This is a genomic window from Mycobacterium sp. 2-64, assembly GCF_035918375.1.
GTDB classification, from domain to species: domain Bacteria; phylum Actinomycetota; class Actinomycetes; order Mycobacteriales; family Mycobacteriaceae; genus Mycobacterium; species Mycobacterium intracellulare.
Genome location: NZ_CP142361.1, coordinates 2,094,588 through 2,152,258 on the forward strand (window position 1 = coordinate 2,094,588; position 57,671 = coordinate 2,152,258).

The following is a 57,671-nucleotide window of genomic DNA, read 5'->3' on the forward strand; positions in this document are numbered from 1 at the left end:
ACGTCGCTGCCGATGATGACGCAGCGCGACCCCTGGGTGAACATGCTGCGCTGCACCCTGGCCGCCTTCGGTGCCGGCGTCGGCGGCGCCGACTCGCTGCTGGTGTTCCCCTTCGACGTGGCGATCGACGGCGGATTCCCGGACACCGCAACCAGTTTCGCGCGGCGAATCGCCCGCAACACCCAGCTGCTGCTGCTCGAGGAGTCGCACGTGGGTCGCGTGCTGGACCCGGCCGGCGGGTCATGGTTCGTCGAGGACCTCACCGCCCGGCTGGCCGAACAGGCCTGGCAGCACTTCCAGGCCATCGAGGCGCACGGCGGATTCACCGAGGCCGTCGATTTCATCGCCGCCCAGATCGGCGAGATCGCGGCCCGCCGCAGCGACGACATCGCGCACCGCCGCACGGCGATCACGGGTGTCAACGAGTTCCCGAACCTCACCGAACCGCCGCTGCCGCAAAGCGACTCGTCGTATTCGCCGCTCGCCGCCGGGAAGCTGGTGCGTTACGCCGCGGAGTTCGAAGCGCTGCGCGACCGCTCCGACGCCTTCGTGGCCCGCACCGGCTCGCGCCCCCGAGTGCTGTTGCTGCCGCTGGGCCCGTTGGCCGAGAACAACATTCGGGCAACCTTCGCGTCGAACCTGTTGGCCTCCGGGGGCATCGAGGCGGTCAACCCCGGAACCGTCGACGCCGCCGGCGTCGCGGCGGCCGTGGCCGAGGCGGGGGCGCCGACGGTGGCGGTCATCTGCGGCACCGACAAGCGCTACCAGGACGAGGCGTCCGGCGTCGTGCAGGCGGCGCGCGCCGCCGGCATCGACCGGGTGTATCTGGCCGGGCCCGAAAAGGCCGTGGCCGACGCCGAGAACCAACCGGACCAATTCCTGACCGCGAAAATCAATGCGGTCGAAGCACTGTCGGATCTGCTCACGAGGCTGGGGGCGTAGCCAGTTATGACGACCACTGCACCTGCTGTCGGCAGCTTCGCCGATGTGCCGCTGCACAGCGAACGGACCATAAAACCGGCGACCGAAGCCGCCGTCGAAGAACACGTCGCCGCGGCCGCGGCCGCGCACTGGTACACGCCCGACCAACTGCAATGGCACACACCGGAAGACATCGACGTCAAACCGGTCTACATCGCCGCCGACCGCGCCGCGGTCGAGGCCGACGGCTATCCACTGCACAGCTTCCCCGGCGAACCGCCGTTCGTGCGCGGACCGTACCCGACGATGTATGTCAACCAGCCGTGGACGATTCGGCAGTACGCCGGGTTCTCCACCGCCGCCGAATCCAACGCCTTCTACCGACGCAACCTGGCGGCCGGGCAGAAGGGCCTGTCGGTGGCGTTCGACCTGGCCACCCACCGCGGGTACGACTCCGACCACCCGCGCGTGCAGGGTGACGTCGGAATGGCCGGTGTGGCAATCGATTCCATCCTCGACATGCGGCAGCTGTTCGACGGCATCGACCTGTCGACGGTGTCGGTGTCGATGACCATGAACGGCGCGGTGCTGCCGATCCTGGCGCTGTACGTGGTGGCCGCCGAGGAGCAGGGTGTTCCGCCGGAGAAGCTGGCCGGCACCATCCAGAACGACATCCTCAAAGAGTTCATGGTGCGCAACACCTACATCTATCCGCCCAAGCCGTCGATGCGCATCATCTCCGACATCTTTGCCTACACCAGCGCCAAGATGCCGAAGTTCAACTCCATCTCGATCTCCGGGTACCACATCCAGGAGGCCGGTGCCACAGCGGATTTGGAGCTGGCCTACACCCTGGCCGACGGGGTGGACTACATCAAGGCCGGCCTGGACGCCGAGCTCGACATCGACAAGTTCGCGCCGCGGCTGTCCTTCTTCTGGGGCATCGGGATGAACTTCTTCATGGAGGTCGCCAAGCTGCGGGCGGGCCGGCTGTTGTGGAGCGAGCTGGTCTCCCAGTTCGACCCGAAGAGCGCCAAATCGCTGTCGCTGCGCACACATTCGCAGACCTCGGGCTGGTCGCTGACCGCGCAGGACGCCTTCAACAACGTCGCCCGCACCTGCATCGAGGCGATGGCCGCCACCCAGGGGCACACGCAGTCGCTGCACACCAACGCGCTGGACGAGGCGCTGGCGTTGCCCACCGACTTCTCCGCCCGCATCGCCCGCAACACCCAGCTGGTGCTGCAGCAGGAGTCGGGCACCACGCGGCCCATCGACCCGTGGGCGGGCTCGTATTACGTGGAATGGCTGACCCATCAGCTCGCGCAGAAGGCCCGCGCCCACATCGCCGAGGTCGCCGAGCACGGCGGCATGGCCCAGGCCATCAGCGACGGGATCCCCAAGCTGCGCATCGAGGAGGCGGCCGCGCGCACGCAGGCCCGCATCGACTCCGGGATCCAGCCGGTGATCGGGATCAACAAGTACCAGGTCGAGGAGGACCAGGAGGTCGAGGTCCTCAAGGTCGAGAACAGCCGGGTGCGCGCCGAGCAGCTGGCCAAGCTCAAGGAGCTGCGGGAAAGCCGCGACCAGCAGGCCGTCGACGCCGCGCTCGCCGAGTTGTCACGCGCCGCGGCCGCGCACGGTCGTGCGGGTGAGGACGGGCTGGGCAACAACCTGCTGGCGCTGGCCATCGACGCGGCCCGCGCCAAGGCCACCGTCGGCGAGATCTCCGACGCGCTGGAGAAGGTCTATGGCCGTCACCAGGCGGAGATCCGTACCATCGCCGGCGTTTACCGCGACGAAGCTGGAAAGGCCGGAAACATGGCCAGCGCAACCGAACTGGTCGAGAAGTTCGCCGAGGCCGACGGCCGCCGCCCCAGGATCCTGGTGGCCAAGATGGGGCAGGACGGCCACGACCGGGGCCAGAAGGTGATCGCGACGGCGTTCGCCGACATCGGCTTCGACGTGGACGTCGGATCGCTGTTCTCCACGCCCGAGGAGGTGGCCCGCCAGGCCGCCGACAACGACGTGCACGTGGTGGGGGTGTCCTCGCTGGCCGCCGGTCACCTGACGCTGGTGCCGGCGCTGCGCGACGCGCTCAAAGAGGTGGGGCGGCCCGACATCATGGTGGTGGTGGGCGGCGTCATCCCGCCCGGCGATTTCGACGAGCTTTACGAGGCCGGGGCCGCCGCCATCTTCCCGCCCGGCACGGTGATCGCCGACGCCGCAATCGGCTTGCTGCACAAGCTCGCTGAGCGGCTGGGTTACGACCTCTAATGATGCGCGCGAGACGGCAACTACCGACGGGGTTACTCGGGAAATGCGTCGCCAGTTGCGATCTCGCGGTGTGGAAATGAACCCAGAGCAGCTGGCCAAGGCGGTCCGCGGCGGTGACCGCGCGGCGCTGCCGCGCGCCATCACCCTGCTGGAGTCCACCCGCAAGGACCATCAGGAGAAGGCGCAGCGGCTGCTGTTGGAGCTGACGCCGGACTCGGGCAAGGCGCACCGGGTGGGGATCACCGGGATTCCCGGGGTGGGCAAGTCCACCACCATCGAGGCCCTCGGCATGCACCTGATCGAACTGGGCCATCGCGTGGCGGTGTTGGCCGTCGACCCGTCGTCGACGCGCACCGGCGGCTCGATCCTCGGTGACAAAACCCGGATGGCGCGCCTGGCGATGCACCCGGATGCATACATTCGGCCGTCGCCCACGTCGGGCACCCTGGGCGGGGTGGCCAAGGCCACCCGCGAGACGTCGGTGCTGCTGGAGGCCGCCGGGTTCGACGTGGTCCTGATCGAGACCGTCGGCGTCGGGCAGTCCGAGGTGGCCGTGGCCAACATGGTCGACACCTTCGTGTTGCTGACCCTGGCGCGCGGGGGCGACCAGCTGCAGGGCATCAAAAAGGGCGTGCTGGAGCTGGCCGACATCGTGGTGGTGAACAAGGCCGATGGGAATCACCTGCCCGAGGCGCGGTCGGCCGCCCGCGAGCTGTCCGGGGCGATCAGGCTGATATATCCGCGCGAAACCCTTTGGCGCCCGCCCGTTCTCACGATGAGCGCCGCGGAGGGAACCGGCCTCGACGAACTGTGGGAGACCGTCGAACGCCATCGTCAGGTGCTCAGCGAGGCGGGGGAGTTCGAGGCGCGCCGCCGCGGCCAGTTGGTCGACTGGACCTGGCAGATGGTGCGCGACACGGTGCTGGACCGGCTGGCCTCCAACCCGGCGGTGCGCAAGATCCGGGCCGACGTCGAGCGGAAGGTCAAGGCGGGGGAGCTAACCCCGGCGCTGGCCGCCCAGCAAATATTGACGGCCGCGTCTGGCTAACGGATAGGTAAATAATCGGGGGGTTTCGCTCCTGCCCGGTGTGTAATCCAAGTAAATTCAAAAGTGTGACGGTGGATAGCCGAGTCAATCGCCGCGCGGTCCGTGTCCACGATGACCTTGACGCAGGTCACCGTGTGTCCGGCGCGGCGGACTCACACTTCGGGTGCGTCGTTCGTAGCTTTTCCAGCATGTTTCCCGCCCGCCGGTTCGGTGGCGGGGCGTTGGCCGTCTATGTGGACGGCCAGCCCGTCGTGGACGTCTGGACGGGGTTTGCCGACCGGGCCGGGCAGCGGCCGTGGTCGGAGAACACCGCCCCGATGGTGTTCTCCGCGACCAAGGGAATGGCCGCCACCGTCATCCACCGACTCGCTGACCGGGGGCTGATCGACTACGACGCCCCGGTCGCCGAGTATTGGCGCGAGTTCGCCGCCAACGGCAAGGCCGACATGACCGTGCGCCAGGTAATGAGCCACCAGGCCGGCCTCTCGGGGCTGCGCGGCGCCACCAAGGAAGACCTCCTCGATCACGTGGTGATGGAGGAGCGGCTGGCGGCGGCGGCGCCCGGGCGGCTGTTCGGCAAATCCGCATACCACGCGCTGACCTTCGGCTGGCTAATGTCGGGTCTGGGCCGGGCGGTGACCGGTAAAGGGATGCGCACGCTGATTCGCGAGGAACTGGCCGAGCCGCTGGGCGTCGACGGCCTGTACCTGGGCCGGCCGCCGGCCGGATGCCCGACGCGGGTCGCCGAGATCGTCGCGCCGCAGAACCTGCTGGGCAGTTCGCTCGTCAACTACGTCTCCCGCAAGGTCGCCAACGAGCTCTCCGGCGGCTTCCGGTCCATCTATTTCCCGGGCATGGTCGCCGCGGTGCAGGGCGACACCCCGCTGCTCGACGCCGAGATCCCCGCGGCCAACGGTGTGGCCACGGCGCGCGGCCTGGCGCGGATGTACGGCGCCATCGCCAACGGTGGCGAGGTCGACGGCATCCGATTCCTCTCCCGCGACCTGACGGCAGGCCTGACGGGCGAGCGCAGCCTGCGGCCGGACCGAAACATCTACGTGCCGTTGGCATTCCACCTCGGCTATCACAGTCTGCCGATCGGCGGCGTGATGCCCGGCTTCGGTCACGTCGGGATGGGCGGTTCGGTCGGATGGGCCGACCCGGCCTCGGGGGTGGCGTTCGCGCTGGTGCACAACCGTCTGTTGACGCCGCTCGTGATGAGTGACCACGCGGCGTTCGTCGGGATCTATGCGCTGATCCGCAGGGCCGCGGACAAGGCCCGCAAACGCGGATTCCGCCCGGTCACCGAGTTCGGGGCGCCGTTCTGCGAGCCGGGGGCCGTCGCGGGCTGAAAGCGCGCGGACAGTGAGTTCCGGCGATGCAAATGACCGCGTAATTTACACGGGGCGCTTAAATCGACTCGCCGGTTCGAATGACGGTGGTCGAATGCCCATGTGCGGTTGTTCGCATGCGATGTAATCTGTGCTGGATGTTTGCTCAGTTCATTCCCGCAAATTGCCGGGGCGTTGCTCGAAAGCAATGCCCGCCGGTAATCCCGCTTTTGCGGGTGTGCTGATGCCTCGACCGCGATTTTGGCACCCGGGCGCCGGGCAGCGAGAATCGTTCAGGTGAGCGCGCACCCGACAGTCTCTGGCCCCGATGCAACCGTCAACCGCCGGCCAAAGCGGCGAGGGTCGGCGGGCTCGACGCTCGCCGAGGTGTTCGACACCCGAAACAACGCGCTCAACGTTTGGCGCCTGGTGCTGGCGTCTGGCGTCATCCTGCAACACTCCTGGGCCCTCACCGGCCGCAAGATCTACCCGCCGGTGGAACAGCTGCTCACCCAAGTGTGGGTGGACGGATTCTTCGCGATATCGGGGTTCCTCATCACGGCGAGCTGGGTGCGCAACCCGCGGCTTCGCGAGTACTTCGTCGCCCGTGTTCTTCGCATCTTCCCCGGGCTGTGGGTCTGCGTGGCCGTGGTGGCGTTTGTCATCGCCCCGCTCAGCGTGGCGATCCAAGGAGGCTCGCCCGCCAAGTTGCTGCTGTCTCCCGCGCCGTTCGCGTACGTGCTGAACAACGCCGTGCTGAACGTCTATCACACCGGTATCGACGGAACACCCCGAAACGTCCCCTTCCCGGGCGTGTGGGACGGCGTGCTGTGGACCCTCGTATTCGAATTCCTCTGCTACATCGCGATCGCTGTTGCCGGTGTGGCGGGACTTCTCAAACGCCGCTGGCCCGCTCCGGTGGTGTTCGCACTGTTCTTGGTGGGTGCGGCGCTCGTGTCTTACCCGGTGGGCGCGGTGGAGACGATCCCGCAGATGATCACGCGTTTCGCCCTCGTCTTCGCCGCGGGAGCGGTTCTGCATCAATTCCAAGACATGATTCCCGCCCGGTGGTCACTTGTTGCCGTGAGCGCGGCCATCGTGGTGGTGGCCGGCTTGCTGGTGCCGAACTATCGGGTAATCGCGGCCATCCCACTGGCCTATGCCGTCATCGTTTCGGGAGCGCTGATCCACAACCAGCGCATGCGTTTACGCACGGACCTGTCCTATGGCGTGTACATCTACGCGTGGCCCATTCAGCAGCTGTTGGTGATCTGCGGACTGGGTGTCCTCCCTCCAGTCGCGTTCGCCGTTCTTGCCGCCGTCGCCACCCTGCCACTGGCCGCACTGAGCTGGTTCCTGGTGGAAAAGCGTGCGCTTGCGCTCAAATCCCGCTTCAAGCGCAAAGCGCGTGAACGGGACGGCGTGGTCGCTGACGCGCAACCGTCCGCGCAGATCGTCACCGGCGACTAGGTCCCTTGCGGATTCCGCGCCGCATTAGCCTCAATCTCACCTTTACCTAGAGACGAAAAGTCGTCCAGACCGAATGATTAATGCGCGTTGCTGAACGCGCCTCGTGGTCGGCGACGGCGTTGCCGGAAGCGCGTAATTGAACTTTGCCCCACAAATTGCAAACTCATGGATAATGACCCGTGATCCCGGGGGCCACATGACGCGCAACTGAAAGGTGTGGGCCACCGATGACAGCTCCCCGGACGAGCCAACCCGCCGATCTCCCAGAGTCATCCGCCCGCCAAGCAACCGCCGTCCGTCCGGTTGCGCTGTTCGTGTTGGGAATGGCGCGGTCCGGAACGTCGGCGCTGACCCGGGTTTTGTCGCTGTGCGGCAGCACGCTCCCGGCCGGAATGTGCGGCGCCGACGGGAACAACCCGCGCGGATATTGGGAGCCGCGGGCGGCGATCATGCTCAACGAGACGATCATGCGCCGCCACGGCAGCAATTGGTACGACCCGACGCTGCGCCTGCAGGAGGAGTGCGCGTTCGGCGCCGACGAGAAGGCGGCCTGGATCGCGGCGATCGCGGCGTATCTGGGCACACTGCCGGCGGCGCCGCTGGTGGTCATCAAGGAGCCGAGGATCACGGCGCTGTCGGGCCTGTGGTTCGAGGCGGCGCGCCAGGTCGGCTTCGACATCGCCGCCGTGATTGCGGTGCGTCATCCGCAAGAGGTTGTCGCCTCGGCGGCGAAGTACGTGGACACCTCGCGGGAGCTGTCCAGCGCATTGTGGCTGAAGTACAACCTGCTCGCCGAGCGGCACACCCGCGGGATCCCGCGCGTGTTCGTCGACTACGGCAACCTCCTCGACGACTGGCATCGAGAGGTGAAGCGCGTCGCCGCCGCGCTGGAAATCGATCTGGACACCGTCGACGAGAGCGCCGTCGAGGAATTTCTCACCCCCGAGCTTCGACGCCAGCGATACGGCGGCCCGGTGGCGGACCATTTCGGTGCGGACTGGGTCTCCTCCGTCTACGAGGCGCTGCACGAGGCCGCGCTCGACAACCCCCTGCACGCAGCGACTTTGGACCGGGTTTTCGAGTCGTATCAGGCCGGCGAGCGTGATTTCCGCATGGCCTTCACGGAATTCCACGCCCGCACCAACAGCCTGCTTCGCCGGGTGTTTCGCCCGTTCATCGTGAAGCGGATCCTCGAGGTCGCCGCGGTGGTGCACCGGCACCGCGGGGCCTGGGCGTAGGTCACGCCGTCAAAGATTAAGTAAGAAAAACAGGTTCGTAAAAAGGCCGCCTTGGTCCATCGCACGGGGCTATAGTCCTTAGCGGGCGAAATGATTCGAAGGTTCTCACCGGGGGGCAGAAGTTGCCGGTCACAAGTCAGCCGTGACTCGTGTGAGGAGCGGGGTATATCGCTTCCTCTTTGCCAAAGTTGTTGAGCAGGCTGCGATCTAGCTCTCTGACACCGTAGTGTGCGCGACGGTGTCGATTCCAAACGGTTGCTACGCGCATGGATCGCGCGCGCACCAAGTCGGAAACCCCTGGATATCAACCGAACTCCGAAAGTCGTTCAGGCGCACGGCCAGTGAAAGGTTGGATTCGCGATGAGATTGGCCCGGATGACCAAGCCCGTCGATCGCCCCGTTGGCTCCGGGAACCGCCCGGTTGCCCTCTTCGTGCTGGGACCGCAACGGTCGGGAACGTCGGCGCTCACTCGGGTGCTCTCGCTGTGCGGTGGCACCCTCCCGGCTGCGATGCTGGGCGCGGACGCCAACAACCCGCTCGGGTATTGGGAACCGCGAGCGGCCATTTCACTCAACGAAACGATCCTGCGCCGTCTCGGGACCAATTGGTACGACCCCTCGCTTCGCTTCCTGGACGACGTTTCACCCACCAAAGAAAAGAAGGCCTGCGTCGCCAAGGTCGGGGAGTACCTCTCCACGCTGCCGGCGGCGCCGCTCGTGGTGATCAAGGAACCCAGAATCACGACACTGTCCGACCTGTGGTTCGAGGCGGCACGCGTGGCCGGATTCGACGTCGCCTCGGTGATCGCGGTACGTCATCCGCAGGAGGTCATTTCGTCTATCGCGAAGTCCTGGCACGTCTCTCCCGCGCTAGCGAGCGCCTTGTGGTTGAAATGCAACGTCCTCGCCGAACGAAATTCGCGTGGCGTACCGCGGGTATTCGTCGACTACGCGAACCTTCTCGACGACTGGCGCCGGGAAATGAAGCGCATCTCCGCGGAGTTGCCGGTCGAACTGCACGCCGAGGACGAGGACGCCATCGAGGGGTTCCTCACGCCAGGCTTGCATCGGCAGCGGCACTGTGGCGCGGTGACGGATCTGTTCGGCGCCGATTGGATTTCCACGGTCTATGAAGCGCTTCGCGATGCCGCGCAGGACGATCCGATCGACATGTCAGCGTTGGACCGCGTTTTCGAGTCCTACCGGTCCAGCGAGCGTGATTTCCGTAAGGCGTACGAGGACTTTCACGGCTTGTCCAACAGCATGCTCTTCCGGCTTCTCCGGCCGGCCATCGCGAGGCCGGTGATGGAGGTCGTCGCAATGGCCCACCGGCACAGGGGGACTTGGGCGTAGCGCCTTTCGTGCATGTGGCGTGGCCTCGTGCGGCCCCCGATGCGCCGCCTATCCGCAAGGAATCCCCTGATGCGGCGGTAAGTCCCCGTTATGATCGACCGGACCGCGATCTCGGCGAGCGTGCCGATCGCATGTTTTCCTCAGCATCGCAAACGGGAGGCGTCGATTCGTGTCAGCGTCCGTGCTCATCACCGGTGGGGCGGGATTCATCGGGTCGGCGCTCGCCCGCCGTCTCATCGAGGCCGGATACGACGTCGCCGTGATGGACGTGCTGCATCCGCAGGTGCACGGGGGAGATCGGCCGATCGAACTGCCGCCTTCGGCGCGGTTGTTCACCGGCGACGTCACCCACGCGCCCGACTTCGACGCGGTGCTGCGGTTGTCCCGCCCGTCCCAAGTCATCCACCTGGCCGCCGAGACGGGAACCGCGCAATCGCTGTCCGAGGCGACGCGGCACGGCTCGGTGAACGTCGTCGGCACCACCCAACTCCTGGACGCCTTGAGCCGCTCGGGACACGTGCCCGACCAACTCGTCCTGGCGTCATCACGGGCGGTGTACGGCGAGGGCTCATGGCAGTCCGGCTCGCACATCTTCTACCCGCCACCTCGCAGCCACGCGCAGCTCGTCGCGGGCCGCTGGGATCCGCAAGGACCCGCGGGTGAACAGGCGGTGCCGCTGCCCAGCCGCGCCGACCGAACCGAACCCCGGCCCACCAACGTGTACGCGGCGACCAAGCTCGCCCAGGAACACCTGCTGGCCGCCTGGACCTCCGCGCACGACACCAACCTCAGCGTGCTGCGTCTGCAGAACGTCTACGGCCCCGGGCAGTCGCTGACCAACTCGTACACCGGGATCGTCGCCCTCTTCGCGCGGTTGGCGCGCCAGGGGCTCGCGTTGGAGGTCTACGAGGACGGCCGCATCGTGCGCGATTTCGTCTACATCGACGCTGTCGTCGACGCCCTGTTCGCGGCGGTCCAGCGCCCGGCGACGCAGCCGCGCTGCCTCGACATCGGGTCCGGCCAGGCCACCACCATCCACGAGCTGGCCAACAAGATCGCCGCCATGTGTGGCGCGCCCGAACCGACCGTCGTCCCGAAATTCCGCGACGGCGACGTGCGCGCAGCGAGCTGCGACATCGAGCCGGCGATCAACGAGCTCGGTTGGCGCCCCGAGCGTTCGCTCGATGACGGTTTGCGCGCGCTGCTCGACTGGATCGCCGAGCAGCCCGAAGCCGCCGCCGGATCGAACGAATCGGGCCGCCCCGCCGTTGAACAGGCGGGACGCCGCTGAGAACTGCGGTCTGGTGTGACTGCTGGAAGCGGGGGCAGTGCTTATTAACGCCTATGATGGTTGCTACTCCCCGGTAGGGGCAGGGACGGGACCACCCACGCCAGTCCTTTCATTTTGAACCAGGGGGCAGCTTTGACCGTGGCCGATCGTGACATGCGATCTCCGTTCCTCGACACCAGATCCGCCTACCTTGACCTGCTGCGACGTAACCTCACCCGGTACGGCAGCGACGAGTTGGTGCCGGTGGGCTGGGACCGTCTGGGTCGCCCTCTTTTCAGCACCCGCAACCTGATGCTGGTCCGCAAGCGCCCGTTCAACGAGCATGCGCGAAAGTTGGGCCTGGATTGGCCGGCGGATGCCTTGACGATGATCGGCATGCAGCGGTTGACCAGCCTGCAGCGCTGCGTGGAAACGGTTCTGACGGAAGACGTCCCCGGTGACCTGGTCGAGTGCGGTGTGTGGCGCGGTGGGGCGTCGATTCTGATGCGCGCCGTGTTGTCCGCCTACGGGGACGAGAAGCGATCCGTGTGGCTATGCGATTCGTTCGAAGGGGTGCCGCCACCGGACGCCGCGCACTACGAGGCCGACAAAGGCATCAATTTGCATCGCGCCGCCGGGGTGCTCGCGGTGTCCGAAGCGCAGGTCAGGGCGAATTTCGAACACTACGGGTTACTCGATGACCGCGTTCGTTTCGTACCGGGCTGGTTCAAAGACACCCTGCAGGACGCCCCGATCGAAAGCATTTCGGTGTTGCGGCTCGATGGCGACCTTTACGAGTCGACGATCCAGGCCCTCGACGCCCTCTACCCGCGGCTCTCATCCGGCGGGTATTGCATCATCGACGATTACCACGCCATCGACGCATGCCGGCAGGCCGTGGCCGATTACCGCACGGCGCACGGCGTGACCGCGGAGATCGAGGAAATCGACGGCACCGGCGTGCTGTGGCGCAAGCCGTGACGATCGCGCAAACCGGTGCAGTGGGGATTCGGCGCTATCTAAAGTGATCGGTGCATCAGTGTGATGGCGCAACCGAAGGGCTTGGATCCGCGATGAAATGTGTGCTGGCCAGCTACGGAACGCGCGGCGACATCGAGCCCTCCGTGGTGGTCGCCCGCGAACTGCAGCGCAGGGGCCATGACATGGTCATGGCCGTTCCGCCCGACTCGGTGAGCTTCACCGAAGCGGCCGGGCTGACCGCGGTCCCTTACGGGCTGGACTCGCAGACCTGGCTGGACGTCTACCGCAACTTCTGGACCTCGTTCTTCCGCGGATTCTGGAAGATCCAGGAGATGCGCGGCATGTGGCGCGAGATGTGGGATCTCAGCGACCAGTGCTGGGCGCAGATGAACACGACGCTGATGTCGCTCGCGGACGGCGCCGACCTGCTGTTCGCCGGCCAGAGCTACCAGGAGACCGCCGCCAACGTCGCGGAGTTTTACGACCTTCCGCTGGCCACCTTGCATCACGTCCCCATGCGGCCCAATGGCCAGGTCGTTGCGATCCTGCCGCCGCCGTTGGCGCGCTCGGCGATGACGGCGTTCGATTGGTACTGCTGGCGCCTGAACAAGAAGGTCGAGGACACCCAGCGCCGGCAACTCGGGTTGCCGAAGGCGACGGCGCCGTCACCGCGGCGGATCGCCGAGCGCGGATCACTGGAAATCCAGGCCTATGACGAGGCCTGCTTCCCCGGGCTGGCCGATGAATGGGCGAAATGGGACGGCCTGCGACCCTTCGTCGGAACGTTGACGATGGAGTTGACCACCGAGGCCGACGACGACGTGATGTCCTGGATTCACGCGGGGACACCGCCGATTTGCTTCGGCTTCGGCAGCATGCCGGTGGAATCTCCGGCCGATACCGTCGACATGATCAGCTCCGCCTGCACGCAGCTCGGCGAGCGAGCGTTGATCTGCGCCGGGAGGAGCGACTTCAGCGACGTCCCGCTCGCCGATCACGTCAAAGTGGTGGGGCCGGTGAATTACGCGACGATCTTTCCCGCCTGCCGCGCCGTCGTTCACCACGGCGGCTCGGGAACCACGGCCGCCAGCCTGCGCGCCGGGGTGCCGACGCTGATTCTGTCGATGGATGCCAATCAAACCATCTGGGGAGCTCAGCTCAAGCGGCTGAAAGTTGGTACCACGCGGCGGTTTTCGGCCACCGATCGCAAAACATTGGTGGAGGATCTGAGCCGGATCCTCGCCCCGGATTACGCACGGCGCGCTCGCGAGATCGCCGCCCAGATGACCAAGCCGGCGGACAGCGTCGTCAAGGCCGCCGATGTGGTGGAAAAGTTTGCCAGCTCGCGGAGTCGCGCCTGACGCAGCAAACAGGTTCAGGGCCGTTGTGCTGGGGGAATAGTCGATTTTGCTATCGGTTTCGGTGCGCGGATGGATCCGGGTCGACTTCCCGTTTTCGCGGACACGATGTCGATAGTCTGGCAGACTACGGAAAGATCAGGCGACGACACCTGGGCTTCAGCCACACTGCCCACGGGTCGTCATAGTTCTACGGTCGGGGGGAAAGGCCGATGAGGTTGGCTTTGTCGCACTCGGCTACTCCGGTGCGCCGTTACCATCCCGCGTGGCCGCGGGGTGCCAAATCCGTTGCGGAACAACGACAACCAATGACGCCGACTGCGCCCCAGGGTAAATGGCGGGCCGTAGATTACCGAGCGGAAACGCCGCAGTCAAAGTTGCCCGCGCCGTCGGAGATTGACTAAGGTAAAGTCGCGATGAAATTTGCTGTGGCAAGTTATGGAACGCGTGGCGATATCGAGCCTTGCCTCACCATCGGTCGTGAACTGATGCGCAGAGGCCACTCGGTACGCATGGCCGTGCCGCCCAATCTTGTCGATCTGGCCGAGGAGGCCGGTGTGCCGGCGATTCCGTACGGGCCGGACATGCATGACTTTTGGAGCGACGAGTTCATCCGCGACTTCTTCAAGAACTTCATCCGGGGCCCGGTCAAGTTGATACGGGAAGCCTGGGAACCGGTACTGAAAAACTGGCAGGAAATGAGCGCGGCGCTGATGTCGGTGGGTGCCGGAGCCGATTTGCTGTTCACCGGGCAGCTTTACCAGGATTTGGCGATCAACGTCGCCGACTACTACGGCATTCCGATGGCCACACTGCACTACATCCCGATGCGGCCCAACGGCAGGGTCGTACCGGGGGTGCCCGCGCCCATGGTCCGCACCGGAATGGCCGTGTACGACTGGATGTGCTGGCGGATGAACAAGAAGGCCGAGGATCGTCAGCGGCGCGAGCTCGGCCTTCCCACTGCAACGGTGGCCTCGCCGCGGCGGATCGCCGAGCGGGGTTCGCTGGAAATCCAGGCCTACGACGACGTGTGCTTCCCCGGGCTGGCCGACGAATGGGCGAAGTGGGGTGGTCAGCGGCCGTTTGTGGGCTCGTTGACCATGGAACTGACGACCGATTGCGATGACGAGGTGTTGGCGTGGATCGCCCAGGGCACGCCTCCGATCTGCTTCGGTTTCGGCAGCATGCCGGTCGCCGAATCACCCGCCGACACGGTGAGAATGATCGGCGCCGCCTGCGCGGAGTTGGGGGAGCGGGCGTTGATCTGCTCCGGCTGGAGCGACTTCAGCGACGTCCCCCAGTTGGACCACGTCAAGGTCGTCGGCGTGGTCAACTACACGAAAATTTTCCCCGCCTGTCGCGCGGTCGTTCATCACGGCGGCTCGGGGACCACGGCCGCCGGTCTGCGCGCGGGGATCCCTTCGCTGATCCTCTGGACGGCCGGCGACCAGCCGATGTGGGGGTCGCGTGTCAAGCAACTGAAGGTAGGCACATCCCGGCGGTTCTCGAGCGCCACCCCTGAAACTCTGATTGCTGACCTGCGGACGATCCTTGCCCCGGAGTACACCACCCGCGCCCGTGAGCTGGCGACCCGGATGAGTAAGCCCGCCGAGAGCGCAGGGCGCGCCGTCGATCTGTTGGAAGAATTCGCTCGTTCGGGGCGCTGTGTTCCCGGGGTATCCACCGAGCGAAGTCGCTGAGCAACCGGTGACGGATACAGCGAAACGCATTGATGGCGTGGAGGGGCGTCTAGGCTCTCTACCGGTATTACTGGCACGCGGAGTTAGGGGCAGTTATGGCGGTGACTGATCACGACACGCGGTTTGCATACCTCGATCTGCTCCGGCGTGACCTCACCAGGTATGGCAGCGACGAGTTGGTGCCAGTGGGGTTGTACCGCTTGGGACGTCCCCTCTTCAGCACGCGTAACTTGCTGCTGGTGCGCAAGCGGCCATTCAACAAGGATGCCCGCGACTTGGGCCTGGACTGGCCGGCGGACGCCTTGACGATGATCGGCATGCAGCGGTTGACCAGCCTGCAGCACTGCGTCGAGACGGTTCTGGAAGACGACGTGCCCGGCGATCTGGTCGAGTGCGGTGTGTGGCGCGGCGGCGCCTCGATCTTGATGCGCGCCGTATTGGCCGCCTATGGAGACGAGAAGCGAACCGTGTGGTTGTGCGATTCGTTCGCCGGAGTGCCGCCACCCGATACCGTCAATTACAAGGCGGATAAAGGAATCCGGCTGCATCGCCACGCGCGCATCCTGGGTGTGCCGCAAGAGCACGTCAAGGCCAATTTCGAGCGCTACGGTTTGTTGGACGACCAGGTGCGTTTTCTTCCGGGCTGGTTCAAGGACACCCTGCAGGACGCCCCGATCGACCGGATTTCGGTGTTGCGGCTTGACGGCGACCTTTACGAGTCGACGATTCAGGCGCTCGACGCGCTCTACCCGCGGCTGTCGCCCGGAGGCTTTTGCATCGTCGACGACTACCACGCGATCAAGGCGTGCGCGCAGGCGGTGACGGACTACCGCGACAAGCACGGCGTGACCGACGAGATCGTCGAGATCGACGGCACCGGCGTGCTATGGCGTAAGTCCTAAAGAGATCGCTGAAACTCTAGGTGTACGAGACGATTTGCCCTTCGGTGCGGGATGGGCGGAACACGATCATGATGAACCGATTCCGTTTGCACCGGACGGGGTACGTGCCGATGCTATGGTTGCCGCCGTGGCACCAGGGCTGACAACCGGCACCCGCCTGCGGATGTGGTGGGTGCGCACCGAATACTGGCTCGCGCGCACACTGTTGCCCGACGTCTACGCCAACGACGCGTTGATCACGTTCAACAACTTTCACGCGTTTCTGGATGATCCCGAATTCCAGCGCGCTTACCAGCGTGGCGCCCGCTCCCTGGGCAACGAGGATTGGTACCAGTGGCAATGGCGCGTGCACGTGGGGCTGTGGGCGGCGGCCAGCGCCAGCAAGCTCGAGGGCGATTTCGTCGAGTGCGGCGTCAGTTACGGGTTCTTGAGCAGCGCCATCATGGAGTACCTCGACTGGGATCGGCTGGGCAAGACGTTCTATTTGCTTGACACCTTCGCCGGTCTCGATCCGCGGTTCGTCACCGAGAACGAACGGCGGGCCGGGGCGCTGGAGACTAGCAAAGGGCATCTGCGCAACGGGATGTACGTGAACGGCGTTGACAGCGTCCGCGCCAATTTCGCGCAATGGAAAAACCAGCGCATCATCGTCGGCGCGGTTCCCGAGACACTGGAGCAGGTCGATGCGCCGTCGGTGGCGTATCTGCACATCGACATGAACTGCGCTCCCCCCGAAGTCGCTGCGCTCCGGTTCTTTTGGCCGCGGCTCACCCCGGGTGCGTTCGTGCTGCTGGATGACTACGCCAACCGGGGACGCGACGAGCAGCGCGCCGCCATGGACGAAGTTGCCGGCGAGCTGGGTGTGAAAATCTGCACATTGCCCACGGGCCAGGGCCTGCTCATCAAGCCTGCACGCTAGGCGAACCAGGCCTTCTCCCAAGGGTTTTAGCGCGCCGAACCTCGAGTTGCCCGCGCGATCTGGTTTCACGTTCTTTCACACGGGTAGGCCTCTGCTATGGCATTAGCATTGATCACCGGCGCGTCCAGTGGAATTGGTCTCGAGCTAGCGGAGCTGTTTGCCGAGCGGGGATATGACCTGGTGGTGGCGGCCGAAAACGACGGCATCTACCCAGCGTCCACCACGTTATCCCGGTGGGGCGTCGATGTCCGGCCGGTACAGGTTGACCTACGCACCCCGGAAGGCGTCGAAAAGCTCTATCGGCAGGCCACAGAGGGTGATCGTCCGATCGATGCAGCCGCGCTGAACGCCGGCATCGGCGGCGGGGGAAGCTTCGTCGAGGGCGACCTGGCGCACGATATGTCCATCATCGACCTCAACGTGCGCTCGACCGTGCACCTGGCCAAGCTGGTGCTGCGCAACATGACCCGGAGCGGCGCGGGGAGGGTGCTGCTCACGTCGTCGCTGGCGTCGATGGCGCCCGGGCCTTTCGAGGCGGTTTATCACGCCTCCAAGTCGTTCGTTCAGTCCTTCGCCGGGGCCTTGCAGGACGAATTGCGTGATACCGGAATCACTATCACCTCCCTGCTGCCCGGCACCATCGAGACCAACTTCTTCAACCGCGCGGGTATGGACGAGACGCGTGCGGGGCAAAAGCCGAAGGATGACCCGGCCGAGGTTGCCAGGCAGGGTTTCGAGGCGATGATGCGCGGGGACCGCAAGGTCGTCGGCGGATCTCTGACCACCAAGACCGTGGGTGTGGCCCTGCGTTTCCTGCCCGATTCGCTCAAGGCGGTCGCCAGTCGGATAAATTCCACCCCCGCCGGGCGGCGATAAGGCGACCTCAGCCAACCACTTTCCGGCGGACGGCCTCCTCCAAGAGGTCGGCGGTGGTCCCGATGCTCTCGGCGGGCTTGCTCATCCGGGCGGAGAGTTCCCGGGCTCTGGTGGCGTAGTCCGGGGCGAGGATGGTACGCAGGTCCGCCACCAGCGAGCGTGGGGTGGTGGCCGAAAAGCGTCGGGCGGCACCTACTTTCAAGCGTTTGATCTGGGCCGCCCAATACGGCTGATCGGCCGAACTCCACAGGGCCAAGGTGGGGATTCCCGCGCGCAGGCTCGCGGCCGTGGTGCCCGAACCACCGTGATGAACGACGGCACGGCAGGCGGGGAAGATGGACGAGTAGTTGACCGGGCCGACGACTTTGACGTGGTCGAAATGCGGCACGTCGCTGAACTCTGTGCCGCCGAAGCAAATGAGCGCCCGCTCGCCCAGCTGTGCGCAGGCCGCACCGATCATTTCGACGGTGGCGGTGGGGGATTCGACCGGTATGCTCCCGGACCCGAAGCAGATGGGTGGTGTTCCCGAGGCGATCCACGAGGCGACATCGTCGTCGGCGTCGGTCGCCAACTCCATGGTGAGTGCGCCGACGAACGGACGGCGGCTACCCCATTTCGCCCATTCGGCGGCCAGGCCGGGAAAAAACACGTCGTCGTAGGTTTGGATTTCCAGCCAACCGTGGTCGGCGATTCGTCGCTGCGAACGATGTGTCGCCTTGGGCAGTCCGAGTTCTTGGCGCTGCGCGTTGTCGACCTTCTTCGTCGAGCGCCAAAACAGCCACTCGATCGCCGTCATCGTCGAGCGGACCAAAGGGGCCGGCATGCTGGGCACCAGGCGGCCGTTGGCGCGCATGGGGAAGTGATGCAACGAGGCCACCGGAATGTCGTAGTACTCAGCCACATTGGCGGCGGCCTGCTCGAAATTCAGGCCGGTGGTGAGCAAGTCGGCCCCATCCGCGAGCGACTTCAGCGTCGTGCTCACGTCCGGCCAATACTTGATGATCGGGTCCCAAACTTTGGGCAGCTGCCTGATCGGATTGCGGAAGAAATCCGCCCACATGTTCCGCAGGAATTCCTCGTCGAGGAACTCCTGCACTTTGGGGCCGTAAGGAACGGCTACCAGCCCGGTCGATTCGACGAAGGCAACCAGTTCCGGGGGGACGGCCAGTCGTACGTCGTGCCCTCGGCGCACCAGTTCGCGACCCACGGCGGCGGAAGGCTCGATGTCGCCGCGAGTTCCGTAACTCGCCAGGGCAAACTTCATTGTGGGTCCCAGCCTTGCGATCGTCGTGCACGGGCGGCGTCAAGGGTATCGAAGGTCATGGTGGTTTTGCGGCGCACCGGGGGATTCAGCCAAAGCGCCTCGTGTGGGCAAAATTTTCCAAGAGGTCGGCGGCTCTGTCGACGCTTTCGGCGGGTTTCGTCATCCGAGAAGACAATTCGCGGGCGCGGGCGACGTAGTCGGGGGCCAGGATCCGGCGCAGATCCGCGATCAGCGTTTCTCGGGTGGTGCTCGAAAACGGGCGGGCGGTGCCGACGTGGAGCCGGTCGATCTGGCCGGCCCAGATCTTCTGATCGCTCATGCTCCACAGGCTCAGCGTGGGTACGCCGGCGCGCAGGCCCGCGGCCGTGGTGCCCGCGCCACTGTGGTGCACCACCGCGCGGCACGCGGGAAAGACCGCCGCGTAATTCACCACTCCCACCACCTTGACGTGGTCGAACTGCGGCACGCCCGTGAAATCGGTCTTGCCGGAGCACACCAGCGCCCGCTCGCCCAATTGCGCGCAGGCCTCGCCGATCATCGTGATCGTGTCGGCCGGCGAATCGACCGCGGTGCTGCCAAAGCCGAAGCAGATCGGGGGTGTTCCCGCGGCGATCCACGAGGCGACCTCGTCGTCGGCGTCCGTCGTCAGCTCCATGGTCAGCGTGCCGACAAAGGGCCGCTGGTCTTTCCATTTCGCCCATTCGGCGGCCAGTCCGGGGAAGCACACCTCGTCGTAGGCCTGGATCTCCAGTGCGCCGCGGGCGGCCATCCGTTGCGGAGCGGGACCCTTGGCCTTCGGCAGCCCGAATGCCCGCCGCTGGCTGTCCTCGGCCTTCTTCGTCACCCGCCATTGAGTCCAGTCCAGCGCCGTCATGGCCGAGCGCACCAGTGGCGCGGGCAGACCGGGGGAGAGCTGGCCGTTGGGCCGCATGGGGAAGTAATGCATCGTGGCCAACGGGAGGTCGAGGTGTTCGGCGACGTCCGCCGCGACGCCCGGGAAACCCGGGCCGGTGAAGACCAGGTCGGCCCCCTCCGACAGGGATGTCAGGGTCGCACTCATGTCCGCCCAGGATTGGACAAGCATGTCCTGGGCTTCGCGCCACCGCCTTCTCACCTCCGGGAAGTTCCAGAACTTGCCCAGGAAATCGGTGTCCCAAAAGCCGTCCTGCTGATCGGGCCCGTAGGCGGCCGCCGCGAGCCCGGCAGACTCGACCAGCGCGACCAGATTGGGCGGCACGGCCAGGCGAACGTCGTGCCCGCGGCGCTGCAGTTCGCGGCCCACGGCCGTGCAGGGCTCGACATCGCCGCGAGTTCCATAGCTCGCCAGGGCAAATTTCACGACGAATCCTTCCGGTGGTCGTGGGGGTAGGCGACGGCAGAGGCCATTATCTCTGCCCTTTCACCCCCCGCGGCCGAGTTGGACTTTCCTCTCAACGGCTCAAAAACGCATGCCGTCAGCCGGAGATGAGTGCTCGGTCGGCCAGCGCAGCGATTGCCGGTGCCAGCACCCGGGCGTACTCCGGCGTCAGATGGAACTCGTCCTCGTACACAAGGGTGTTGCCCACAATGGGCGGGCAGCGGTCCGTAGTGCAGAACAACTCGGTGACGTCGGCGTATTGCCCCGCAGCGGCTTTGGTCGCGGTGCTCTCAGCCGCGATACCGGATCTATTCACCGCCTTCGACGTTGCCGACGAGCAGGCGGTCACATCATTGAGGTGAACGGACAGGCAGCCCGGCACCATTGAATGCAGGTCCGGGGTTGGCCCGATGACCAATACTTTCGCCCCAGTGCCGCGAAGCTGGTGGACTAGGCGGGTCAGGCTATCGGTCCAGGCCGGCCCGTAGGGAGGGGCGCCTGTGCCGCCGTGACGCAACATGCCCAGTACCACCAGTCGCGGGTGCTCGCTCTGCAGTCGGGCGATGATTTGACCGCGCCACTGCTCGCACTCGGTGTAAGGCCGTTGACCGAAAACTTTGATGGGCAGGTCCAGCATCGGGCAGGCGCCCTTAGTCAGGACCTCCAGTCGCCAGTGCCGATGCGCGGCGACATCCTGGAACGCCGGGCTCCAGCTGTAGGCATTCGAGTCGCCGACCAGCGCCACGGTGGTCTTCGACGCAGTGTCGCCCGTCGCGCACTCTGGTTGGTCGACTTTCAACAGGTTGCGCAGGCACTCCTCTAAGCCGCGCGGCGCACTTTCGTGTGTCGCGCCAACCAGCGACGGATCGAGATTTGACGGTACGGCCTTCAGGTCGACGGATGCCGCAACGGCGGCCTGTACTTGGGCGAATACTTGCTGAATCGCCGTGGCGTAGGGCTCAACATTCCGACCGGTCGGCGGCGGCCCAGCAGTCAGCCGCAGTGGCGGAGCCGCTGGGCCACGGCCGACCGGGTCGGGCAGGACCACCAGCAGCGCCACGCTTACAGAGACCGCCACCGCGGTGGCGATACCGCCGAGCATGAGACTGCGGGCGGCCGATCGGCGCAGGGAATCGGAGTATCGGAAGGGGTTCTCGATAAGACGTAGCGTGAGTACCGCCAACAAGAAGGAGATGAGAACCGCCGCCAGGCCATCGATTGGCCCCAACGGACGGCCCAGCAATGGTGTCGCGAGCAGCAGCACTGGCCAGTGCCAGAGATACCACGAATACGACAGCCGACCGATCGCTCGCATCGGCCGCAATGCCAAGACGCGGCCACATCCCCTAGACGGTCCGGCACGGCCGGCGCCGATCACCAGCGCTGTCCCGAGTACAGGCAACAGCGCGGCGGTACCCGGAAAGGGCGTCGTTGCGTCCAAATGGTTGCAGGCCACCAAGATCAAGGCCAGACCTGCCCATCCCACGATCGCGGCTGGCAATGTCGGTAGTCGGCGCCAGTGGATGGTTGTGAGGGCCACTAGGCCGCCTACGGCCAATTCCCACGCCCGGGTATGCAACGAAAAGAACGCCACCGGAGGCGCCGTCTGGGTGGTCACCCACGACACACCAAACGAAACGGCGCCAACCAGGGCAAGGACTAATAAGTATGGAGTGACCGACACGGCATGGGTCGTCCCGGCGCGCCGACGCGCACGCCGTATAAGCCACGCAGTACCGATAATCAGCGCCGGCCAGAGGATGTAGAACTGCTCCTCTACGCCCAGAGACCAGTAGTGCTGGAAGGGCGAGAGCGAAAGCTTGCTTATGTGAAAGTAGTCGACGCCATGCAGCGCGAATCGGTAATTGCCGACATAAAGCGCGCTGGCGATGCCATCACCGATAACGTCTTTGGCCTCCAACGGGGATAACAGCACAGCCGACGCAGTCGCGGTAACGACGCCGACCGTGGCCGATGCCGGCAACAGGCGGCGGGCCCGTGCGCCGTAGAACCGGAGCAACCCGACGGTGCCGGCGATGCTCGCCTCGCGCCAGAGCATCCCAGTAATCAGGAAGCCCGAGATGACGAAGAAAACGTCCACACCGACGAAGCCGCCACCCAATCCCGGTGCACTGCAATGGAAAAAAACGACGGCCAACACCGCAACAGCGCGCAACCCCTCGATATCCGGCCGAAATGCCGTCTGCGGACGCTGATCATCAGCCAGGGCTTCGCCAGCAACCGTCTTCGATTTGAGTGCGTAAGATGGTGCGGCGCGGGTCAGCGGTGGAGTCCTATCATGGGTGTCGTCGTTTGTGGAGGTCATACCCACCCTTCTGGTCGTCTGTGTATTGTGCCCTAAGGGAAGCCGACAACCGCTCGTAATCGCCTACCTGCACGTATAGATCTGGCCGATGAGCGAATCTCTATGTTCGGCGGTGCGGAGACGCTGCCGTCTGCGGCGACCGCCGTGCGGGGCTCGGCATCGCCGCAAGTCCATCGCTCTTCAGGTCAGATTTCACGACGAATCGCTCCAGTGGTCGTGCCGCGGCAGCGGCAATGGCAACGATTATCTGGTTGTCAGCTGCTAACTCGCTTCCATTGGTTTCTGCCGCGGTCAATGACCACCGCGCTCTTGTACTGACCGACGGAAGCGACCGTTGGTAACGCATTCATCCTTGAGCCCAGCAGCCGACTGCACGACAGAGTTTGATGTAGCAGGTCGAACTTGTGGCGATGCGGTGCCGCCGTGTGGACGGTTCATGGCGACAACCAAACACCGGAGATCGCGCGACTCGGCCTGTAAGGTGAGCGAGTAGCTGGCTGCAAAGCGCCCAATCGGATAGTAAGACGTATTGTGCGCGTCGACCAACAAGCGATCATCCTGGAGGGGAACCAGTGTTTCAACTTGCTCGACGAGTGGTTAGCAAAGACAAAATCGAGCTCATAGACCGGGCATTCACCTCTCTAGGCATCCAATCGTTCGCGGACTTGGGCGCTGTTTGGAGGGTCGAAGGCGCGTACACATTTCATGCGTTGGAGACACACCAGATAAAGGATGCAGCACTGGTCGACCTCAATGTCACTCCGACGGTCAGCGCGCGGGCACAGTCCCATCCGCAGCTTCGCCTTATTGGCGGCAATTTTGGCGATCAAGCCGTGGCCGACCAAGTCGGTAACGTGGATGCGGTCTTCTTGTTCGATGTATTGCTGCACCAGGTGTCCCCTGACTGGGATGCAATACTCGAGATGTACGCAAAGCAGACGAATTCGCTGTTGATTTATAACCAGCAATGGACGGGTTCGGAAGAAACCGTCCGCCTGCTGGATTTAGGCGAGAAAGAATACTTCCGTAACGTGCCCCACAGTCGCCGAGTAGAGGAGTACGAAAACCTTTTCGAGAAGCTTAATGAGAAGCACCCTGATATGGACAGGACGTGGCGCGACTTCCCCGGCGTTTGGCAGTGGGGCATCACAGACGCCGACCTCGAGGCAAAGGTCTCTCAGCTCGGATTTAAGCTGGTGTACAAGAAGGACTGCGGCCGCTTTGGCAGGCTGCGGAACTTCAGGAACCAGGCCTTCATTTTTACACGCGAATAGCTTATGGGATGGAATTGCAACTACATCTGATATCCACTACTGCGTAGTGCGTTAGCGCTGGTCCGGAACGAGTTTGTATCGCTTTTTGCGGGAGGCATTAGTGCAAAAGATTGCAGTCGGAAAACTACGCGGGGTGAAGCTGGCCGTACTGCAACCTGTGTGCGGCAGACGCTCCCACTCGCGGCCGACTCTCGAGTTTGCTGTCGCACTGCAATTAAATCCGAAGCTGCAAGGCCATCCATGATCAGCACCAACGACTGCCGGCTGATCGATCTACCCAAAATTCACGATCCACGAGGCAACCTCACCTTCATCGAATCGGGGGAGTATCTGCCCTTTGAAGTAGAACGAGCCTTCTGGATTTATGACGTCCCGGGCGGCTCGATGCGCGGAGGACATGCTTACCGGACAGGCCAGGAGTTGATCCTTGCGCTGTCAGGGAGTTTCGAGGTCACATTGGACGATGGTTCCCATCAAGTGCGTTATGTGTTGAACCGGTCCTACCATGCTCTTTTCGTTCCTAACCTCATATGGCGGGAAATGATCAACTTCTCCACGAACTCGGTGGCGCTCGTCCTCGCTTCTGACCCATTCACACCTGCCGATTACGTACGCGATTATGGTGACTTTCTGCGGCTCAGGAATGAGCAATGAGCCGCGTAGACGAATGCAGACTGGTGGATCTGGACAAAATCGAAAGTACCAGCGGCACTCTGTCTCCCCTCTATGGCGAGGTCCACGTCCCTTTTGCAATCAAGCGGGTCTACTACCTATACGACGTTCCTGGCGGCGCAGAGCGCGGTGGCCACGCACATCGAGAGTTGCAACAATTGATCGTTGCAGCTTCGGGGTCGTTCGCGGTCACCCTCGACGACGGAGAGAACCAGCGGACGGTTTCACTCGACCGCTCGTACTATGGCCTTTACCTGCCGAGCATGATCTGGCGCGAGATCACCGGCTTCTGCACCGGAGCCATATGTTTGGTGTTCGCCTCGCTACCCTACGACGAACGCGACTACATCCGAGACTATGGGGATTTCTTGTCGATGGTCCGCACCCGTGCCGATGGGGGTGATGGCGGTTGATCGGGCTACGGTCTGTCAGCCGCGTAGTCGAAGCAGGGCATCGTCATGCCTGACCTCCCTGCACAGGTGCCCTTTCTCGATGTTCGCGCCGCCACGCAGGAAATCGATGCACCTGTGCGGGAAGCAGTCGAGCGGGTCGTGCGCAGCGGCTGGTACGTACTCGGCGAAGAGACGGCGGCGTTTGAACGGGAGTTTGCTGAATTCACTGAGGCCCGACATGCCGTTGGGGTTGGCAATGGCTTGGATGCTATTACTCTCGCATTGAAAGCGCTTGGGATCGGGCCGGGCGATGAAGTTATCGTTCCGGCACATACTTTCATCGCCACATGGATCGCGGTGGCACACACCGGTGCTCGGCCAGTGGGTGTGGAGCCGGTCGTCGGCCAGTGGAACCTTGATCCCGCTCGCGTAGCTGAGTCCATTACCCCGCGCACCCGCGCCCTCGTTCCCGTACACCTCTTCGGCCAACCGGCGGACCTTGCGGAACTTCTCGACATGGCAAAGAAACACGGATTGGTAGTAGTAGAGGATGCGGCGCAGGCGCATGGTGCGCGCTACAGCGGCCGGCGCATTGGCGCTCACAGCGACGCGGTGGCCTGGAGCTTCTATCCCGGGAAAAACCTTGGGGCACTTGGTGACGGGGGAGCCGTAACTACCGACGACGCAGGTACTGCTGCTCGTGTCCGGTCACTCGGGAACTATGGCAGCAGCAGAAAATACGTTCATGACCTGCTTGGGGCGAATTCACGGCTCGACGAGATCCAAGCAGCGGTTCTGCGCGTCAAATTGCAGCACCTCGACGACTGGAATGCTCGTCGGCACGCGATCGCAAAACGCTACACCGACGAACTCGCGGACGTGCCCGGACTTCGCTTGCCGGCGGTCGCGCCCAATCGGGATCATGTCTGGCATCTCTATGTCGTCGACCATGCGTTGCGCGATGAATTACAGAACCACCTGACTACCAGAGGGATTCAGACTCTGGTGCACTACCCGATCCCACCGCACAGGTCTGGTGCGTTTGCATCACTAGAGCTCGGCGAGGGCGCCTTCCCCATCACGGAACAGGCAGCTCGAACTCACCTGAGCCTGCCCATGGGCCCCCATCTGCGGGACGAAGACATCTCCCGCGTGGTTGACGCCTGCCGATCGTTTACGTCAAGTCCGGACAACGGCGACGTGACGTGACGTCAGTTTTTGCTCGTAATGGCTTGCGGGCGCGGTCGTGCCGGTAAACGCAAGAATCGCCCAATCCGGAGCGCGCACGTTTTCTCGTGGCGGTGCCGGTCTCAGTCGCGACAAGGTTAGCGATAGTCCGCAGCAAATATTAGCTACGTCCATGCGTTTGCACACTTTCAACCCAGCAGCGCAGTGAGGCGCGCGCGGCGCTTGCCTTGCCATACACACGCCCCCGATCTGCCGCGGAAAATCTGCGACGCGGGAAGTTGCTAGGTCGATACGGCTCCTGACGGAAGCTGGGTCCTATGTTGCTACGGTGACCAGGTCTGGTAGCCATCGGCGTTTAAGCCAAACGGCCGCCGGCAGTGGGATGCGCTGTGTGGCAGGTGCATAGCATTCAACTTGCCGCAGCGGGCTTAGCCGAACGCATCAAGGGTTCACCACGTTGGCTTCTAAAGCGGTTGGACGCGGCCCGTTTTCGTGCCACCAACGAGTGTCGCCACATCGCCCGGATGACTGCCGGAAGGGCGAGTTGAACGCTGAGCCACCGGATTTCGTTGCGGGTGAAGTTCGTGAATGCCGCGGGTGAAGTTATGTGAATGTGGGCGTGCCCTATTGCCGTCATTTCTGACGCACGCGTAAGATATCGCCTTGATGAGCACCGTCGACGCACTGCCGCGACCAGAGCCGCAGTGTCTCATCCGTTCCATCCGAGGACAGTGCAGACCCATCGCATTGATGCAGCGATGAAAACGACCAACTCGCTAGGCAGCAGCGTTCCGCTCGCTCGATGCCATGAAGCGCTTTTCGAACCGTCAGACGCCCGGTGTCGCGCCGTTGCCCCGCGTCCCCTCTCAATCGCCACGATGTACCCTTGAGCGTCCACGCCGCACCCACGGGGATCAGACGCCGACCGGTCGCCTTATTCGTTCTCGGCATGCCTCGGTCCGGAACGTCGGCGCTCACGCGTGTCCTCTCGCTGTGCGGCGCTACGCTTCCGCCCGAGCTCGAAGTCGCCGACTCCTATAATCCGCGTGGCTACTGGGAACCGCGTGAGACTCACCATCTCAACGGCCATATGCTGCGCAGCCACTACAGCACCGATGCCGACCCCTCACTGCGTTTGCAGGAAGACGGCGCAATCGGTGTCGAAGAAAAGACCGCCTTCATCGACAAGATTAAGGCTTTCCTCACGACGCTGCCGTACGCGCCACTTGTAGTGATTAAAGACCTCTATATAACGGCACTTTCGGAGATGTGGTTTGCGGCGGCGCGACAGGCAGGATTCGACATCGCGGTCGTGGTCGCCTTGCGCCGCCCACAGGAGGTCATCGCGTCAGTTGCGGCGAGTCGGAGGCTCTCACCGGAGCTTCCGCATGCGCTTCCGAGCGCCATGTGGCTCAAGTACAACCTTCTGGCCGAGCGGAATACGCGCGGCGTGCCACGCGTATTTGTCGAGTATGCCAACCTTCTCGACGACTGGCGCCGCGAAATTAAACGGATTTCCGCTGCGCTCGGAATCGACCTGGCCCACCGCGATGAGTGCGCAATCGACGAGTTCCTCACGAGGGATCTTCATCGCAATCGCGACTACGGTCCGGTGCCGGAGCCATTCGGTACAGATTGGGTTTCCACCGTCTATCAGACGGCCCGAGCGGCCGCGCGTGACGAGCCCTGGCAAGAGTCCGCGCTGAATCGTGTTTACGACGCCTATCGGGCGAGCGAACATGCTTTCCGAACGGCCTTCAGGGATTTCAGCGAGGATTTCCGGGACCAAATGCCTCCGCCCAACGCAGTGCTCCTGCGCCTCTTACCGCGACGTAACGTGATCATCGAGCTACGTCGTCACGGCGGTGTTCGCGGCTTGAGTATCGAGGTGCGTCGCCGCCGCGATGCCCGCTGACCGCTCGGGAGACGGCAACCCGCTCGCGCGTTCGGGACTTCGGGGCCCCGGAAGGCGACCTCTGACGACATGTGCTGCGATAGGGCGGACAGAGTGATCATCACGGGCGACGTCAACAAAGCCGACTCTTCAATTCGGCTTGGTACGGCCGACGTGTATGCGACCCTGGGCTTTCCGATTGATCGTCGGGCGGTTTGACATGATGGCTTCCAGGGGGATGAACACAGCTTTCTTTGTCTAAGTGAACGCGCTATACGATGCCAACGACCCAACGCGCTCCACTCTCGCTGGGCCTGGGGGGCCCACGCCTGACTGGAATCGACGAGGACGGGATTCAACCGATGACCCGCGAGTACACCCAGGCCGCGCAGGCCCTCATCGAGACGCAGGCCCGCTTTGCGCGCGGCAGCATTGAACGGGCCAGCGTTGAGTTCGGTTCTGAATGGGACAACGCCTTCGAGCAGCTACTGGCCCGCGTCTACCGTGATCCACTGGCGATGGCCGACGCGGTCAAGGGTTATGCCGCCTTTGCGGTGGACTCGATGCGCCGCCAACGGCGCTTCGAGGTGGAACGCGAATACCCTGCCAAGACGTTCGCCGAGGCTGCGCAAGAGGTTTACCTGAACGATGAGTACATGCACACGCAGTACTTGCCGGGGCTGCTGCTCTCTCATTACCTATGGCCGCATCACTACCTGCAGTTGCAGTATTTCGAGCGGTTCTTCTTGCCCTCGCTGGCTAAAGAGGCCCGACCCCGTTTTGCCGAGGTCGGTATCGGCACAGGTGTGTACTCCCGCACTGCTTTGCAGGCAGTGTCGAAGGCGGAAGGCGTTGGTTACGACCTGAGTCCGGTCTCGGTCAATTTCACCCTCGCTCACCTAGAGGCTTTCGGGCTGTTGGATCGCTATGACACCAGCTTGCGCGACGTTATCGCGCACCCACCGGAAGACCAAATTAGTCACGTGATCTGCGTGGAGGTGCTTGAACACCTCGAAGACCCCGTGGCGTTACTGCGAGCCCTGAAGAACATGACCGCCCCCGCCGGCAAGCTCTTCATCACCGCCGCGCTCAACGCGGCCAACGCAGACCATATTTACCTCTACCGAAATGCCGAGGACGTCCTCGCGCAAGCCGAGGAATCCGGCCTGCACGTGGAGCACTACTACTTCGCCAACGCCTACCCAGCTCCGACGCGGGGCGTGCCCGTCCCCGGCGCAATGGCTATGGTGTGCACCCCGGAGCGCTGAGCTTCATGGCAGACATCACCCTCGAGGGCGAATTCGTCACCCTGCGGCCGATAGCGGTGGATGACGCTTCACTGACCTTTACGTGGCGCAAAAGCGCGCGCGCGGCCAACTTGAACGCCGCTCCGCAGAGCCTTGAGCAGCAAACGAATTGGATCGCCACGCGGCCCGCTTCGGAATATAACTTCATCATTGAGCTAAAAGATGGCCGTCGCGTAGGTATGGTCTCTCTGACTGGCGTCGATACCACGCACCGCCGTGCTGAACCGGGACGCTTCTTGATCGGGGATGAAGAGGCAGTGCGCGGCCTGCCGGTAGCGGTAGAGGCCATGAAGCTCGTCTACGAACTGGCGTTCGGCAAGCTGGGATTACAACGAGTGCATGGATCTGTCGCGTCCGACAACAAGCTAATGATCAAGTGGCAGAAATTCATGGGGATGACCGAAGAGGGACGGTTGCGTAACCACTATTTCATAAACGGAAAATTCCAGGACGCGGTAATTTTTGGTTTGCTGGCCGAAGAGTACGCGGCAAAGACGAAGCCAAATATGGAGGTCTTTATCAAAGCGGCAAGAAAGGCGAAGTGAGGTGCGTTTAGGAACGCTTGTTGCCAACACGCCCGTCCTGCGTGCCGGTCGGGCGGCGTGGGCGGTTCCCCGGGCAAAAATCAAGAGATGCAACGGAGTCCAAGCATGAGCAACAAAGAAGCAGTCGAACGCATCATTTTTCAGGCTCTCGAAACGTTGAACAAAGAGCGCGCGTCGGATGAGCAGATCGACGTCGGTCCTGGCACGGCCCTTTTTGGACCCGATGCCTCGTTGAATTCACTTGAACTCGTCTCAGTCATGGTTGACATCGAGACGCTGTCCGCCGACGAATTCGGCCATCCCGTCAGCCTGACAGACGACGCAGCTATGGAGCGCGATCCGGTTCCATTTCTGAACGTCTCGACACTGACCGCCTACATACTCGAACTGCTGGGCGACTGAGTAACGGCGATGTCCGCAAGCTATGACGAAAAGGTGGTGTTGGTAACCGGCGCGCGTCGGGGTCTGGGCGCCGTGGTCGCTGAACATTTCGAGCGGCGCGGGGCGCACGTGGTGGGGTTTAGTCGCCATGTCGATGAAGTTCCCAAGTCGGACCGTCGCTACGACGTAGCCGTCGACATCGGGGACGCAAGTTCAGTCAGCGCTGGTTTCGAAGAAATTCGCAAGCGTTTCGGCAAGCTGGACATCTGCGTCAACAACGCCGCTGTGCTGACCTCGCAGTACGCAATGATACTGCCGGCCGCGTCGGCCCAGGCCATGGTCGAAACGAATTTGTTAGGCACGTTCCTCGTCTCACGCGAGGCCGCGAAGCTCATGCGCAAGGGTAAATGGGGTCGCATCGTCAGCGTGAGCTCGATGGCCGTGAGCCTAGAGCCCATGGGCGACTCGGTCTACGCTGCCACCAAGGCTGCGGTCACCACTCTCGCCAACATAATGGCAAAGGAACTGGCCACCACGAACATCACCTGTAACACGCTCGGGATCAGCGCCTTCGAAACTGACATGTTAAGCCAGCTACCGCGCGATAAAGTCAATGCCGTGATCGCCGCCCTGCCGCTTGCGCGCATGGCGACGCGTGAAGACGTGGCGCATGTGCTCGATTTCTTTTGTGGACCTGGCAGCGGGTGTATCACTGCGCAGACGGTGTACCTCGGCGGGGTACATTGAGATGCTTATATCGCGTTCAACATCGTTTGTGCAGCGCCTTCGACGCTGCTGCACGGAGGCGGCCTGACAGAAATGACTACCAGCGCCGGCGCTTTGCAAATCGTGGCAAACCAAGGCTTTTCCTCAAATACGTACCTTTTAGCCTCTGGCGCACCTGGTCGTTGTGTGATCGTCGACCCAGGACTGGATTCCGCGTCGTTGGAGAAGAAGCTGAACGACCTCGACTGGGCCCCTGAAGCTGTGCTGTGCACTCACGGCCACTTCGACCATGTAGGCGGAGCGGCTCAACTGCAATCGCAGCACCACATCCCCGTCTACCTTTGTGCGGCCGATATAAAGGCGGCCAAAATGTCTAACTTCATGATGGCCGCTTTTAAGATCGAAAAACGAATCGAACTGCCGGATTTCCAGGTGATAGAGGGCGAGGACTCACTTCTAGAGTGCGGCGGGCGGTCTTTCCTCTTTCATTCAGTGCCGGGTCACACCCCCGGCAGCGCTGTCATCGAGGTGGATGGTTTGCTCTTCTCTGGAGACTCGCTGTATGCCAAGCGAATTGGCCTATCTCAATTGCCTGGCGAGGACTCGCGGACGCTGCGCCGCTCGCTGCGTCGCCTGTTCACCCGTGTGGGCGACGAGATGCTCGTACTACCGGGACACGGCAGTAGCGCGACGCTGAAAGACATTCACGAAAAGAACCACAAGCTGCGCGAGTTCATGGCGGAGATCGATTGACCCGCACTGCACGCCGACGTAGCGCACGCCTGTCACTGAGAGGGTTGCAAACCTTTACGCTATGAACTCTGTTCCGACTTCTGCCGTCCCATTGCCCGCCGTTTCCATCGTCGGAGTGGGCCACCACCTACCTGCGCGAGTGGTCGGCAACGACGAGCTGTGCCAGAAGCTGGACCCGGCACAAACCATTACGCCTGACTGGATCGAAGAAAAAACTGGTATCCGCCAGCGCCGTATTGCAGACCCGCAAGACACCGCGTGGGGGTTCGCAGTGGCCGCAGCTAAGCAGGCGATGGCGATGGCGCAAGTCACCGCCGAGCAACTAGACGTCATTATCTGTTGCACCTTCTCTGGGGACTACATCTATCCGCCGGTCTCCGCCAAGGTGCAGCAGCAGCTCGAGGCAAAGCACGCACAGATCTACGATGTGCAAGCCAACTGCTCGGGCTTCGTCACAGGGTTGACGGCAGCGTCCGATCGCATGAAGGTGGACGACACTGTGCGCTACGCGCTGGTTATCGGCGTTGAAATGCTTAGCCGCTACATCGATGGCAGCGACGTCAACACCGCCATATACCTCAGTGATGGCGCCGGTGCAGCCGTACTGAGCCGAGTGCAGCAAGGCGGCATCCGCCACTCCGCCTTCCACACGGACAGCTCGAACTTCGATGCCGTGCGCCAGCGCGGCGGAGGCTCGATGTTTCCCACGAACGGTCGGCCGTTCGATCGCGCGGTGGACTTGATGGAGATGAACGGTATTGCGACGTGGAAGCAGGCCATCACTCATCTGCCCCCCACCATTCGCAAGGCAGTCGCCAAGTCGGGCTACGAGATCAGCGACATCGACTTCGTCGTGTTCCACCAGGCGAATCTGCGCTTGATCGAATACCTCGTGAAAAAAATGGGATTCGGTTTGGATAAGACATATGCCAACGTCGCCGAGGTGGGTAACACTGGCTCGGCATCGCTTGCAATCGCACTGAGCGAAGCGGTGCACAAACGCAAGTTGAGCCGAGGCCAGCGCGTGGTGCTAGCCGGCGTGGGCGCGGGGTTCAATTTCGCGGCGAGCGTATGGGATTGGACTTTGGAGATACCCCAATGAGGCGGGTCGCGCGGAAGTGTGTCCACCGAGCTGGTGCGCATCCGTTCCTCGGCTCGGCCGGTGTGGTGATTGACCGAGGATTGCGATGACCGTGTTCACCAATTTTGACGACGTAAAAGAGGGCGACACTGCTTCGGTGGTCAAAACCGTCACCGATGTCGAAATTCGAAGGTTCGTTGAGCTCACCGGGGATGACAACCCCCTGCACGTAGATGCCGAGTTTGCGAACCGCACGCCCTTCAAAGAGATCGTCGTCCATGGCATGCTGGGCGCATCGTTCATCTCAACCGTCATAGGCACGAAACTTCCAGGGCCAGGCGCGTTGTGGGTATCGCAGTCATTCGACTTCAGCTTGCCGGTGCGCCTAGGTGACACGCTCAGTGTGGCCTGCACCGTGGTGCGCAAACACGCCCGCGACCGCCTGCTAGAGCTGGACATGCGGATCACCAACCAACACGGCCAAACGGTGTTAAAAGGCCAGGGCAAGGTCAAGTTGCTCGAAGCGCCCGAGGCCAATGTTGTGACACCGAAGCCGACGCTCAAGGTCGCGATCGTCACCGGCGGGGGCGGGGGTATCGGTAGCGCAATCTGTGAAATGCTCGCCACTGATGGGTACTCCCTTGTTGTCAACTATCTGAACAGCCGCGATCGAGCCGATGCGCTGGTGCGCCAACTAAACACAATCGAGCCGCCTAGGACGCGTGCGGTAGCAGTACAGGCGGACGTGTCCACTGCGGAAGGGTGCAGGCGATTGAACGACGCCGCGAGACGGCACTTTGGGGGAGTGAGTGCGCTCATCAACGCCGCCTCACCACGTATCGTCCCCAAGCCGCTCGCCGAGATGCGCTGGGCCGAAGTGCAAGAGCATCTCGATGTACAGGTTAAAAGCGCGTTCCTGTCGGTCCAAGCGGTCGCGCCGCTCATGGCGGATAACGGGGGAGGCCGCATCGTTTGCATTACATCGGAATCCATCGACGGCGCCCCCGTGAGCGGGTGGACGGCTTACGCCACGGCCAAGGGCGCTCTGGCGACGATGGCGCGGTACCTCGCCGCAGAGCTTGGCCCGCAGGGGATCACGATCAACTGCGTCTCCCCGGGTATGACGGACACCAGATTTATCAGCGGCATTTCTGAAAAGCAGCAGCTGATGACAGCGCGTCTAAAACCGTTGCGCCGCTTGGGTACGCCGGAAGATACGGCGGGGGCCGTCGCCTTTTTGCTATCCGATCAGGCCTCCTACATCACGGGGCAAAGCCTGAAGGTGAATGGCGGGGGAACGATGTCGTGAGTGATGCTCGCACTGAAGCCTTGGAGATTCTGCGCGACCCAACCGCGGCCATGACCGATGTGCTTAAGGCGTTGTCCACTCTTGACGAGGCAAAACATACCGGCCGGACGGTCAAGCTCGGAATCGCCGCCAACATCTCGGTAGAGCTTCTGGGCACGTATCTCCGTCGCTATGCGTACATCGCGGACGTCAAGTTGGAAGTGATTACGGGCTCCTACGACGATCTGCTGAACGACGTCACGGACTTTGTGACCCAGGGCGTTGACCACGTGCTTGTGATCCCATTTTTCGACAACCTCTACGCTGCGTGGGAATCTCAACTCGACGGGCTCACGACCAATGAGCAGCAGGAGAGAATGCAGGCCTGGCTCTCCAAACTCAAGCTCGCAGTAGGCGAAACCGCGTCCGTAGGCCGTTTGACGCTTGCCGGCGCCCATCTGTGGAACTCCAGGCCTTACGGAGCCGCAGGGGAGTTGTTGCTCGAATTCAATCGTGCAATGAAGGCGTTGTCCGACGGGCAAGCCAACGCACAGTTTTTCGACACCGCAGGGATCGTGACTCACCTCGGGGAGAAAACCGCATTAGACGCGCGGTTCTATTACTCGGGCAAGGCCCCATACACCCCCGCCTTCTTTGATGAGTTCGCGCGCCGCTTCGCGCTGGCCACGCGTGGCTTTGATTCGTACTTCTACAAAGTTGTGGCATTGGACTGCGACAACACGCTTTGGGGAGGCATCGTCGGGGAAGATGGGCCGACCGGCATCGGGCTCGATCCGTACGACTACCCAGGCAATGTCTTTTGGACTGTGCAGCAACAGCTTCGCCAGCTCGAATCAATTGGGATTTTGCTCTGCCTATGCACTAAGAATAACGCCGCAGATGTGGACGAAGTGTTTGCGACGCACCCTAACGCGGTGCTGAAGGATGAACACTTCGCGGCCAAGAAGGTGAATTGGGAGCCGAAGGTTGCGAACCTGCAAGCCCTAGCGAAGGAGCTGAACCTCGGACCGGAGAGTTTCATATTTATCGACGACTCCGTATTCGAGTTGGAGGCCGTTCGCGCACAGTTGCCCCAAGTCAGGGTATTTCAGGTCCCGAAGAAGTTGAGCGACTACCCGGCGATGCTGCGCGACGTGACCGCGCTCTGCGTGGCCGGCGGAGTAGTCAGCGAGAGCGAAAATAAGACGCGTCACTACAGACTGCTGGCCGAGTCATCCGCTGCGCAAGCGAACTTCGCGAATCAAGAGGATTACCTACGCTCGTTGGACTTGGAGGTGCGCATCTACCGCGACGCGCGCGAGCAGATTCCCCGCATAGCCGAACTGACCCAAAAATCAAACCAGTTCAATTTGACCACGCGCCGTTACACTCCGGGCGAAATTGTCGCGCTAATGGACCGCGCGGACAGCACCGTGTACTCGTTTGAGGTTAGCGATCGGTTTGGGAATTGCGGCATCACAGGCGTGATCGTGGTGGACTTCGCCAGCGAACACGCCGTGGTAGACGCGTTCTTGATGAGTTGCCGAGTGATCGGACGGGGGGTTGAGTTTGCTGTGTGGCGTGCCATCCTTGATGACACACGAATACGCGGTACTCGCGCCTTGTCGGCCAGTTATCTGCCCACTGCGAAAAACACACAGGTGGCAGACTTCTTTGACCGGCTCGGCCTCTCAATGGTGGAAGAATCCGAGGACGGTTGCCGCCGTTACGAAGTCCAACTGGACGACTTTCGGCCGGCAGATAGGGATTGGGTGGAGTTGATTGATGGTTGATGAGGCAAAGCTCAAAGAGGTGATGGCCGCGGTTCTGGGTGTGGATGTGTCCACGATCAGCGACGACGCCAGCATGGACAGTATCGAGAGTTGGAACTCGCTACGTCAGATGAGCTTGGTGCTGGCGCTCGAAGAAGAGTTCGGTGTGTCGTTTCCAGATGAAGACGCCGCGAACGCGACCTCGTTCAAGCTTCTCTCATTAGTACTGCAAGAGCAGGTTGCCTGAACGCGAATGCCCTTCCAGAAAGGCTTTTCGTGGACGCCACGATGGATTGGCTCATCGAGCGCTTCGTAAGTGCAGGTGAGAGAACGGCTTTCATTCACCACGGGATGCCGTTCAGTTATGGCCAGATGGTGGATCGCATCTCCAGGCTGGAACTCCAACTTCGGCAGGCCGGCGTCGGGAACCACGACACGGTGGTGGTTCTGGCTGACTACGCGCCTGAAGTCGTGTGCCTGATGCTGGCCCTAGCGAGGCTTCGCGCAACCGTCGTGCCCATGACGCGCGGGTCGGTGATTGAAGAGGATGAGGTGCTCAGCATCTCAGGCTGTACCCGTCGGATCACCTTCTCCCCGAACGGCGTTACTTGGGAGATGGAAACACATTCTGTGCCCGTCGCCAGCGAGTTGATGACTGAATTCCGCCGGACAAAAAACCCAGGCCTGGTGTTGTTCTCATCTGGATCGACCGGCAAGCCTAAAGGCATGCTGTATGACTTTTCGCGAGTCGTGGACCGGTTCAAGGTACAGCGCGCGCCAGTCGTGGCGGTTCCATTCCTCCTGCTTGACCACTTCGGCGGAATCAACACCATCCTTGCCATCACCAGCAGCCTAGGCACCGTAGTTACGACCGAAAACCGTCTCTTGCAGACCATATGTGCGGCAATCGAGAAGTACAGCGTCGACCTGCTGCCGACAACTCCCTCATTTCTGACCATGCTCGCAGCGACCGACTTGCCGGCGCGTTACGACCTGAGCTCGTTGAAGCGCATCACATACGGCACGGAAACCATGCCGCAAGCCACCCTGGATCGCATCCGCGAGCGCTTCCCCAACGTCGAATTGCAGCAGACGTACGGACTTTCGGAGGTTGGTGTTCTGCGATCTCAGTCACGCCCGGATGGCTCGCTTTGGGTCCGAATTGGGGGACAGGGTTTCGAGACCCAGGTGCGCGAAGGAATATTGTGGGTTCGCTCCGAGTTCCGCATGCTCGGCTACCTCAACGCCCCGTCTGCTTTTGATGACGATGGCTGGTTCAACACGCAAGATCGTGTGGAAGTCGATGGCGACTGGTTCAAAATCTTGGGCCGCGTGACCGATCTAATAAACGTGGCGGGGCAGAAGGTGTACCCGGCCGAGGTCGAAGATGTCATTTTGCAACTACCAAACGTCACTGACGTGGTTGTTAAGGGAGAAAAACACACACTGCTCGGGCAGATCGTGGTGGCACACGTGGCGCTTACCGAGCCCGAACCGCTGTCGGAGCTACGTGCGCGTGTGCGTTCGGCGTGTCTATCCAAGCTCGCTGACTACAAGGTGCCGGCCAAAGTGGTGCTGATGGAGGCGGAAATGTATTCCGCAAGGTTTAAAAAAGTTCGCAGATAGACGTCGGGACTACGACTCCTTCCACCTCAGGTTGGCACGGAGCCGCCGGGCTCGGGCGAACTCACGGACGGGGGCGAGCATCAACGTTTTCATCCGTGAGACTCTGTCCGGCCCGTAGACAATGACTTCTAGAGCTCGTAGCAGCCAGACGGGCACCCACCACATTCCCGCAGTAAGTCGGATCATGATGGGTGATGCGGGATCAACGATCACCCAAGTCAGAAGGCGCAGCCGGTCAAGCCACCAGGGTCGTGCCTCGAAAGTTTGTACCGTAAACGGGGAATGTTGTCGTACTGAGAGTTCTTGCGGGACGAAGCAAGCCGCCGATCTCAGCAGCATACGCAACCAGAGGTCCAAATCCGATAGATGAGCGATGTCGGAGCGGATGCCTCCTGCGTCGAGCGCCAGTTGACGCCGGAACATAACGTTGGTGGGCTCTCCGATCCAGTTAGTCGCGAGGCCCTGCAGCGCCATTTGCATGACTAAAGACTGACCGTCGTTGTGTTCTTTCAAGTTCCGAAAGCGCGTATGCAGTGTGCCGCATCGGCGTAGCCACTCGAGGTCATCAGTCAACACGCGTCGGGGTGCGAAAGCCAGTCCGACAGAGGGATCATCGAAACACCGGGCGAGTGTCTGAAGAGCTCCGGGCAGCAACCAGTCATCGCCGTGCACGTATTGGATGTAACTGCCGCGCGCGAGTTCCAAGCATTTGATGTGGTTCCCGTGCGCGCCCAGATTGGACGTGTTGCGTATCAGCCGGTCTCCCGGTCGTAGCATCTTTTCGGCGATGGCGACACTATCGTCCGGCGAGTTGTCGTCAACGACGATGAGCTCGTATTCAGTGTCTTGATCCAGGATGCTCCGCAGACAACGCTCGATCGTCGTGCCGTTGTTGTACATCGGTACGCACACCGAAATAGTTGGGGTGATTGGCGAACCCTCAGCGTTGGAATTCACCGATACTGATGTCGATACATCGTCAGGCAAAGTGGTGAGAATCCTTCCGGCCGTACCTGCGGTGGGGTGTCTGCCCTGGAAGAAACTCGCAGACAATGCGTGTCGGATTCAGCCGCAGCGTCGCAAGACGGGGATTCGTCCCGCGCAAAGACCCGAGCGTTGTGATGGGCAGAGTCGTCTTCCGAGTAGTCCTGAATCGGATACTGCGAGCTCCTACGGTCCCAGGCGGCGCCCGATGTACGAGCGTGTTGCTGTCGGCCATCATCAGGGGAGGCACGCGGTGAGCGTACACCGGCGCTCGCAGCCCTCGTCGAATTTTGGACGGTGACGGCGAAGAGCGACGTGCTTCTCAGTTGGCTATCGCGATGGACGCGTAAGATTAGCGCGAAACCGCCTCGCCCGGGCGAACTCACTAGCGGGCGCCACGAGCAACGCCTTCAGCCGCGAGGACCGCTGAGGTCCGAACGCCGTCACTTTGAAGAGCAGTCCCAGCCAGACAAGCGCCCACCATGGCGTTGCAGCGGCTCGGACAGCGCGTGTGGATGCCGGGTCCACGATCATCCACGTCAGAATGCGTAGCTGGTCCAGCCAGTGCCGATGGGACTTGGTGATGTTCGCGGACTCGGTGGTAGCGGTGTGATGACGTACCGAGAGCTCTTGCGGTACAAAGCAAACCGCTGATCGCAGCATAAGGCGCAACCAGAAATCCAAGTCCACGGTCTGAAAGACGTCGTCCCGTAAGCCTCCCGCGTCCGCCGCCAGCCGCCGCCGGAACATCACGCAGCTCGGCTCGCCGATCAAATTGGCGCTTGCGCCCCATAGGGCCACGATCTGCAGGACCAATGACGACCCGCGATTTCGCGCCCGAAGTTTCACAAAGTAGACGTGCAGCTTGCTAGGTGCCCGGCGACGCTCGCTCCAAGGCAGGTCGTCGGTCTGCACCCGTCGGGGTGCGAAGGCCATCCCGACATCAGAGTCGTCAAAAGATCGGGCCAGTGTCTGCAGGGCTCCTGGGAGCAACCAATCGTCGCCGTGCAGAAACTGGATGTAGTCGCCACGGGCAAGTGCCAAACATCTGTTGTGGTTTCCGTTCAGGCCCAGGCGAGCGTCGTTGCGTATCAAGCGGTCTCCGGCGCGGAGCAATGTCGCGGCAATTGCGGCGCCATCGTCTGTCGACTGGTCGTCGACGATGACGATCTCGAACTCGACGCCATGCTGATCCAGGACGCTACGTAGACAGCGCTCGATCGTCGCCGCGTTGTTGTACATCGGCACGCACACCGAAATCAGTGGCGCGGCCTGCGCATCGTCGATTCGGTCAGTGGCCGCGGGTTCCACGCCCGAAGCGGGAGGGCCAGGCTGGTCGGCGGGGCCGGTCACGCGCTGGACTCCGCGGACAACCGGTATCCGCGCACTGCAAGCGGGAGGAACACGGCGAGCAGCACGACAGCCCAAATCAAAGTTGTCACGAAGGGCGCACCGATTGGACCGCCATAGGCTAATGACCGCATGGTCTCGATAGGCGGCGATATCGGTTGCATGCGGATCAATGGCTGAGCCCAATCGGGGAACAGTTTGATTGGCGTGGCACCGGGATTGACAAACGCAAGCGCAAATGTGACGCCCAAGAGCCAAGTCATCGCGGTGCGGCCATTGTTACGGATCGCCATCGCCATCACCAGAGCGGTGAACCCGGTCACCACGATCGACGGGGTCAGAAGGAAAAGTAGGGCCGCAGGCCAACCGTGCGTGAAGCGCAAACCCATTGCCACCCCGATCACGGTGATCAAGATGGTGCCGATGAACGCACGCACGACCTCGGCGATCACCCAACCGGTGACCGCGCTCGCTCGGTGAATTGGCAGAATCCACATCCTGCTGAGGAGGCGCGACTCGCGGTCCATGGTGATCCCAACCGAATTGCCCAGCGAGCCGAAAAGTGCGGAAATCACGGCGCACATGGGGACCACGCCGTAAATGCTGTCGACACCAGTCACCTTGTGCACCTGTTCGCCGAGCACAATTTTGTAGATGAAGAGGAGGAAGACGGGTAACAGCAGCGACCCCATCAGCACCGCTTGGTCACGCCGCCATCGGAGTAGGAGTCGTCCTGCCTGAACCCAACTTTCGATCAGCAGGGAACCGTGCGGCGCGAGGCGATGCATCACTAGCCGCGCCTTTGCATGCGCAACGTGATCGTCCCGAAGACCAACACCATGCCCAGACACCAGGCCAGGGTGGCCGCTAGGTTGCTGAGCAAGACATGCCCGGTGGACAGTCCGCGCAGGGTTTCGGCGAATTGTGAAATCGGTTGGTTGCGCACATACGGACGCAGCCACTCGGGAAAGGTCTTTTCGGGGGCGATTCCGGTGGAGAGCATGAACAGCAGCAGTTGAGGGACAAACAAGAAGTGGCTGGCCCCCTGGACACTCTTTGCGCTCGATCCCAGTGCGTCGGCGCCCAGAGCTATGGCCAGGCACAGCAGCAAGGAGATGAGCAGGAAGGCCGCCGCGTATCCCAATCCCCCGGTTATCCGGAAACCGAAGGCATAGCCGGCGATCAACGCCACTAGCAGGGAGAGCACGGCGCGCATCAGGGTGGCCACCGTGCGGGCTGTTACTGTGGCCGCCGCAGGGACGGGCAGCGTCCGCATCCGTTCACCGAACCCAAACAGATGGTCGCGCGCCGCGCGGTCGGCGGTGAGCAGTCCCACGAAGATCATCGATTGTGCGACCACCGCGGGCAGAAAGTACTGCGTATAACTGACGGGCCCCGTGTCGATCAGGCCGTGCAGCGCCACACTGAACCCTGCCAAATATGCTGCGGGGGAGATGATTTCGAATATCATCTCGCCATCGCGTGCTGCCGACATCAGCGAGCGTTCGGTGAGGGCGGCAAGGGCGCTCATGGCCGGGCGACGGTCCGCTCAGTCAAATGCAGGAACGCCTCGTCGAGCGAGGGCTTGCGTAGCGAGATATCGGCGAGTTCGAGCCCGAGCGCATCGACCCGGCGAAATACCTCAACCAGGGTCGTCACGCCGTTGGGGGCGAATACCGACACCGAACTCGTGTCGGTGTTGATATCGACCCCGTCAAGTCCGGTCAGCGCCCCCGCAACTTGGGGCAGATCGGCAGGATTGGCCGGCGTCACCTGGCAGTAGCTGGAACCCACCGCGCGCTTGAGTTCCTCGGCGGTGCCGCTGGCGATTACCTGCCCATGGTCGATGACGACGATCGAATCGCTCAAGACGTCGGCCTCTTCCAGGTACTGCGTCGTGAGCAGGACGGTAATGCCCTGCACCGTCAGCGAACTCACCAGGGCCCACACGTCGCGGCGGCTGCGCGGGTCCAACCCGGTGGTGGGCTCGTCGAGGAACAGCACCTTTGGCGGCACCACCAGGGCACTAGCCAGGTCGACGCGGCGGAACATGCCTCCGGAGTACGTCGACAGCCGGCGGTCGGCAGCGGCGACCAGGTCGAATTGTTCCAGCAGTTCGTCGGCGCGAGTCTTCGCCTGTCGGCGGTTCAATCCGCGGAGCCGGCCGAACAACACCAGGTTCTCCCGGCCCGTCAGCATGGGATCCATGCCGGTGAACTGTCCTGCCATGCCGATGCTGGCCCGTACCTCGGCGGGCTGGCGGGCGATGTCATGCCCGGCAACGCTGGCACGACCCGAACTGGGGCGGATCAGTGTGGACAGGATATTGATCGTGGTGGTTTTGCCGGCGCCATTATGGCCGAGCAGCCCGCACACCGTCCCGGCCGGAACCGAGAAGTCCACGCCATTGAGCGCGATCGTGTTTCGCCCGAATGTCTTTGTGAGGCCGACAACCTCGATCGCCAGTGAACTCACGGTAGGAGTATTTCATGGTGCGTGTCGGCATGTTGGCGGTATCGACAGATGACGATGTGGGGGAGGGGATGGGCTTGAAGCAAACTCATTGGCGTCCAATCTTTCTCGCCGCGCTATTGCGCGGAGGGCATCGACCGCCCCGCTATCCGGGACAACGAAACGACTAGGACCACCTAGACGGTCGGCCTGGCGATCGGGATCTCGGCCGTGGGGGCGTCCGCGTCGTCGTCCTCGCGCAACAGCGTGCGCACCGACGGGCGCGTGCCCACCGAGCGAAGCAGCAGGCTCGCCGGCCGGGGCCGAACCAACAGCGGCCACCAGAACCAACGCCCGAGCAGCGCCGCGATGGTCGGCGTCATGAACGAGCGCACGATCAAGGTGTCGAACATCAGGCCCAGGCCGATCGTGGTACCGACCTGACCGATGATGCGCAAGTCGCTGACCACCATCGATGCCATTGTGAAGGCGAACACCAGGCCCGCGTTCGTCACGACTTTGCCGGTGCCGCCCATCGCGCGGATGATGCCCGTGTTGATGCCGGCGGCTATCTCTTCTTTCATGCGGGACACCAACAGCAGGTTGTAGTCCGACCCGACCGCCAGCAAGACGATGACCGACATCGGCAGCACCATCCAGTACAGATCGATGCCGAAGATGTACTGCCAGATCAGGACAGACAACCCGAACGAGGCGCCCAACGAAAGGGTCACCGTGCCCACGATGACAAGGGCGGCGATAAAACTTCGCGTGATGATGAGCATGATGATGAAGATCAGACACAGCGCGCCAACGCCGGCGATCAAGAGGTCGTAGGTCGAACCGTCCCGGAAGTCCTTGAAGGTCGACGCGGTACCCGCGATGTTGATTTTGGCGTTTTCCAGCGGCGTGTTCTTGAGGGCTTCTTCGGCCGCCTGCCTGATCTTGTCGATGCGGGCCACGCTTTCGGACGTTGCCGGGTCGCCGCGGTGGGAAATGATGAAGCGGGCGGCCTTTCCATCGGGCGACAGGAATTGGCTCATCGCTTTCTTGAAGTCCGCATTTTCGAAGATGTCCGGCGGCAGGTAGAAAGAGTCATCATTCTTGGAGGCGTCGAATGCCTCGCCCATGGCAACAGCGTCCTTGTTATTGCTGTCCATCTGGCCGATGATCCCGGACATGGTGCTGTGATTGGTCAGCATCATCTGTCGCATGTCCTCCGACATGGCGATCATCGGCGGGTACTGCTCAAGCAGCTGCGGCATCAGCTTGTCCATATTGTCGAGATCTTTGATGAGATCCGTCAGTTTGTCGCTGAGCGTGTCGACGCCGTCGAGCGTTTCGAAGATATTCCTCAACGACCAGCATATCGGAATGTCATAGCAGTGCTTTTCCCAGTAGAAGTAGCTGCGCAGGGGGCGGAAGAAATCCTCGAAGTCGGACATATGGCCTCGCAGGTCGTAAAGAACCTCGGCCATTTCTTTGGTCTTCTCGATTGTATCGTGCGTGATATCGGTCATGCGCGATTGCAATTCATAGATGCGCTTCATGATCTCGATTTGTTTCGCCATCATGTCCGCCTGGACGAGCATGTCATCCATGCGCAGCTGCATGTACTTGATGTCCTGACTCATCATCGCCTGTTGCATGCTGAGCAAAAACGGAATCGACGTGTGCTGGATCGGCGTTCCCTCCGGCCGCGTGATGCCCTGCACCCGAGAAATCCCGTGAACCCCGAAGACTGCCTTGGCAAGCCTATGCAGCACCAGGAAGTCCGCCGAATTCCGCATGTCGTGATCGGCCTCGATCATCACGATTTCGGGCATCATTCGCGATTGATTGAAATGACGATCGGCGGCGGCGTACCCGACGTTGGCGGGAACGCTGTTGGGCATATACAGCCGGTTGTTGTAGCTCGTCTTGTATCCGGGCAAAGTGGCCAGGCCGACAATGGCGATCGCTATCGTCGCGCACAGGATAGGGGCGGGCCAGCGGACGATTGCCGTGCCGATCCGGCGCCAGCGGCCGAATCCGATCGTGCGCTTCGGGTCGAGCAAGCCGACACCACCGCCGACGGTCAGCACCGCCGGAACCAAGGTCAAAGCGATCACGACCGAAATCAGCATGCCCAAAGAGCAAGGCAGACCCATGGTTTGGAAGATGGGCATGCGGGTGAAGCTCAGGCACAACATCGCCCCGGCGATCGTCAGACCCGAACCCAGGACCACGGGGGAGACGCTGCGATAGGTGGTGAAAAACGCGGTTTCCCGGTCCTCGCCGGCTTGGCGCGCCTCTTGATAGCGGCCGAAGAAGAAAATTGCGTAGTCGGTTCCGGCGGCCATTGCCAGCGCGACCAGCAAGTTCACGGCAAACGTCGACAGGGCGATGAAGTTGTGATCGGCGATAAAGGCGATGACACCCCGCGCGGCAAAAACTTCGATGCCCACCGTCAGCAACAAAAGAATGACGGTAATGACGGAGCGGTACACGAAAAGCAGCACGATGAAAATGATCAAGGCGCCGATCATCGTCATTTTCAGAATGGAGCGGTCACCGGCGAGCTGCATATCGGAAAAAAGCGCCGCCGGGCCGGTGACATAGGCCTGAATGCCGGGAGGCGGTGGCGTCCGCGCGATGATGTCGCGGATCGCCGCCACGGATTCCTGACCCTGCGTGGTGCCCTGATTACCCGCCAGGTTCAACTGCACGTAGACGGCCTTGCCGTCGGGACTCTGGGCACCCGCCGCGGTGAGGCGGTCTCCCCACAAATCCTGCACGTGCTCGATGTGCTTGGTGTCGCTCTTGAGTTCGCGAACCAACTTGTCGTAGTAGGCGTGTGCCGAGTCGCCGAGCTGCTGCTGCCCCTCGATCACCAGCATCGCGAAGCTGTCGGAGTCCGATTCCTTGAAGTCCCGGCCCATGCGCTGCATGGCCTGGACGGCCGGGGCGTCCTGTGGGGCCAGCGGCACCGAATGCTGTTGGCCCACGATCTCGAGCCGCGGGACGCCGAAGGTCACCAGCAGGGTCAGCGCTACCCACCCGATGATGATGAGCGCCGAAAAGCGACGGATGTTCCGCGCGATGCGGGGAGGCCGAGTCCCTTGGGTCGTCATGCGGCCCCCAGCGTGTCTGCGGCGCTATCGCCCTGCGTCACGATGTTCCCCACGGTTGCTGTTCCCATCCTGAAGTGGAAAGCCGCCACTTACTGCGACTGCTTCAGCAGCAACGAACGCACCAACGGACGAGGCCCCGTGGGCCGCAGCATCGTGCTGGCGGGGCGGGGACGCACCAGCTGTGGCCACCAGAACCAACGCCCCAGCAACGCAGCCACAGAGGGCGTCATGAACGCACGCACCACCAACGTGTCGAACAACAGTCCCAAACCGATCGTGGTGCCCAATTGGGCGATGCTGCGTAGGTCGCTGACCACCATTGAGGCCATGGTGAACGCGAACACCAGGCCGGCGTTCGTCACGACCTTGCCGGTGCCGCCCATGGCGCGAATGATGCCGGTGTGGATCCCGGCGGACAATTCCTCCTTCATGCGGGAGACCAGTAGCAGGTTGTAGTCCGAGCCGACCGCCAACAGCACGATCACCGAGGTGGACAGCACCGTCCAGTGCAACTGCATGCCCAGGAGGTACTGCCAGACCAATACGGATAGCCCGAAGGACGCGCCGAGGGACAGCAAAACCGTGCCGACGATCACCATAGCGGCGATAAAACTTCGCGTCATGATCAGCATGATGATGAAAATGAGGCAGAGCGCGGAGACGCCGGCGATTAGGAGGTCGAACTTGGATCCGTCCACCAAATCCTTGGTGATCGCCGCCGTGCCGGTGAGGTAGATCTTGGCGTTTTCGAGGGGGGTCCCCTTGAGCGATTCTTCGGCCGCCGTCTTGATCTGCTCCACCCGCGAGAGGCCCTCGGGTGTCGCCGGGTCACCCCGCTGCGAGATGAGCAGGCGGAAGTCCTTCCCGTCCGGCGACATGAACACCTTCTCGACCCGCTTGAAGGCGTCGGAGCCGTTGATGATCCCCGGCGGGAGATAGAAGGAATCGTCGTTTCTGGAGGCATCGAAAGCCTGCCCCATGACACTCGGATCCTTGGCGCTCGAATCCATCTGGCCCATGACCCCGGACATGGTGCTGTGCATGGTCAGCATCATGTTGCGCATGCCCGACATGGTTTCGATCATTGGCGGGATCTGCATGACCAGCTGCGGCAGGATCACATCAAGCTGATCGAGATTCTTCACCATCTCGGCCAGTTTGTCGCTGATCTCGTCCACGCCGTCGAGCGTGTCGAAAATCGATCTCAGCGAGAAACAGATCGGAATGTCGTAGCAGTGCTTTTCCCAATAGAAGTAGTTGCGTAGGGGCCGGAAGAAATCCTCGAAATCCGAAATGTGGTCGCGCAACTCCGACGTGATGTCCTGCATCTCATGCGTCGTCTGGACCATGTGGTGAGTCGTGGCGACGAGCTCCTTCATCAGACCCAGCATGTGCTGCATGATGCCGATCATTTTTCCCAGCTCGTTGGCCTGGACGAGCATGTCGTTCATGCGGTCTTTTTGAAAGGCCATGTTCTGCATCTGGCTGGCCTGACCCATGCTGATGATCCACGGAATCGTGGTGTGTTGCAGGGGAACACCTTCGGGGCGGGTGACGGTCTGCACCGTGGCAATACCCGGGACAGCAAGTACGGCCTTGGCGAGTTTGTTGATCACCAACATATCGGTCGGATTGCGCAAATCGTGATCGGTCTCGACCAACAGAATCTCGGGCATCTGCATTCGCTGGCCCGGAAAGTGCCGCGCGGCCGCCGCATACCCCACATTGGCGGGAATGCTTTGCGGAATGAATTTCTGGTCGTCGTAGCTCGGGCGGTAATTCGGCAAGGCCAAGAGGCCGATCAGCGCAACGGCCAACGACGCAACCAGAATGGGCGCCGGCCACCGGACGATGGCCGTGCCGATCCGTCGCCACCGGCGGGCCGAGACCGCCCGCCGAGGCTCGAACAGGCCGAACCGGGCTCCGGCGGCCAGCAGCGCCGGCCCCAGCGTCAGCGCAATTAGCACCGCAACCGCTATGCCGACCGCGCAAGGGATACCGAGCGGTTGGAAAAAGGGCAGACGGGTGAAGCTGAGGCAGAGCACCGCGCCCGCGATGGTCAAGCCGGAGGCCAACACAACCTTCGCGACCCCGGCGAATGTGGTGTAGAAGGCGTCTTCGCGACTTTCGCCGGCCTGCCGAGCCTCTTGATATCGGCCGACGAAGAAAATGCCGTAGTCGGTTCCCGTCGCGATGACCGCCGCGACCAGCAAGTTGACGGCAAAGGTGGTAAGGCCGACCAGCCCGAGATGGCCGAGTAGCGCGACCATACCGCGCGCGATCTGCAATTCCAGGCCGACGATGAGCAACAGAAGGATGACGGTGACAATCGACCGATAAACGATCAGCAACGTCAGGAAAATCACGCAAAGGCTGGCCAAAGTCACCAGCGCGACCGTCTTCGCGCCGGCGGCGTTCATGTCCGCGACGATGGCCGCGGGACCGGTGACATAGACCTTGAGCCCGGGCGGGGGAGAAGCCTCCTGCACGATCTTTCTAACTGCGGCCACAGATTCGTCGCCCGCGGCCGCGCCCGCGTTGCCGTTCAGGTTCACCTGAACGTATGCGGCCTTGCCGTCCTGGCTTTGCGCGGCGCCGCGGGTAAGCGGGTCGCCCCAGAAATCCTGGACATGCTGCACGTGCGTGTGATCGGCCTCCAACTGGCGAACCAAACGCGTGTAATACGTGTGCGCGTCGTCGCCCAGTTGCTGTTGACCCTCCAACAGGACCATGGCCATGGCGCCGGTATTGGTTTCCTTGAAATCCTCGCCCAGCCGCTCCATCGCCTTGAACGACGGTGCGCCCAAAGGACTTAGCGATACCGCATGCTCAGCCGAAACCTGCTCCAGTGAAGGGACGGCGACGCTGATGAGGACCGCGATGCCAAGCCAACCCAAGATGATGGGCACCGACAACCGGTGGATGATCCGCGCCACCCGTGATCGCGCGGCGGGCTGCTGGGTCTCCAATTGCTCGGTACTCATGTGGCCGTCAACACGCAGTAGGTGAACGCGTTCAATTGGTGCGAGATCCTCTCGGTCTTGACAACGCCGTCCACCACGATGCGGCAGCCAAGAGTGTCGCTATTGCCCTGCGCCACTACGTTTCCCACGATTGACGGCAACGTGGTCGAGATGTCGAACGTCCACGGCAGCACGATGCCGGTGATGTGGTTCGGCTCGCCGTTGGCGTCAAAGTAGCTGATGTCGGCCATCGTCCCCGCCGGGCCGAAGACCTCGTATTTGACGTGCTTGGGGTTGAACGGTTTGGTGTCCTGCTGCCGTGATTCGGCGTACGACGGGCGGTGCTCGGAACCGAATACGCCGTGCAACCGCGAAACGGTCATGCCCCCGGCAATAACCACCGCCACGATCACCAACGGGATCCACAGCCGCTTCAGCAGGCTGAGAACTGCGGCACTCTTTTGGGATCGATTCGTTTGACGGCCAGTTTGCTGTGTGGTTTCAGGCGAAGATCGGCGAGCAAAGCCCAAGAAACCGCGTCTCCGGCCAGACGGTTGGCTAATTTCTCGTCCTTCCGCGATGGTGTTGTCGGGCCGGGCCCGCACGTCGGATTCGACCACTGCACCCCCTTCAGCCGTCTTCATGTCCGCGCGGGCTCCGCCACCCGAACATGCAACTACAGACCGGTAGCAACACGCCAGACTGCGGCGCCTTGATGCGGTGTACGTCGCCGACCAGTCGTGTCTCCGTTACCTCATGCGAGCCCCGCCCCCGGGGAACGCGACCAGGTCTTGATGAGTAAACCACGCCCGTCGCTTCCGTATCAGTGCTTTGGCAACGCGATACGGGATCGTGACCGATTCCACCTGCGTAAACGGCGTTTTGCTGACCGCTCCGCCCCGGGCAGCGGTCGCCAACGCCGCGCAACCACCTAAGCACAGCAGTCGTCACGTGTCACCGGCCGGGAGGGTTCAACATGCCCTGCCGGAGGCGGCAGGTTCGCCTCCGGGTGATTTTCGCGGCCGTCACGCGTTCGGCTAGGATGTGTGTCGACGAGCACAAAAACTTCATCGGCCTGAAGGACGTGCCTGCCCCAATAGCGATATTTCGCACCACCCGCCATTGATGCAGGTCACTGGAGCGAATTCAGGGGCATCGGGGCCCCTTCGCACACCAATCATTCGGTGGCGCCAAGACCTTCTCGGCCACACCAGGAACTTTCCCCAAACCGCCGACGGGCAGTGTTGCCCTCCACTATGGTTTGGACCTGTTCCACTCATGTCCACTATCTATCTGGAGAATTGTGAGCATCAATCCATTCGACGACGACAACGGCAGCTTTTTCGTCCTGGTGAACGACGAGGAGCAACACAGCTTGTGGCCGGCCTTCGCCGATGTTCCAGCGGGTTGGCGAGTGGTACACGGGGAAGCCGACCGAGCTGCGTGTTTGGAGTACATCGAGCAACATTGGCCCGACATCAGGCCGAAGAGCCTGCGGGACAAGCTCGCAACGGGTCGGGGTTTTGACCAGTAACCAGCCGGGGTACGGGGCGGGTGGGTGGAGACTTGGGGGAGTCGATGGCGAGGGATGATCGAACGCTGCCACTGACACGGGGTCAGCTCGACATCTGGCTATCCCAAGAAGCCGGCTTCGCCGGCACCCAGTGGCAGCTCGGCCTCCTGGTCAAAATCGACGGCCCGGTCCATCGCGATCAGTTTCAGCAGGCACTCACCCAGACGGTCGGCGAGGCCGAATCGGGCCGGGTCTCGTTCTTCGAGGTCGACGGCCAGGTGGTCCAGAAGCCGATCGACTACCCCCACGTCGAGCTCGAGTTCCATGACCTGAGGGGCGCGGCGGATCCGGTGCAGGAAGCCCGCGAGATGTCATCCGCCATTCAGCGCACGCCGATGCCGTTGAACGGCCAGATGTTCAAATTCGTGCTCTTTCAAACGGGGCACGAGGAATTCTATTTGTTTGGTTGCTGCCACCACATTGCGATCGACGGTTTGGGCATGGCCCTGGTCTGCCGCCGGGTCGCAACCATTTATTCCGCGATGGTGGCGGGAAAGCCAATTCCCGACGCCTACTTCGGTTCGGCGCAGGACCTGGTCGACCTCGAGTCCGAGTACGAGGCTTCCGAGGATTACCTCGAAGACAAGGCCTATTGGAGCGAGCACCTTCCGCCGGAGAGCGGACCGGTCGACCGGCTGCCCGATGCGGGCACCGAGCAAGACCATTACTCGCCGTCCGCGTCGGTCCAGTTGGACCCCTCGGTCGTCAACCGGATCAAGGAGCTGTCCAAGAAGCTGGCCATCCGCCGGTTTTCGGTCACCACCGCTGCGTGCGCCCTGTTGGTGCGCGGATGGTCGGGCAGCGGGTCCGAGGTGGCGCTGGACTTCCCGGTCAGCCGGCGGGTGACTCCAGAGTCGAAGACGCTTCCGGCGATGCTGGCCGGTGTCGTGCCGCTGGTCCTGTCGACGGAACCGCAGACGACGGTCGCCGACTTCTGCAAGCACGTCGACAAGCGGATCCGCGAACTGCTGAAGCATCAACGATTCCCCGCGCACACCCTCGAGGGCGACGGCCTGCGGCAGGCGCCGAACCGGGTGGGCATCAATTTCCTACCGATGAGGCTGACCCTGGACCTGGCCGGCTCGCCGGCGACGGCGTCGTACACCAACCACGGCCCGGTCGGGCACTTCGGGTTGTTCTTCCTCGGCGCCGGTGACCAGCTCTTCCTCAGCACCGCGGGTCCGGGACAACCGTTCGCCGGCTTCGGCGTCGCCGACCTGGCGGGACGGCTGCAGCAGATCCTGGCGGCCATGACCGCCGACCCCGAGCGGCCGCTGTCGTCGATCGAGCTGCTGACCCCCGACGAGCCCGTACTCATCGACCGGTGGAGCAACCGGCCGGCATTGGCGGAGCCCGCGCCGGCCCCGGTGTCGATTCCGGCCGCGTTCGCCGAGCACGTGCAGCGCACCCCGGAGGCGCCGGCCGTGACATTCGGCGACCAGACGCTGACCTACGCCGAGCTCGACGAGGCGTCGAACCGCTTGGGGCACCTGCTCGCCGGCCACGGCGTGGGACCGGGTGACTGCGTGGCGGTGCTGTTCCCCCGCTGCGCGGACGCCATCGTTTCGATGCTGGCGGTGCTCAAGACCGGGGCGGCCTACGTGCCGATCGACCCCGCGCACGCGTCGTCGCGGATGGACTTCGTGCTCTCCGATGCCGCGCCCAGCGCGGTGATCACCACGGCGGAACTGCGCCCGCGGCTGGAGGGGCATGACGTTTTCGTCGTCGATGTGCACGACCCCGCCGTCGACAGCCAGCCCAGCACCGCGCTGCCGAACCCGGCCCCCGAGAACGTCGCCTACATCATCTATACGTCCGGAACGACGGGGACCCCCAAAGGCGTCGCCATCCCTCATCTGAACGTCACATGGCTGACCGAGTCGCTCGACGCCGCCCTGCCGCCCGGAAATGTCTGGACGCAAAGCCATTCCTCGTCTTTCGACTTCTCGGTGTGGGAGATCTTCGGCGCGCTGCTGCGCGGCAGGCGGCTGCTGGTGGTGCCCGAATCGGTGGCGTCCTCCCCGCAGGATTTCCACGACCTGCTGGTCGCGGAGAAAGTCAGCGTGCTGACCCAGACGCCGTCGGCGGTCGCGATGCTGCCCGCCGAGGGCCTGGAGTCCACGGCGCTGGTGGTGGCCGGCGAGGCCTGCCCGACCGACGTCGTCGACCGGTGGGCGGCCCCCGGCCGGGTGATGATCGATGCCTACGGCCCGACCGAGACCACGGTCTGCGCGTCGATCAGCACGCCGCTGACGCCCGGCTCGCCGGTGGTGCCGATCGGCTCCCCCATAGCCGGGGCGGCGATGTTCGTGCTCGACAAGTGGCTGCAGCCGGTGCCCGCCGGTGTGGTCGGCGAGTTGTACCTGGCGGGTCGCGGCGTCGGGCACGGCTACGTGCGCCGGCCAGGGCTGACCGCGTCGCGGTTCGTGGCCAACCCCTTCGGCGGCCCCGGGGCACGCATGTACCGCACCGGGGACCTGGTGTGCTGGGGTCCCGACGGGCAGCTGCAGTACCTGGGCCGCGCCGACGAGCAGGTCAAGATTCGCGGCTACCGCATCGAACTCGGCGAAATCCAGGCGGTCTTGGCCGGGCTCGACGGCGTGGACCAGGCGGCGGTGATCGCCCGCGAGGACCGCCCCGGCGACAAGCGCCTCGTCGGCTACGTCACCGGCACCGCCGACCCCGCGGCGCTGCGCGCCCAACTGGCCGAAAAGCTTCCGCCGTACATGGTGCCGACCGCGGTGATGGTGCTCGACGCGCTGCCGCTGACCGGCAACGGCAAGCTCGACAAGCGCGCCCTGCCCTCGCCGGAATACACCGCGAGCGAATACCGGGCCCCGGCCGACGCGATCGAGGAGATCCTGGCCGACATCTACGCCCAGGTGCTGGGCGTGGAGCGCGTCGGCGTGGACGACTCGTTCTTCGACCTGGGCGGCGACAGCATCCTGTCGATGCAGGTGGTGTCCCGCGCGCGGGCGGCCGGCGTCATCTGCCGCCCCCGGGACGTCTTCGTCGAGCAGACCGTGGCGCGGCTGGCGCGGGTGTCCGAGGTGGCGGTCGACGGCGACCTCGGTGCGGCCGACGAGGGGATCGGCCCCGTGGTGGCCACCCCCATCATGCGGTGGCTGCAGACCATCGACGGCCCGATCGACGAGTTCAACCAGACCATGGTGCTGGCGGCGCCCGCGGGTGTGAGCGCCGACGACGTGGCGGTGGTGCTGCAGGCCCTGCTCGATCGCCATCCCATGCTGCGGCTGCGCGTGCAGGACGACGGCGCCGGCGGCTGGTCGCTCGAGGCGCCCGAGGCCGGGTCGGTGCAGGCCGGTGACTGCCTGCGCACGGTCGACACGCTCTCCGACGCGGACCTGGTCGAGGCCCGTTCCCGGCTCAACGTGGCCGACGGGGTCATGGTGAGCGCGGTATGGGCAAGTGCGACAAGCCAATTGGCGTTGATCATTCATCACTTGGCGGTCGACGGTGTGTCGTGGCGGACCCTGATCGAGGACCTCAACATCGCCTGGGTCCAGCATCACAACGCCCAACCGGTGGCGTTGCAGGCGCCCGGGACCTCGTTCGCCCGGTGGTCGTCGCTGCTGGCCGAGCACGCGAAGGACCCGGCCGTCCTCGAACAGGCCGGCGCGTGGCAGGAGGTGGTCGCCACCCCGCCGGCGCTGCCGGCCGCCGGGCCGGAGGACACCTACGCGAACGCCGGACAGTTGTCGGCGTCGCTGGACGTCGAGACGACCCGCCTGTTGCTGGGGGAGGTGCCGGCGGCGTTTCACGCCGGCGTGCAGGACATCCTGTTGATCGCGTTCGGGTTGGCGTTCACCGAGTTCCTGGGGTCCGTGGGGACCGCGACGCCGATCGGCATCGACATCGAAGGGCACGGGCGCAACGAAGAGATCGCTTCCCGCGTGGATCTGTCCCGCACGGTGGGCTGGTTCACCACCAAATACCCTGCGGCGCTGTCGATCACCGGCGGGTTGAACTGGTCGAAGGTGGCCGCGGGTGACGCCGCGCTGGGGGCGGTGATCAAGGACGCCAAGGAGCAGCTGCGCGCCCTGCCCGACGGCCTGACCTATGGGCTGTTGCGCTACCTGAACACCGAGGTCGGCCTGCAGGGGCCGGACCCCGTGATCGGGTTCAACTACCTGGGCCGGCTGGCCGCGGGGGCCGACCTCTCCGAGGACTTGTGGCGCGTCAGCGAGGACAGCCTGTCGTCGGCCGCGGTCGCGACGGCGGTGGCGATGCCCTTGGCGCACACCGTGGAACTCAACGCCGGCACCATGGACACCGAGGACGGCCCGCTGCTGCACGCCAACTGGCGGTGGGCGACCTCGGCGCTGACCGACGAACAAGTAAACCGGTTGAGCCAGTTGTGGTTTGAGGCCCTGGCCGGCATCTGCGCCCACGTGCGTGCCGGCGGCGGCGGGCTGACCCCGTCCGACATCGCGCCGGCGCGCCTGAACCAGCAGCAGATCGACGAGCTGTGCCGGCAGCACCAGATCGCCGACGTGCTGCCGCTGAGCCCCGTGCAGCAGGGTTTGTTGTTCCACACCAGCTTCGCGGCCGAGCTCGAAGACCTCTACGCGGTGCAGCTGGGCATCACCGTGAGCGGCAGCCTCGATCAGCACCGGCTGCGCGAGGCCGTGCAGACCGCCGTCAACCGCCACCCCAACCTGGTGGCGCGCTTCTTCGACGAATTCGGCGAGCCGGTGCAGATCATCCCCGCCGAGCCGGTAATGGCGTGGCGCTACGTCGAATTGGACGGCGGCGCGGACCAGGACCACCAGCTCGAGCAGTTGGCCGCCGACGAACGCACCGCGGTGTGCGATTTGGCGGGCCAACCCACCTTCCGGGCCGCGTTGATCCGCATCGCCGACGACCGGCATCGGCTGCTGTTCACCATCCACCACATCGTGATCGACGGCTGGTCGCTGCCGGTCCTGCTGCGGGAGGTCTTCGCCGGCTACTACGGGCAGCGGCTGCCCGCGCCGCCGTCGTACCGCAGCTACCTGATGTGGCTGGCCGCCCAGGACCACACCGCCGCCCAAGCGGCCTGGCGCGAGGCGCTCGACGGGTTCGAGGCCCCCACCCTGGTGGCCCCGCCCGGCAAGATCGGGCGGCGCGCCGTTGCCACCTATGCGGTTTCGGCCGACACGACGCGCGCGCTCGGCGAGCTGGCCCGCTCCAGCCGCACCACCATCAGCACCGTGCTGCAGGGCGCCTGGGCGCAGCTGCTGACGTGGCTGACCGGCCAGCACGACGTCGCCTTCGGCACCGCGGTCTCAGGCCGGCCCACCGAGCTGGCCGGCGCCGACGCCATGGTCGGGCTGCTGATCAACACCGTGCCCGTCCGGGCCAACATCGCCGCCGCGACCACCGTCGTCGACCTGCTCGAGCAGCTGCAACGCGCCCACGCCGAGACCCTCGAGCATGAACACTTGGCGCTCAACGAGATTCACCGCGTCACCGGGCACGACCAGCTGTTCGACACCCTGTTCCTCTACGAGAACTACCCGATCGATGCCGGCGCGATGATGGGCGCCCAAGAGCTGGCCGTCACCGAATTCAGCAGCCGCGAATTCAACCACTACCCGCTGTCGGTCGTGGCCACGCCGGGCCACGAACTGAGCCTGCGCGTCGAGTACGACACCGAGGTCTTCGACGCGGCCGCCATCGAAACGCTGATCGAACGGCTGCGCCACGTGATGGCGGCCATGACCGCCGATCCCGCGCAACGGCTTTCAGCGATCGATCTGCTCGACCCCGGCGAACACGGACGGCTGGACGAGTGGGGCAACCGGGCCGTCCTGGCCCAGCGGCCCACCGGGCAGGAGTCGATTCCGGCGTTGTTCGCCGGCCAGGTCGCCCGCGCCGCCGACGCCGTCGCGATCACCTGCGGCGACCGGTCGTTCACCTACCGCGAGGTCGAAGAGTCGGCAAACCGGTTGGCGCACTTGCTCGTTGGGCAGGGCGCCGGCCCTGGCCAGCGGGTGGCGGTGGTGATCCCGCGGTCGGCCGAAGCGGTGATCGCGATCTTCGCCGTCCTCAAGACCGGGGCCGCCTACGTGCCGATCGACCCGAGCGTGCCCGCGGCGCGCCTCGAATTCGTGCTCGGTGACGCCGCGCCGATCGCGGCGGTGACCACCGCCGAGGTGCGGCCGCAGTTGGGCGGGTTCGCCGGGCAGATCATCGACATCGACGACCCGATAGTGGCCGACCAGCCCACGACCGGGCTGCCGGTGCCGGCGCCGGACAACATCGCCTACATCATCTACACCTCGGGCACGACGGGAACGCCCAAGGGCGTGGCGATCCCGCACCGCAACGTCACGTTGCTGCTGGAGACACTGGATGCTCAGCTGGGGTTGGGCCAGGTGTGGACGCAATGTCACTCGCTGGCGTTTGACTTCTCGGTGTGGGAGGTCTTCGGGTCGCTGCTGTACGGCGGGCGCCTCGTGATGGTGCCCGACGCGGTGGTGCGCTCCGCGGAAGACCTGCACGCCTTGCTGGTTCGCGAGCAGGTCAGCGTGCTCAGCCAGACCCCGTCGGCGTTCTACGCGTTGCAGAGTGCCGACGCGTTGGCCCCGGAGCTGGGTGAGCAGCTGAAGTTGCAGACGGTGGTGTTCGGCGGGGAGGCGTTGGAGCCGCGCCGGCTGTCGACGTGGCTGCATCACCATCCCGGCCTGCCGCGGATGATCAACATGTACGGCATCACCGAGACCACGGTGCACGCCTCGTTCCGCGAGATCCTTCGCGGCGACGTCGACAACAACGTCAGCCCGATCGGGGTGCCGCTGGGCAACCTCGCCTTCTTCGTCCTCGACGGGTGGCTGCGCCCCGTGCCGGTCGGGGTGGTCGGCGAGTTGTACGTCGCCGGTGGGGGATTGGCCACCGGCTACGTGGGCCGCCCGGGGCTCTCGGCCACCCGATTCGTGGCCTGCCCCTTCGGTGCGCCCGGCGCGCGGATGTATCGCACCGGTGACCTCGTCCGGTGGAGCGCCGACGGGCAACTGCAGTACATCGGCCGCGCCGACGAACAGGTCAAGATCCGCGGCTACCGCATCGAACTCGGCGAAATCCAGGCCGCCCTCGCCTCGCTCGACGGCGTCGAGCACGCGGCGGTGCTCGCCCGCGAGGACCGCCCCGGCGACAAGCGTCTGGTCGGCTACGTGACCGGCACCGCCGACCCGGCCGAGGCCCGGGCCCGACTCAGCGAACGGCTGCCCGGCTACATGGTCCCGTCCGCGGTGGTGGTGCTCGACGTGCTGCCGTTGACGGTCAACGGCAAACTCGACACCCGCGCCCTGCCCGCCCCGGAGTACTCCGACGTCGACCGCTACCGGGCGCCGGCGAGCGCCATCGAGGAGATCCTGGCCGGCATCTACGCCCAGGTGCTGGGCGTAGAACGGGTGGGCGTCGACGACTCGTTCTTCGACCTCGGCGGCGACAGCATCCTGTCCATGCAGGTGGTGGCGCGCGCCCGCGCCGCCGGCGTGGTGTGCCGCCCCCGGGACGTCTTCACCGAACAGACGGTCGCGCGCCTGGCGCGCGTCGCCACGATCGCCAGCCCCGAGGACGACGTGGTCGACGAGGGGATCGGGCCGGTGGTGGCCACCCCGATCATGCGCTGGCTGCAGAACATGGACGGCCCCGTCGAACAGTTCAACCAGACGATGGTGCTGGCGGTCCCCGCCGACGTCACCGCCGACGACGTGCCGGTGGTGCTGCAGGCGTTGCT

At 63.6% G+C, this 57,671-nt stretch carries 41 protein-coding genes and 1 pseudogene (2 of these 42 cut by a window edge); 31 read left to right on the forward strand and 11 right to left on the reverse strand.

Annotated features, from left to right (window positions below):
• From mutA to QGN31_RS10310, 14 genes and pseudogenes are all read left to right on the forward strand, one after another.
• On the forward strand, window positions 1-942 hold the 3' portion of the coding sequence (mutA, locus tag QGN31_RS10245; protein ID WP_014942418.1) for a methylmalonyl-CoA mutase small subunit. It extends 936 nt beyond the left edge of the window; 942 of the gene's 1,878 nt are visible here — the last part of the coding sequence; its start codon lies beyond the left edge, outside the window; it ends in the stop codon at window positions 940-942.
• A gap of 6 nt (window positions 943-948) precedes the next feature.
• On the forward strand, window positions 949-3,198 hold the full coding sequence (gene scpA / locus QGN31_RS10250) for a methylmalonyl-CoA mutase (RefSeq protein WP_009953287.1): 2,250 nt from the start codon (window positions 949-951) through the stop codon (window positions 3,196-3,198).
• Between the two features lie 76 nt (window positions 3,199-3,274).
• A pseudogene (gene meaB / locus QGN31_RS10255) lies at window positions 3,275-4,257 on the forward strand (methylmalonyl Co-A mutase-associated GTPase MeaB).
• A 54-nt stretch (window positions 4,258-4,311) separates the two neighbouring features.
• A complete protein-coding gene (locus QGN31_RS10260; RefSeq protein WP_043955051.1) occupies window positions 4,312-5,598 on the forward strand; it encodes a serine hydrolase domain-containing protein in 1,287 nt (428 codons plus the stop codon).
• Between the two features lie 366 nt (window positions 5,599-5,964).
• Window positions 5,965-7,047: an acyltransferase family protein gene (locus QGN31_RS10265; RefSeq protein ID WP_201409412.1), complete on the forward strand. Its 1,083-nt coding sequence runs from the start codon at window positions 5,965-5,967 to the stop codon at window positions 7,045-7,047.
• Window positions 7,048-7,370: 323 nt separating this feature from the next.
• Window positions 7,371-8,285, forward strand: a complete 915-nt coding sequence (locus QGN31_RS10270; protein WP_201409416.1) for a sulfotransferase family protein — start codon at window positions 7,371-7,373, stop codon at window positions 8,283-8,285.
• 360 nt (window positions 8,286-8,645) lie between these two features.
• Complete coding sequence (locus QGN31_RS10275; protein ID WP_201409413.1) at window positions 8,646-9,638, forward strand: sulfotransferase family protein; 993 nt, start codon at window positions 8,646-8,648, stop codon at window positions 9,636-9,638.
• 181 nt (window positions 9,639-9,819) lie between these two features.
• Window positions 9,820-10,929 (forward strand): NAD-dependent epimerase/dehydratase family protein, encoded by a 1,110-nt coding sequence (locus QGN31_RS10280; protein WP_201409417.1) that lies wholly within the window; start codon window positions 9,820-9,822, stop codon window positions 10,927-10,929.
• A gap of 153 nt (window positions 10,930-11,082) precedes the next feature.
• Window positions 11,083-11,889, forward strand: a complete 807-nt coding sequence (locus QGN31_RS10285) for a TylF/MycF/NovP-related O-methyltransferase (protein WP_026071337.1) — start codon at window positions 11,083-11,085, stop codon at window positions 11,887-11,889.
• A gap of 92 nt (window positions 11,890-11,981) precedes the next feature.
• Window positions 11,982-13,250 (forward strand): glycosyltransferase, encoded by a 1,269-nt coding sequence (locus QGN31_RS10290; RefSeq protein WP_201409414.1) that lies wholly within the window; start codon window positions 11,982-11,984, stop codon window positions 13,248-13,250.
• A gap of 413 nt (window positions 13,251-13,663) precedes the next feature.
• Window positions 13,664-14,950 carry a glycosyltransferase gene (locus tag QGN31_RS10295; RefSeq protein WP_080588027.1) on the forward strand — a complete coding sequence of 429 codons (1,287 nt, stop codon included), beginning with the start codon at window positions 13,664-13,666 and terminating at the stop codon, window positions 14,948-14,950.
• A 95-nt stretch (window positions 14,951-15,045) separates the two neighbouring features.
• Window positions 15,046-15,852: a TylF/MycF/NovP-related O-methyltransferase gene (locus tag QGN31_RS10300; protein ID WP_009953300.1), complete on the forward strand. Its 807-nt coding sequence runs from the start codon at window positions 15,046-15,048 to the stop codon at window positions 15,850-15,852.
• Window positions 15,853-15,967: 115 nt separating this feature from the next.
• Window positions 15,968-16,771, forward strand: a complete 804-nt coding sequence (locus tag QGN31_RS10305; protein ID WP_009953302.1) for a class I SAM-dependent methyltransferase — start codon at window positions 15,968-15,970, stop codon at window positions 16,769-16,771.
• A gap of 96 nt (window positions 16,772-16,867) precedes the next feature.
• Complete coding sequence (locus QGN31_RS10310; protein WP_014380417.1) at window positions 16,868-17,647, forward strand: SDR family NAD(P)-dependent oxidoreductase; 780 nt, start codon at window positions 16,868-16,870, stop codon at window positions 17,645-17,647.
• 7 nt (window positions 17,648-17,654) lie between these two features.
• Here QGN31_RS10310 and QGN31_RS10315 read toward each other — a convergent pair whose 3' ends face one another.
• From QGN31_RS10315 to QGN31_RS10325, 3 genes are all read right to left on the reverse strand, one after another.
• Window positions 17,655-18,911: a glycosyltransferase gene (locus QGN31_RS10315; RefSeq protein ID WP_201409415.1), complete on the reverse strand. Its 1,257-nt coding sequence runs from the start codon at window positions 18,909-18,911 to the stop codon at window positions 17,655-17,657.
• A gap of 85 nt (window positions 18,912-18,996) precedes the next feature.
• The gene (locus tag QGN31_RS10320) at window positions 18,997-20,250 is read right to left on the reverse strand and encodes a glycosyltransferase (RefSeq protein WP_029384369.1); all 1,254 of its coding nucleotides are present in this window, start codon (window positions 20,248-20,250) and stop codon (window positions 18,997-18,999) included.
• A 115-nt stretch (window positions 20,251-20,365) separates the two neighbouring features.
• Window positions 20,366-22,594: an acyltransferase family protein gene (locus QGN31_RS10325; protein WP_201359349.1), complete on the reverse strand. Its 2,229-nt coding sequence runs from the start codon at window positions 22,592-22,594 to the stop codon at window positions 20,366-20,368.
• A gap of 593 nt (window positions 22,595-23,187) precedes the next feature.
• Here QGN31_RS10325 and QGN31_RS10330 point away from each other — a divergent pair.
• The 15 genes from QGN31_RS10330 to QGN31_RS10400 all read left to right on the forward strand — a co-directional run bounded on the left by QGN31_RS10330 (window position 23,188) and on the right by QGN31_RS10400 (window position 37,493).
• Entirely contained in the window at window positions 23,188-23,868 is a 681-nt protein-coding gene (locus tag QGN31_RS10330) for a hypothetical protein (RefSeq protein WP_009953308.1), read from the forward strand.
• 240 nt (window positions 23,869-24,108) lie between these two features.
• Window positions 24,109-24,522 (forward strand): sugar 3,4-ketoisomerase, encoded by a 414-nt coding sequence (locus tag QGN31_RS10335; RefSeq protein ID WP_009953309.1) that lies wholly within the window; start codon window positions 24,109-24,111, stop codon window positions 24,520-24,522.
• Complete coding sequence (locus tag QGN31_RS10340) at window positions 24,519-24,953, forward strand: sugar 3,4-ketoisomerase (RefSeq protein WP_029384376.1); 435 nt, start codon at window positions 24,519-24,521, stop codon at window positions 24,951-24,953. The genes QGN31_RS10335 and QGN31_RS10340 overlap by 4 nt, the downstream gene beginning before the upstream one ends.
• Window positions 24,954-24,998: 45 nt before the next feature.
• Window positions 24,999-26,141: a DegT/DnrJ/EryC1/StrS family aminotransferase gene (locus QGN31_RS10345; RefSeq protein ID WP_142305485.1), complete on the forward strand. Its 1,143-nt coding sequence runs from the start codon at window positions 24,999-25,001 to the stop codon at window positions 26,139-26,141.
• 928 nt (window positions 26,142-27,069) lie between these two features.
• Window positions 27,070-28,035 (forward strand): sulfotransferase family protein, encoded by a 966-nt coding sequence (locus QGN31_RS10350; RefSeq protein WP_050782786.1) that lies wholly within the window; start codon window positions 27,070-27,072, stop codon window positions 28,033-28,035.
• Between the two features lie 341 nt (window positions 28,036-28,376).
• On the forward strand, window positions 28,377-29,282 hold the full coding sequence (locus QGN31_RS10355; RefSeq protein WP_201359413.1) for a class I SAM-dependent methyltransferase: 906 nt from the start codon (window positions 28,377-28,379) through the stop codon (window positions 29,280-29,282).
• Window positions 29,283-29,287: 5 nt separating this feature from the next.
• Window positions 29,288-29,866 (forward strand): GNAT family N-acetyltransferase, encoded by a 579-nt coding sequence (locus tag QGN31_RS10360; protein ID WP_142305484.1) that lies wholly within the window; start codon window positions 29,288-29,290, stop codon window positions 29,864-29,866.
• A 105-nt stretch (window positions 29,867-29,971) separates the two neighbouring features.
• Window positions 29,972-30,268: a hypothetical protein gene (locus tag QGN31_RS10365; RefSeq protein WP_009953315.1), complete on the forward strand. Its 297-nt coding sequence runs from the start codon at window positions 29,972-29,974 to the stop codon at window positions 30,266-30,268.
• A 9-nt stretch (window positions 30,269-30,277) separates the two neighbouring features.
• Window positions 30,278-30,994 (forward strand): SDR family NAD(P)-dependent oxidoreductase, encoded by a 717-nt coding sequence (locus QGN31_RS10370; protein WP_009953316.1) that lies wholly within the window; start codon window positions 30,278-30,280, stop codon window positions 30,992-30,994.
• A 72-nt stretch (window positions 30,995-31,066) separates the two neighbouring features.
• Window positions 31,067-31,726, forward strand: a complete 660-nt coding sequence (locus QGN31_RS10375; protein WP_201359412.1) for an MBL fold metallo-hydrolase — start codon at window positions 31,067-31,069, stop codon at window positions 31,724-31,726.
• A 61-nt stretch (window positions 31,727-31,787) separates the two neighbouring features.
• Window positions 31,788-32,828, forward strand: coding sequence for a 3-oxoacyl-ACP synthase III family protein (locus QGN31_RS10380; protein ID WP_201359411.1), 1,041 nt, complete (start codon window positions 31,788-31,790; stop codon window positions 32,826-32,828).
• 85 nt (window positions 32,829-32,913) lie between these two features.
• Window positions 32,914-34,116 (forward strand): SDR family oxidoreductase, encoded by a 1,203-nt coding sequence (locus QGN31_RS10385; RefSeq protein ID WP_201359410.1) that lies wholly within the window; start codon window positions 32,914-32,916, stop codon window positions 34,114-34,116.
• On the forward strand, window positions 34,113-35,888 hold the full coding sequence (locus QGN31_RS10390; RefSeq protein WP_009953322.1) for an HAD-IIIC family phosphatase: 1,776 nt from the start codon (window positions 34,113-34,115) through the stop codon (window positions 35,886-35,888). The genes QGN31_RS10385 and QGN31_RS10390 overlap by 4 nt, the downstream gene beginning before the upstream one ends.
• Window positions 35,881-36,114, forward strand: coding sequence for an acyl carrier protein (locus QGN31_RS10395; protein ID WP_009953323.1), 234 nt, complete (start codon window positions 35,881-35,883; stop codon window positions 36,112-36,114). The genes QGN31_RS10390 and QGN31_RS10395 overlap by 8 nt, the downstream gene beginning before the upstream one ends.
• Window positions 36,115-36,155: 41 nt before the next feature.
• A complete protein-coding gene (locus QGN31_RS10400) occupies window positions 36,156-37,493 on the forward strand; it encodes a class I adenylate-forming enzyme family protein (protein ID WP_201359415.1) in 1,338 nt (445 codons plus the stop codon).
• Between the two features lie 9 nt (window positions 37,494-37,502).
• Here QGN31_RS10400 and QGN31_RS10405 read toward each other — a convergent pair whose 3' ends face one another.
• From QGN31_RS10405 to QGN31_RS10440, 8 genes are all read right to left on the reverse strand, one after another.
• The gene (locus QGN31_RS10405; RefSeq protein ID WP_373306618.1) at window positions 37,503-38,480 is read right to left on the reverse strand and encodes a glycosyltransferase family 2 protein; all 978 of its coding nucleotides are present in this window, start codon (window positions 38,478-38,480) and stop codon (window positions 37,503-37,505) included.
• Window positions 38,481-38,807: 327 nt separating this feature from the next.
• Window positions 38,808-39,719 carry a glycosyltransferase family 2 protein gene (locus tag QGN31_RS10410; protein ID WP_142305486.1) on the reverse strand — a complete coding sequence of 304 codons (912 nt, stop codon included), beginning with the start codon at window positions 39,717-39,719 and terminating at the stop codon, window positions 38,808-38,810.
• Window positions 39,720-39,826: 107 nt separating this feature from the next.
• A complete protein-coding gene (locus QGN31_RS10415; RefSeq protein ID WP_080552501.1) occupies window positions 39,827-40,615 on the reverse strand; it encodes an ABC transporter permease in 789 nt (262 codons plus the stop codon).
• Between the two features lie 2 nt (window positions 40,616-40,617).
• The gene (locus tag QGN31_RS10420; protein WP_009953329.1) at window positions 40,618-41,358 is read right to left on the reverse strand and encodes an ABC transporter permease; all 741 of its coding nucleotides are present in this window, start codon (window positions 41,356-41,358) and stop codon (window positions 40,618-40,620) included.
• Window positions 41,355-42,302, reverse strand: coding sequence for a daunorubicin resistance protein DrrA family ABC transporter ATP-binding protein (locus tag QGN31_RS10425; protein WP_009953330.1), 948 nt, complete (start codon window positions 42,300-42,302; stop codon window positions 41,355-41,357). The genes QGN31_RS10420 and QGN31_RS10425 overlap by 4 nt, the downstream gene beginning before the upstream one ends.
• 173 nt (window positions 42,303-42,475) lie before the next feature.
• Window positions 42,476-45,391, reverse strand: coding sequence for an MMPL/RND family transporter (locus QGN31_RS10430; RefSeq protein ID WP_201359409.1), 2,916 nt, complete (start codon window positions 45,389-45,391; stop codon window positions 42,476-42,478).
• 89 nt (window positions 45,392-45,480) lie between these two features.
• Window positions 45,481-48,375 carry an MMPL/RND family transporter gene (locus QGN31_RS10435; RefSeq protein WP_201359408.1) on the reverse strand — a complete coding sequence of 965 codons (2,895 nt, stop codon included), beginning with the start codon at window positions 48,373-48,375 and terminating at the stop codon, window positions 45,481-45,483.
• Window positions 48,372-48,791: an MmpS family protein gene (locus tag QGN31_RS10440; RefSeq protein ID WP_036390192.1), complete on the reverse strand. Its 420-nt coding sequence runs from the start codon at window positions 48,789-48,791 to the stop codon at window positions 48,372-48,374. The genes QGN31_RS10435 and QGN31_RS10440 overlap by 4 nt, the downstream gene beginning before the upstream one ends.
• Window positions 48,792-49,657: 866 nt before the next feature.
• Between QGN31_RS10440 and QGN31_RS10445 the strand changes: the two genes are divergently transcribed.
• Window positions 49,658-49,888, forward strand: coding sequence for an MbtH family protein (locus tag QGN31_RS10445; protein ID WP_003877688.1), 231 nt, complete (start codon window positions 49,658-49,660; stop codon window positions 49,886-49,888).
• A 44-nt stretch (window positions 49,889-49,932) separates the two neighbouring features.
• Window positions 49,933-57,671 carry the 5' portion of a non-ribosomal peptide synthetase gene (locus QGN31_RS10450; RefSeq protein ID WP_201409449.1) on the forward strand. Its footprint extends 2,524 nt past the window's final position, so 7,739 of the gene's 10,263 nt are visible here — the first part of the coding sequence; its start codon is at window positions 49,933-49,935; its stop codon lies off the right edge, out of view.

What these genes read in the sequence shown, in the direction of transcription:
- QGN31_RS10430 (WP_201359409.1), bottom strand. Translation starts at nt 45,391, where the DNA reads ATGACGACCCAAGGGACTCGGCCTCCCCGCATCGCGCGGAACATCCGT.
- QGN31_RS10285 (WP_026071337.1), top strand. Translation starts at nt 11,083, where the DNA reads ATGCGATCTCCGTTCCTCGACACCAGATCCGCCTACCTTGACCTGCTG.
- QGN31_RS10380 (WP_201359411.1), top strand. Translation starts at nt 31,788, where the DNA reads ATGAACTCTGTTCCGACTTCTGCCGTCCCATTGCCCGCCGTTTCCATC.
- scpA (WP_009953287.1), top strand. Translation starts at nt 949, where the DNA reads ATGACGACCACTGCACCTGCTGTCGGCAGCTTCGCCGATGTGCCGCTG.
- QGN31_RS10365 (WP_009953315.1), top strand. Translation starts at nt 29,972, where the DNA reads ATGAGCAACAAAGAAGCAGTCGAACGCATCATTTTTCAGGCTCTCGAA.
- QGN31_RS10335 (WP_009953309.1), top strand. Translation starts at nt 24,109, where the DNA reads ATGATCAGCACCAACGACTGCCGGCTGATCGATCTACCCAAAATTCAC.
- QGN31_RS10410 (WP_142305486.1), bottom strand. Translation starts at nt 39,719, where the DNA reads ATGTACAACAACGCGGCGACGATCGAGCGCTGTCTACGTAGCGTCCTG.
- QGN31_RS10300 (WP_009953300.1), top strand. Translation starts at nt 15,046, where the DNA reads ATGGCGGTGACTGATCACGACACGCGGTTTGCATACCTCGATCTGCTC.
- QGN31_RS10370 (WP_009953316.1), top strand. Translation starts at nt 30,278, where the DNA reads ATGTCCGCAAGCTATGACGAAAAGGTGGTGTTGGTAACCGGCGCGCGT.
- QGN31_RS10305 (WP_009953302.1), top strand. Translation starts at nt 15,968, where the DNA reads ATGGTTGCCGCCGTGGCACCAGGGCTGACAACCGGCACCCGCCTGCGG.
- QGN31_RS10275 (WP_201409413.1), top strand. Translation starts at nt 8,646, where the DNA reads ATGAGATTGGCCCGGATGACCAAGCCCGTCGATCGCCCCGTTGGCTCC.
- QGN31_RS10345 (WP_142305485.1), top strand. Translation starts at nt 24,999, where the DNA reads ATGCCTGACCTCCCTGCACAGGTGCCCTTTCTCGATGTTCGCGCCGCC.
- QGN31_RS10400 (WP_201359415.1), top strand. Translation starts at nt 36,156, where the DNA reads ATGGATTGGCTCATCGAGCGCTTCGTAAGTGCAGGTGAGAGAACGGCT.
- QGN31_RS10355 (WP_201359413.1), top strand. Translation starts at nt 28,377, where the DNA reads ATGACCCGCGAGTACACCCAGGCCGCGCAGGCCCTCATCGAGACGCAG.
- QGN31_RS10435 (WP_201359408.1), bottom strand. Translation starts at nt 48,375, where the DNA reads ATGAGTACCGAGCAATTGGAGACCCAGCAGCCCGCCGCGCGATCACGG.
- QGN31_RS10290 (WP_201409414.1), top strand. Translation starts at nt 11,982, where the DNA reads ATGAAATGTGTGCTGGCCAGCTACGGAACGCGCGGCGACATCGAGCCC.
- QGN31_RS10360 (WP_142305484.1), top strand. Translation starts at nt 29,288, where the DNA reads ATGGCAGACATCACCCTCGAGGGCGAATTCGTCACCCTGCGGCCGATA.
- QGN31_RS10315 (WP_201409415.1), bottom strand. Translation starts at nt 18,911, where the DNA reads ATGAAGTTTGCCCTGGCGAGTTACGGAACTCGCGGCGACATCGAGCCT.
- QGN31_RS10375 (WP_201359412.1), top strand. Translation starts at nt 31,067, where the DNA reads ATGACTACCAGCGCCGGCGCTTTGCAAATCGTGGCAAACCAAGGCTTT.
- QGN31_RS10270 (WP_201409416.1), top strand. Translation starts at nt 7,371, where the DNA reads ATGGCGCGGTCCGGAACGTCGGCGCTGACCCGGGTTTTGTCGCTGTGC.
- QGN31_RS10395 (WP_009953323.1), top strand. Translation starts at nt 35,881, where the DNA reads ATGGTTGATGAGGCAAAGCTCAAAGAGGTGATGGCCGCGGTTCTGGGT.
- QGN31_RS10325 (WP_201359349.1), bottom strand. Translation starts at nt 22,594, where the DNA reads ATGACCTCCACAAACGACGACACCCATGATAGGACTCCACCGCTGACC.
- QGN31_RS10385 (WP_201359410.1), top strand. Translation starts at nt 32,914, where the DNA reads ATGACCGTGTTCACCAATTTTGACGACGTAAAAGAGGGCGACACTGCT.
- QGN31_RS10420 (WP_009953329.1), bottom strand. Translation starts at nt 41,358, where the DNA reads ATGAGCGCCCTTGCCGCCCTCACCGAACGCTCGCTGATGTCGGCAGCA.
- QGN31_RS10340 (WP_029384376.1), top strand. Translation starts at nt 24,519, where the DNA reads ATGAGCCGCGTAGACGAATGCAGACTGGTGGATCTGGACAAAATCGAA.
- QGN31_RS10415 (WP_080552501.1), bottom strand. Translation starts at nt 40,615, where the DNA reads ATGCATCGCCTCGCGCCGCACGGTTCCCTGCTGATCGAAAGTTGGGTT.
- QGN31_RS10350 (WP_050782786.1), top strand. Translation starts at nt 27,070, where the DNA reads ATGCCTCGGTCCGGAACGTCGGCGCTCACGCGTGTCCTCTCGCTGTGC.
- QGN31_RS10310 (WP_014380417.1), top strand. Translation starts at nt 16,868, where the DNA reads ATGGCATTAGCATTGATCACCGGCGCGTCCAGTGGAATTGGTCTCGAG.
- QGN31_RS10295 (WP_080588027.1), top strand. Translation starts at nt 13,664, where the DNA reads ATGAAATTTGCTGTGGCAAGTTATGGAACGCGTGGCGATATCGAGCCT.